We start from the raw sequence: 43,939 nt of genomic DNA on the forward strand, positions 1-43,939 counted from the left end.
GTTCATAGGCCAAGACCCAACTATGGAAAAAAGCGTTGGCCTTACCACCAAGGCTACCATGCCCACTACTCCATGTAAAACCGGTGCACTTCCTGGGAATTTACACATACTTATTGACAGTACCCGCGTTGCTATATTTTCGAGCGGGTTCAGACTTAGTTGGAGCGCGTTGCTATATTTTCGGAGCGGGTTCAAACTTAGTTGGAGCGCGTTGCTATACTTTCGAGCGGGTTCAGACTTAGTTGGAGCGCGTTGCTATATTTTCGAGCGGGGGTTCAAACTTAGTTGGAGCGCGTTGCTATACTTTCGAGCGGGTTCAGACTTAGTTGGAGCGCGTTGCTATATTTTCGAGCGGGTTCAAACTTAGTTGGAGCGCGTTGCTATATTTTCGAGCGGGTTCAAACTTAGTTGGAGCGCGTTGCTATACTTTCGAGCGGGTTATCTATTTTCCGAGCGGAATCAGACCATCGATAACATTTGCTAAATTTTATACTTCCTAAACGTATAAAAAGAGAAACCCGTACTGTTATCAAATTCTTTCATTAGAATTCAAATCAGTTTGGACTTCTCTTTAAATATAGTGATTTTATACCCGTTTTGCTACTCTTCTTTATTCGCTTTTAACTCAACAAATAATCATAATTCGTGATAGGTTATTTCTGGTCGGCTTCCGATACGGATGTTTACCCCCGTCTGTCCCAGTCCTTCACTAATATAAAATGGGCGGCCGTTATAATAGTGCAATCCTTTCACCATTTTCATTTTTACTAATTTCCCCATTTTCACTAAGTGATATGGTTTTGGCCAGTAGATTTGCCCGCCATGAAAATGTCCAGACAACAAATAATCAAAATGATAGTTCGACATGCTTAACACAATATTTGGGTCATGCGTCAGCACCAGGTTATATCCTTGCCCCAGCCCATCATATGATTTTTCAATATTGCTTCGCTTGGTACTGAAATCATCAATACCGATAATATTTAATGCTTTTCCAGCAACTTCAATTCTTTCATGCTCATTCTGCATCGTTTTAAATCCGTAATTATTTAATATATCTTTTAACTCATTAAAATTCTCATTTTGTAGAACATAATCGTGGTTTCCAAAAACAGCATACGACCCATATGCAGGGTTTAGCTGTGCAAGAGCTTCTAAATATGGAACTAACTTCGGGATACCTTGTTTACGATCAAGAAAATCACCTGTTAATGCAATCAAATCAATAGGCTGATCTTTTAAATCTTGATAAAGTTTTTCAGGAGAGATAGATATATTTTCTAAATGCATATCTGAAATATGCAGGATGCGTAGGGAAGAATGCATCGTTGTGGAATCCACTTCATCTATTTTTATATGATTGATTGTCACGGATTTCGTGTTTTTGTAACCCTTATAAAAATAGGAAGCTATTAGAATTGTAATAATCGTAATGATTACGTATGTCATTTAATCAACCTCCTCCATTTCATTATAAAAGAGAATCATAGATATTTTTAGTAGTAATATATGGTTAAAATGACATACAAACAAATGTAACTCTTATTTTTCCATAAGCACTTCCTTAAAAAGAAGGATAAAAAGAACCGAATTGACTAAAGCCTCAAGCGTTCTGAGCTTTGACTAAATAGGCTTCAAAAACAGCTAGAGAAAATTGCATTAATAGTATGGGGGACGATAGATTAAGCAGCGCTTTAATGTGAAAGCACTCCTCTAGATTGGGGTGGGACTTCGGGAAGGAGCGCATAGCCTTATTTTCGAGCGGTTTGAGTATTGGGTGGAGCGCGTACACTTTTGTTCGAGCGGATTTTGCCTTGGTTGGAGCGCCTAGCCTTTTGTTTGAGCGGATTTAGCATTGGGTCGAGCGCGTAGCCTTATTTTCGAGCGGGTTGAGTATTGGGTGGAGCGCGTACACTTTATTTTCGAGCGGGTTTTGCCTTGGTTGGAGCGCCTAGACTTTTTTCGAGCTGGTTCGGCATTGGGCGGAGCGCGTACACTTTTTTTCGAGCGCAGGCAACATTTGTTGGAGCGCTTAACCTTATTTCCGAGCGGGCACGGCACTTGTTGGAGCGCTTAACCTTATTTCCGAGCGAGGGGCGGCATAAAGTGGCTTGCATAGAAGGTAATCCATAAAGAAAACTGGGCAAGTAGCCTAAAAGGCGACTGCCCTAATTAAAACTGCAATTACTTATTCCAAGACCATTCAAATGGCATCATTTTACATGGTATTTTTCTAATAGTTCATCTTTCGACATTATGAGGTACATTGGGGTTGGGATTTCCTTTTTCAATTTTTGGGATGCTATCATATGAATCGGAAATAAAGAAAATTGCTTAAACCATCTATAGTATTTGTTTTGAAAAGGATACACTTCAAAGCCTAATTTTCTGCAGCCTTTGTGCAATGTTGTAATCCCGATAAGTCCTTTAATATGATTCATGTAACCGTGTGAATAAATGAAATTAGCCAGCGATGGAAGAGATTCCTTTACCATTTTATATATCTCTAATGCTCTTCTTATGTCATTGTCATAAGCTTGGACTTCCTTTAATAACTTCACATTATGCAAATGAATTTTTAACAGAATATCGTTTTTATGAATGACTGTCCCATCCATTAATGTTATCTTTCTTCCTTTATATTTCGTAAGCCTTACACGTATAATGGATCGGTTTCCGGGTTTATTTTCGACATATTCCAGCCGTGTCAAATCGTAATAGATAGGGTCCCATACACTCCAAATCCGTAAACACGTGCTCTTCATATTGATTCTCATCGTCGTAACCTCTCACAAATATAATGAAATCCACTCAATGAGTTCGAAGCTCAAGGCATGCTGGTGAAAAAGCAAACAAAGTTTTTATAATGGTAAAAGTTCTACTTCGATATACTTTTTGCTTTTCACCGCTCAGCTGAATCGTTAGGCATTGTCTTGAGCATCGACCCTTTCAAGTCTTACCGGCAGTATTTCCTGCTTCCATCGTAAAATCCTAATCTTGGGCCTTATTGCCAGCAATACTGAAATAAAATACAGTTTTATTTTGGGTTGGTTTGCAGATACTATTACAGGAATATTAAAGTAAAAATTAATCTTAACACCATCATTCCATCTGTTTTAACTATCATTTCAGTGCGAGCTAAAAACCAATTTAACGAATGTTCGAAAGGAGAGATAGGGATGTTTCGAGTATTATTTATGCCTTTCCTGCGGATACCTTCTGGACATCATCACGCAGCAGACAGTATAAAAGATCAGCTGGAATATTCTGACGAGATATCAGAAGAAATTGATTATGACAAACTTGAGATATTATCCCATTGCTTTGGTAAGTTGGAGTCATTTATTTCTTCGCTCTATTTACAATCCATCCACAAAGTTCCTGCTATTTATAGCCAAATTTATAGGTTTTCCGTTGTGAAAGGATCTAAAAGTAAAATTTATCAATTCTATGACCGCTTATTTTTAAAGAAAATGCTCCAGGCGTTAGAAGCACGGGATCCCCATTTGGTTATATGCACTCATTCTCTTCCTTCTTATCTGTTAAGCAAATTAAAAGAAAACAACCAATGGTCTGGAAAGGTTGTAAATGTTTATACGGATTATTTCGTCAATGATTTATGGGCAATAAATCATATTGACTATCATTTTGTTCCAAGTGAACACGTAAAACAAGAATTAAAAGAAAAAGGTGTCCTTGAAAAAAACATTCGCGTGACAGGTATTCCTATTCATCCTATTTTTAAACAACAAACCCGCGGGAATCGAAAAGCGAAAGAAAAGTTAATTGTTTTAGTCAGTGGAGGAAATATGGGAGCAGGTTCCATTGAAAAATTACTTCAGTCACTAAACGCCTCAGGCACTATTTCGTATTATGTACTATGCGGTAAAAACCACGTATTATACAGAAAAATTCAGCAACTTCATAACTCTGAAATAAAGGCTATTCCTTACCTTCGTTCCAAAGAGGATATGAATAAATTATATGACAAAGCAGATGCCATCATTACCAAGCCTGGAGGGGTTACCGTGACAGAGTGCCTATGGAAAAAGCTCCCTATCTTTGTGTATGAAGCATTGCCAGGGCAGGAAGAATTCAACTTGCATTATTTAAAAAGGCAAGGGCTTGTTTTTCATTTAGAGGATTGGAAGGATTCCTCAAAAAATATGGAAGAACAGATTTTAAATAGACTGCAAGAAGAACACCAGCAATGGGACGTTTTCCACCAGGGCATTGAAAATGAGGACATCGCACAAATTATTAAAGAGGTACTTTGCTAAGGCAGAAGACATTTTGAATCCCCCTATAAACGAAAAAAGGAGCCCTCTAGAGGCACCTTTTTTTGTTTGTTACGATATCGTTCGATCCCAAAAACGATGTGCAGCTATGGCATCAATAAATCGCTTTGAAAATTGCTCTGGCTGATGATTATTTACAACAACACCTGTTTTACTTGGCATTTGCAATTCATTAAACCATCGCTCCCCTTCCTCAGCGATGCCAATCGGTTTATAATGATCAAACGCCTCCTGCATAAACAATTTAGCTTTTTTCTTAAACGTATTATCCGCTTGTGTTCCGCCAACCGTATACACAGCATCAAATATAACTGATGAAGCAGTTGTAAACGTATGCTTGGCTATAAGTTCGCTGTTATCATCCGCACGTATAGGCCCGAGCCTATCACTTATAATTTCTGCTTTAACCCCTGCTGCTTGCAGCGTCTCGATCACTTTTTTGGTTTCCGCACCGTGAAATCCATCAGCAATAATGACAGCCGTTCTGCGGGTTTTGGCTAATTTCGGGGTATTCTCCTGGCTTAAGGCAGGTGACTTTTTGGTTATCTTTAATTGAACCTCTGCTGGAGGTACATTCACATCAATCTTTTCTGCGATTGCAGCAGCCATGGCATGATCAACGATAGCAAACATATCGACAATTTTCTGCTGGATAGGCTTATATTGCACTTTACCGACCTCAAAACAAAATGCATTTATAATATGCTTTTTTTCAGCGTCGCTCATGCTGTTCCAAAATAATCTTGCTTGACTAAAATGATCGTCAAAGCTTTTGCTTCTCGCTCTGATTTTATGTCCTTCAACCTTCTCTTGATAATGTGCAAAGCCGCCGTCCTTCTCGTCTACGGTATGTGGAGAATTATTAGCTAGCGAATTATTTCGATAAGAGACTTGTCCTTTATTTATCGTTTGGCGGTGAAATCCATCACGTTGGTTATTATGGAACGGACAAACTGGGCGGTTAATTGGGATCTCGTGAAAGTTTGGACCGCCAAGCCGAAGCAGCTGTGTATCCGTGTAGGAAAATAATCGCGTTTGAAGCAGGGGATCATTTGTAAAGTCAATCCCGGGCACGACGTTACCTACATGAAAAGCAACTTGTTCCGTTTCCGCAAAAACGTTATCAACGTTTCGATTCAACGTCATTTTACCGATAATTTCGACAGGAACATCTTCTTCTGGCCAGATCTTCGTTGAATCCAAAATATCAAAGTCAAATGCAAATTCATCTTTTTCCTCTAAAATTTGAACCCCAAGTTCAAACTCAGGATAGTCCCCCATATTGATCGCTTCCCAAAGATCACGGCGGTTAAAATCCGGATCCTTCCCGCCTAACTTTTCAGCTTCGTCCCAAACGAGCGAATGGGTGCCTAGAACTGGTTTCCAGTGGAACTTAACAAAATGGGATTTCCCTTCCTCATTCACAAACCGGAATGCATGCACACCAAACCCTTCCATCATCCTAAAACTTCGAGGAATAGCTCGATCACTCATCAGCCACATTACCATATGAGCAGACTCCTGATTTTGTGAAACCCAGTCCCAGAATGTATCATGAGCAGCACTTGCTTGCGGCATTTCATTATGCGGCTCTGGTTTAATGGCATGAACCACATCAGGGAATTTCATACCGTCTTGGATAAAAAAGACAGGAATATTATTGGCCACTAAATCAAAATTCCCTTCCTCTGTATAGAATTTTGTTGCAAATCCTCTGGCATCTCTGGGGGTATCCTTCGATCCACGTGACCCGACAACGGTGGAAAAACGGACGAACACAGGTGTCTTTACATTCGGATCATGTAAAAATTTTGCTCTGGTAAATTGTTTCATTGATTTATATACTTGAAATTCTCCATGAGCAGCAAAACCTCGCGCATGTACGACCCGTTCTGGGATGCGCTCATGATCAAAATGAGTCATTTTCTCACGGAAATGAAAATCTTCTATCAGCGTCGGTCCTCTTTCTCCTGCTGTTAGAGAACGTGCATCTTCCGTTAATTTAAGACCTTGATTCGTCGTCAACTTTTTATCTTCACTATCAGCGCTCCGAAAATATTCCAACTGCTCATTTTTACTATTTTTATTTATTTTTTTATCCTCATTTATCATGATGTTAAAAACTCCTTTTTATAGCAAAACTTTTGAACACCTTCTTATAGCTTGTGATTAAAAGCCCTCTCTTAATAGAAAGGGCATGCCTGTTTCATCTTGAAAATTTTTTCGTTATTGTGATTGAACCGCAGCTGGTGCATAACCTTGTTGCATTTGCATCATATCTTGCGGTGTAAGCTGCGGCACTTGATAATAACCGTGCTTGTTTTGATACAAAGAAATTTCATAAGCCATCTCAATACAGTTTGGAAGCGAATCTGCTAGAACTCTGCGTACAACAGGATTGGTTGATTCTAATGCTGCAGTCGCTTTGCCTGGTACACCTGATTTTACTGCACATAACATACTTTGTGCGATGAGCTCATCGTTTATTTCCGTAGGAGCCTGCATTGGTTTTTTAGGCTGGGAAGGGGGTTTTAACCCATAAGTGACCTGATTATCTTCTTTCATTTTATAGCTTTGTGTTGGATGAGAAGGATCCTTACCTGTTTTATAGCACTCCAGCGTAATATTATATTCATCTTGCATGAATGCTTTTTGTCTTTCTAAAATATCTCGAAGCTCTGGGCATTTCAGGTGTGCACTTAGAAGCGTATAGGTGTTAATCGTATTAATTGCACCTGACAATACCTCATGGACATCCAATATTTCGTGTCCCCCGTGATTCATTTGTGATGCCGATGCACTTGCAGAATTCATTTGTTGGGCGTTTTGATTATTTTGCATGAAAATCCTCCTAATAAATTTTTTCTTCGTATATATGGTGACAATAACGGAACACAATTATGCATCTAATCGTCTTTTTTATATAAATCATTAAAGTTTTATTTTGGTTGTGAAATACAAGTGAATAATCTGATAAAGAAATACGGAATACTTCCCTATAAAATGGGGATGGATAAGATGGAAGTAAAAAAGGAGGTAGTTAAGATGGATTCTAAAAAATTTATCGTAGGTGCCATAACGGCAATCCTTTCGATGGGTGTATTATTTGGTTGCGCGACGAATAATGATAACCAAGAGCCAGATCCGACTGAGGAACCGAATGAACAAAACCAAGAAGAAAACGTTGACGGAGGCCAAGGGCGCCAATAGAATAACCTATTTTCACACTATAATATCGGATTTATGTATTATAGTGTGCGTACATCATTTAGAAGGGGCTGAGACAAAAATATTTTGTTCCAGCCTCTTTTTTTAGACTTATAAGGATTTTTTTACATCTTGCTGCAATCTCAGCTGCCCTTGTTCTTATTCCCAATCTTCTGATTCTCTCTATATCCCTTATCCTTCCATGGCGGGTCTCCATATTTATGCAGTTTTTGATTTACTTTATAAACAGCGTATGGAATCAAAAAGGATAAAACGGCACAGAGCAGAATTAAATTTTCGGGTAATACCCCCATTACGCGATCCCACATAAAATCACTCGCTTCTTTTCAAATCTTTTGTCCGATTCGTCGTACCGACGGTTCGGATAGTGTTTTCTACCGTGACATTTATCGTTGCATTTTGGAAAATGTTTTTCCCATCTTCCCAGTCACCTTTTATTTTTTCCCACGTTTTATAATGTTTTTCTCGCATTATTTTACTGAATCCAAAAAAGTCCATGCCGATTTCTTCTTGGCCCTTTTTTAGTATATCGGTGACTTGGTGTTTAATCTCTTCTCTTAAATGTTTATTTACTACTTCCATATAATTTTCATCTAATAGGCTTCTTCCTCCAAACGTCTCAGCAATATTTCCTTCTGTATCAATTTCTATATCGATGGTAATATGATCTGTTTGGTCTGCCTCTATTTTAATATTACTTTTTGCTTGTTTTATTTCATAAACCATCTTCTCATCTTTAGCCTTAAAATTAATAAAGCCTCCCTTCAGTTTCCCTGTTATTAAATTTACACCAAAAATCTCTAGACCGCTGATTGTATCAACTAATTGATTACTTTTCCCATCAAAGATACCAGCACCATTAAAAATAATTCGATCCTCAAATGCGCGAACAATTGGAATAAGATAATTATATTCTTCTAACATGTATTCATTCAATTCTCCTATTCGAAGTGGTTGAATTAAGCCTCCGGCTCGATCGATATTGTCATTCACCGTATTAATATGCATAGCTGGGAGTGGTTCTAAAGTAGGTTCGATTTCGAGTATATCTTTTGCTTTTTTTGCAGAAACGACGACCCTGGTCTCCCTCCGCATTTCCGGATCGCGAATTAGGAGATCCATCACGTTTTCAAACATATGTGGTTCCTGTGCTAATTCTTCAGCAACCACAATGGATTGTAAATGCTCATAATAGGGAGCATTCCCTTGAATCGTTGCCATTTCCCGAGTCATTTCAAATAAACTTTGACCAGTTACTGATAAATTGCTATAGGGTTTTTCAGAACTATTTCCACCTTCACTGGGGGTGCCAAATCCAGCAGGGACAACAAACTGGTTTGTCATGGTTATCATCGGACTATCTCCAGATTGTTCCTCTGCTAAATCAAAAGCAACACCAACCACAAAGCCTCGTTCTTCAATATTCATTTCATCCCAGCATCCGGTAAGAAAAAAACAAAAACAGCATAGAAGAAATAGATATTTTTTATTCATTTCGCTTCACCCCTCTGATTTTAGCAACCACAGGCAGCAGAATAAGTACAGACAGATTTAAAATAATAATAGAATTACTCAGTATTGTTCCAAATAAGTCTAATTCCGTTACATCTTTCGGAAACATCGCAATGAGATATATGAACGGTGCACAGATAAAAATAAGTTTTATTTTCATCGTGTTTTTAAAAATAGAATTCAGCGCAAAAACACCAATGTCCATGGCCATCGTTGCAGTAATAAAAATGGCCATGATCCATATCACAAAAAATACAGATTCAAATCGTTCAAAAAATCCACCTGGTATTTCAACTACTTTCGCCAGCTCTACTGTCGGGTACAGTAAATTTGAGGTAACTTCAGTGCCAAACACTGCAATACACATGATAAATATCAAAATATATAATCCGACAGGTATACACATCCCTAGTGCCGCTGCCTTTGGTGCTTTTTTAGGCTCGTCAACCAAGGAAAGGTAAAACCACAAGATTCCAACGCCGAGATAAGCGGCTGAGCCTGAAGTAAAAATTTTAGGATAATCCTTTACAGGTGTTTGAAAAACAGGTAATAAATTCCCAAAATCAAACCAGCCTATATTAAATACAATTACTGTACATGCGATAAAAAGAATAATCGGCATAAATAGCAGATTGATTCGAAACAAACCGACCCTCGAACCGGCAACAGCATAGACGACAACCAACAAAAAGGTTAGTGCAATAACCTCGATGGGTGTGCGATCAAATAGATATTGTTGGGCTATATTAGAAATTTTACGAATTTGAAATGAAGTGATAAAAATAGAAACAATAGCAAATAGACATGTCAAAACAATTGCTACAGGTTTCGTTACGATCTTAGAGGCGTAGGTAAGAAATGTCTGATTGGGAAAACCGGATGCAAATTTGGCTATTGCCCAACATACAAAGATAATCATTAATCCTACAACCAATAAAGGAATCCAACCATCCGATCCTATCGTCAGAGCAGCCAAATCTCTAGGCAGGGAAAGAATCCCTACCCCAATCACGATGGATGGGATAGCAACCATAATATCTCTTTCACTGATTCTTTCATCTCCATATTTAAACCTTTTCATTGCCAATATCTCCTTTATTCATCAGCTTCTCATCATTGGTTTGCATAAAGACTGGACGTTTTTTCTTCATGGTAATAGGCGCACGTAAAACAAGATCCTTCCAATCACTCAAAAAGTTCGGTGCAAAGGGAGCCGAATATGGAACACCAAAACTCGTCAAATTAACAAGATGGATATTTATCATAATATATCCGAGAATGATTCCATACAGACCGAATATAGCAGCTGCACACATTAATCCAAACTGAAGGATCCGAAACGAAATGGCGATATCATACGAGGGCAGAGAGAAAGACGCAATAGCATTCAGGGCAACGACAATTACCATAATAGGACTAACTATTCCAGCTGAAACGGCTGCTTCCCCAATAACGAGCCCTCCTACAATTCCAATGGTTTGCCCAATTGCGGTTGGCAACCGCAAACCAGCTTCTCGTAGCAGTTCCATTGTAACCGTCATAATTAACGCTTCAATAAATGGAGGAAACGGAACTCCATGTCTCGATGCCGCAATAGAGAATGCTAATTTGGAAGGAATCAGTCCTTGATGATAGGAAACTAAGGCAATATATAAAGCTGGCAGAAATACCGAGATAAACGCTGCAAGGTAACGCAGCATTCTAATCAGCGTTGCAAGGGACCATCGCCAATAATAATCTTCAGGAGAATGCATGGAACTGCCGAAAGTCGCTGGTGCGATTAATACAAACGGCGTACGATCAAGCATAATGACAACCTTCCCTTGCAGCATTCCCTCAGCAGCTTTATCCGGTCTCTCTGTACTTAAAACCTGTGGAAAAGGCGACAAAAAACTATCCTCAATCCATTGCTCAATATAACCAGATTCCGGTGCATCATCGATATCAATCGTTTCCAGTCTTCGTTTTACTTCTTCAACGATGTCTGGATTCGCAATACCATCCATATAGACGACAAGAAGGTCCTTTTTAGAGCGCCTGCCAACTTTATAATTTTTAAAACGCAGGTTAGGATCAGCTATTTGCTGACGAATCAGAACCGTATTTGTACTTAAGTCCTCTACAAATCCCTCTCTTGGACCGCGAATAAGTGATTCTGACTGCGGTTCTTCAACGGATCGATTTTCCCCGCCTTTGGTATCCATGATAAGCACTTGGTTTACCTCATCCAAATAGAACACCGTTTTACCGCTGAGGATGGCATTCGATACATCATCTAGTGATTGTCCCCGTTCGATATCTGTTAGCGTAATAACTTCATGTTGAATTACGTCAAATAGCTCCTGTTTATCATCAGGCAATTCTGTTGCCTGTTTTAAATCTTCCATAATATGATCCTGGATATAGACGCTCTCTACTAAGCCATCGATATAAACAATTGCTGTGCGATGATTTCCATTACCAATGGTAAATTCACGTATAATAAGATCATTTGGATTTTCTAGCATTTTTCTTACATTTCCCAGATTTTCAGCCAGATTCGTTCCGATCTCTAGAGAGAAATTTTCTTCTGCTTTTTTTTTATCATTTTTCCGATATAAAGATCGACCCAACTTTATCCCCTCAAGTCATCTAAAATAATTGCTCCTCTTCTTTTTCCCAATGAACCTATATTTATGTATAAAATATATCCAGTAGTAAAATCTAAATCTATATTCCACTTAAGAAAGGGGTCAAAAACAAAATGGAAGAAAAAAAAGTAAAAGTGCATCTAACAGCGGCTGAGATTGCTTCTTTATGGACAGGATATATGAATGATACGATGGCGAGATGCATCTTGGGTTTCATGCTGAAATATATTGATGACCCTGAAATAAAGCCCGTTGTTCAACAAGCCTATGACATTTCTGCAAATCATATCGAGCAGCTGCATCAAATTTTTGAAAAAGAAAATTATGCAATCCCAAATGGTTTTACGGAGAAAGATGTCAATATGAATGCCCCTTGGCTTTTTACTGATACATTTTGTTTAACGTATGTCACGCAGATGGCAAGAATTGGGATGATTACTTACAGTGGGTTTGTCTCGATGAGTATAAAAAAGGAAATTAGAGATTATTCCATACAGGCGCTCAAGGAAGCAACAACGCTTTATGATGACGCTGTCAAAGTTGCTCTTGAGAAAGGAATAAATTCGAGGCACCCCTATATTGAGGTCCCTAAAGAAACAGATTATGTCGACAGCAAAAAATATTATAGCGGTCTTAATCCATTTAGTGAGAAACGACCGTTAAATGCCGTTGAAATTTCTCATTTATATTTAAACATCCAGACAAATGAAATGGGGGCAAGATTATGCCTTGCATTTGCCCAAACCTCCCCTGCCAAAGTTGTACAGGATTTTATGATTAGGGGGAAAAATATTTCACAAAAGCATATAAAAATATTCGTGGATACCTTGATGAAAGGTGATCTTGGAGCGCCACAAATACCGGATGTAGCGGTTAGTGATTCCACAACACAAACTTTTTCTGATAAATTAATGATGTTTCATATGTCCTTGATTATGTCAGCAGGAGTTGGAAACTATGCCACTGCCGGAGCGGCTAGTCAGCGAACAGATTTATCCCTTAATTATTCACGTCTGTCCTTAGAAATTGCCCGGTTTGCAAAAAGCGGTGCAGATATCATGATTGATAATAATTGGCTCGAACAACCGCCAAGCACCAAAAATCGGGAAAAATTAGCCAGGAATAAGGAGAAAAGCTGATTCACTCTATCAGTTGAATTACATTGCACTAAAATTTCGGGAGGGAAAAGAACATGGAAAGAAAGATCAACTTAACAGCTGCGGAACTGTCCCAAATTTGGGGTTCGTACATGAATGCCAGTCTCAACAGTGCCGTATATTCTTATTTTAAAGAAAAGGTAGAAGATGAGGAGATTCGTCCGGTAATCGAGGACGTATATAATATGGAACGAGATCACTTAGAGAAGCTCAAAAGTTTTCTAATCAAGGAAAGCCACCCCGTACCTCAGGGATTTACAGATGGAGATGTCAATACGCAAGCACCAAAGCTTTACACAGACGGCTATATGCTGCAGCATACTTTAAATCTAGGAATGCTGGGAATGACTGCTTTGACGATGTCAATAAGCAGCAGTGCCCGCGAAGATGTTTACTCCTTTTTTAGCAAAGCATTCCAGGATTATCATGCGATCCATCATAAGGCGACACAGATTGCTCTATCCAAGGGTACGTTTGTCCGTCCACCTTCGATACCTGCCCTAAAAGAAGTAGATTTTGTGAAAAAGCAAAATTTCCTGAAGGGTTGGTTAGGTGAGCGCAGACCGCTGCTAGCTCAGGAAATTACAAGCTTATTTGGCAATATAGAGCGAAATGCATTAGGGGCTGCTACATTAACCGGTTTTAGCCAGGTCGCAAAGTCAAAAGAAGTTAAATCCTATCTACTAAGAGGAATTGATATCGCTAAAAAGCATGTGAACATATTTAGCGAATCTTTACAAGGGAGCGGTCTTTCTGTTCCTATGGGCTCTGATTCCCTAGTAACAAATTCTGCTGAGGTTTCCCCTTTTTCCGATAAATTAATAATGTTTCATACGACAGGCATGATTTCACAGGGTTTCGGGTTTTATGGTTTCAGTATCTCGACCAATACGAGAAAGGACATCGGAGCAAATTATTACCGTCTGATGAATGAAATTTTACTTTACTCAGAAGATGGTACCAATATCTTAATCAAAAATGGCTGGCTGGAAGAACCGCCACGAATGATTGATAGGGAAGAGTTAGCGAAAACGGAAAAAGGAAAAGGCTAAAGAGACAGGAAATATTTTCTTATTTATTTTATATACCCGATGTTCGAAATAACCTCCAAAAGCAACAGGTTGGAAAGAATTATCGAAGTAGGTGAGTTATTGGAGACAAAGTTAACGAAGAAAAGCAAGAAGCTTGAGGCGGTCCTTTGGAGCATTGCGCTGCCTGGATTCGCTCAATTATTAAATCATCGTTATATAAAAGGGATTCTATTTATTGGATTGGAGATTTTAATTAATGTAATGGGGAATTTGAATACCGTCATTATTTTAAGCTTCCATCTTAAAATTGAAGAAGCAATCGCACAAACCAATTATTTGTGGCTCATGTTTTATCCGTGCTTATATTTCTTTACAATATGGGATGCATATAAGGATGCCGGTGGTGGAGAAAAGCCTTTTGCATATCTGCCGCTTGCTTTCACAGCCTATTTTGTTACAGTAGGCGTCATTTTTTCACCAAACTTAACAATTTTCGGGCACTTTATCGGTCCTGTATGGATGCCAATTCTATCTACACCGATTGGTTTAGCAATTGGCGGGCTTATCAGATGGTTTCTACTAAAAATAAATGCGGATGGCGAATCAGAAGAGGTTATTTGACAATGCTCTTAAGCTTTAGTTTAGCTTAAGAGCTATTGGTTTTGGCAGCGAGTAGTTTCTGCCAGCTCCCACAGATAAAAAAGCATCCACATTTCAAAAACACCATTAACTATTTGGCTAGATAAAAAGGTCAAAGAGGGTACGATTAATCTTTGTAACTCTATTTCCATATACCGTGACCTTTCATTAATATACGAATATTTATTTAGGTAGCGGGAAAAATAGTTCTGGGTTGGACCAAGCCAAGTTGTTTTCTTTATTTGGAACACCTATTGCAGAAAATCACTGTACCTTACTTCGGAAAAATTAGGAGTGTGCGACATGCAGCCTACTTGGCAAGATGTTATGGAATTAACAAAGCAATTTAGGGACACAAAATTGGAATATTGGTTAAATGAGAACTTATTTACCTTCAGTTGGTGGATTCTTTTCATTACAACAATTGGCCTTTTTGTTGTATGGCTGATTCTTTTAGATAAAAAGAGAATATTCGAGATTATTACATACGGATTTTTTGTAACAAGTGTAGCCATCTTAGGTGATGCACTAGGTGTTATGTTAATGTTATGGAATTACCCAAATTCCTTATTACCTGTATCTCTGATTATTGAAATACACAGAATACAAATGCCTGCTATTTATATGATTATCTACCAATACTTCCCGAAATGGAAATCATTTTTAATTGCCTCTACGATAAATGCATTTATTTTCGCATTTATCCTGGAACCGACTTTGGTGCAGTTACAGATATATGAAATGTTTCATTGGAAACATATCTATTCATTCTTGCCTTATATTATTATTGCCGTTGTATTCAAATTTGTAATTAATAAATTTAAGCAGTGGGATCAGCATTATAAATAGCCTATTTCCCTTATCTCGTCTTGCTCTTTCCAATTATTTTTATTCCCGTACGCCTAATACGATTGGGGATGTATACAACTACCTGGTTGTACGCACAAAGGATGTTTACCAAAAAGAAATAAAACCTTGAAAGGGAACTTTAGAGATGCAGAATTATACACCTGATAATACAGCCAGACGTTATACCGCATATGTCAGCACGGTCGGCACGACACAAATTCATTTAAGAAACCCTTATATTATTGCCTGGTGGAGTGCCGCTTTCCCGGGATTCGGCCACCTGCTTTTATCAAAATATCTGCGTGGGTTTGTCCTATTTATTTGGGAAGTAATTGTTAACCTGCAAGCTAATATTAATTTGGCGATTATTTATAGCTTTCAAGGAAACTTTGAGACAGCTACAAGTGTAGTAGATACCAGATGGCTCTTACTATATACACCCGTATATTTCTTTGCTATCTGGGACAGTTATCGTACAACCAACGATATGAATAGAGTTTACACTGCGTCCGAGCTTGAAGGACATCGTTTTAATACATTTAATATTGGGCCGGTAGAAATAAATTATTTAGATAAACGAAATCCGCTCATGGCAGTGGTAGCATCGATCATTACACCCGGGCTGGGGCAGCTTTACATACACCGAATTTTCACGGCTTTCTTTGTGATTATCTGGGTGCTTCTCTTTTTTTACTTTTCTCATTTTCCGGAGGCTCTTACGTATCTGCTTCAAGGAGAAATTCAACAAGCTAACTCTGTGATAAACGCTGAATGGATCTTATTTCTTCCCTCCGTTTATGGTTTTTCTATGTACGATGCCTACGTAAATACGGTGGAAAATAATAAGCTTTTCGATAGAGAGCAGCGACAATATCTCAAAGATCATTATCAAAATACCTCATTTAAGATCTTAAAGGGGAAGAAGGTTGACTAATTATGCAGGTTTTCTCAACATTTGAACATCATATATCTTTAGAGATAGCGATAGGCACGCTGAAAAGAATAGGTATTCCAAACGAAAATATTTTTGCTGTTCCGCTAGATAGTCAAATAGAAAAACCCAGGTTGTTTGATACACTTCACAGAGCAGACGGAACATCCCTTATCGATATCGGATTGGCGATTGGTACAGGTTTTTCTGTAATCGGTGCAAGTATTGGATTAATGTTATATTGGGGACCAATCATTTGGGGACTAATTGGAGCATTTATCGGATTTCTTATCGGATTCGCAATTAGACTATATGTTGAATATGTCGTTAAAAAACGGAAAAGAGCGTTAAAAGGGGAGCATTCCGAAGTGATTTTAATCATTGATTGTAAGGAAGAACAGGCAGAAATGGTGGAAAGTATTCTCTGGAAAAATTATGCCATCGGGGTCGCAAAAGTGAAATAATGCAAATAGAATGTAGAGATTGCAGAGAATCAAGGGAATCAAATCTAACTGATCTAAAAAACCATTTCTAGGTCTTTGGATCACTCTCTTAGGATTTTCTATAACAGGTTCACCCTCTCCGGCTGTTGCAGTTACCAAAATATTCCAATCCTTTGACCAAAAGAAAAAAGCGGTACCTTCAGCAGAATGAAGATACCACACCTATTATCTTAAGAAACATCCGCTATAACTTTCCTAAACAGTTTCCGTAGTAGCAGGCAAAAGATAATTCTTTGCCATTTGAACAGCACTTTCTGCTTCAATATAACCCCATACGTCATCAAGTGTTGGGTGAGATGTCGCTTTTAGGATGCTCTTAACATCATTAGGACTGAGCTTCGGATTAGCTTCTAGCATCAGAGCAATGATTCCCGCACAAATTGGTGTTGCCATGGATGTTCCAGACAATTGAATATAGCTTTCATCGATCACCATCTCTGGGATTTCCGATTCAATAGCCGATCCTGGAGCGAGCAAGGAAATAATATTTGTACCTGGTGCATAAACATCCGGCTTAACGAGCGTATCAATCGTAGGACCTCTACTAGAATAATCTGCTATCACATCATCTGTACGTTCTAAAGTGTTCTGGTCATCCGTCGAACCAACGGTAATAATAAATGGATCGATTGCAGGGGTGCTTATCGTTGCTGCACTAGGTCCACTATTTCCCGCTGCAGCACATACAACCATTCCTTCATGCCACGCAGCTTGGGCAGCTAATGATAATGGATCATCTCGGAAAGATTCATATGCCGGAGCCCCAAGTGAAAGAGAGATAATGCGTATATTATGCTCTTCTTTATGATCGATACACCATTCCAAGCCTTCAATTATAGTGGATAACCTTCCACTCCCTTGTTCATCCAGAACTTTTAAACCAACAATAGAGGCCTCTGGTGCAGGACCCGCATACTTTCCATTAGAAAGACTTCCGTTTCCTGCTGCATCTCCAGCACAATGCGTCCCATGTCCATTGTCATCATACGGTTCACTTTCTCCATTTATGAAATCTTGAAAAGCTATAATTCGATTCGTGGGATTCGTTAAGTCATCATGTGGATGGATACCTGTATCTATTACTGCAATCGTAACATCCTTTCCAGTTACCCCAAGCTCTTCTCTTACTTTAACAGCTCCTGTTTGCTCACAGGCTATATCTAAAAAGGAGGTTACTTTCCGATCGTAAAAAATCCGATCTACTGCGTCATGGTCTTTAATTTGTTTTATTCTATCAGGTGTTAAGTGTCCCTTCATGGCATTTATACTGCGAAGTTCTCTACCTAGTTTGTTGTGGGGGTCAGCATTGCATACTTTTAGAAGGTCGCCTTTTTTGTCTTGATTGCAATTCTTTTTCAGGTAAACGATAATGGGGATTTCTTGATTGTTGGTTTCATGATTGGTTACTTTTCGAGAATTTCGTAATTGCTCCACTAAGCCAGGGTCAAGTTTACGTTCTGCGTTTTCGAACCACACTTTTTTCCGGTTGCTCATATTACTCCTCCTCGTAAAATATTTACTTTCATTAATAGATTACCAATAAAAAGTAAATAAAACAATCGGACAAGTTTACTATTTTTCGAAAATTATGATAAATATGTAGTAGTTTTGTCTACGTTTAGACAAAACTTGCGTTCATACGAAGTCGAGTTTTGTTTAATTAGATAACTGAAATCTGTTGGTTCTTATAAAAAAATCGAAAGGTGACCGGCACACATTAACTCAAGTTTTAATGTATTATTTCAGTTATTTTACAAATGGTAGTAGTATAAGTTCTATATGTCAGGAGGGGATTACCTGAAATTTTCAATGCGTGGAGATGCTCATAAACTTTATCTTCAACTAAAAGAGATGCCGGTTGAAGACATAAAAAAGAGCCAATATTTAAGGGAAACAGCAGCTATTAAAGCATTTTATCAGTTGCTCGATAATGAAACGTTACGGCTAATTTATTTTCAGATAGTAAAAGAAAAGAACGGTATTGGAATCATTCCAATTTTTGCAACAGCTATACCGTGGCTGCTTTTTCTTTTTGCTAACCCTTTGGAAAACTTCCTCTTTCACGATGGAAGCTCGAACTGGATGATTTTTTCTATTGTTTACTTGATTTTACTCTCGATAAGTTTAGTTCTACATTTTAAAGAAAAAGCATGGGCGAATGTGCATATGGAGATCATTCAAGATATTTTAACGAGACGAAACTAATTGTACTTTGAAAGAACAACCCGATTCTTTACAGACAGACCGGGGACCAGCTAGAATCGGGTTGTCTATATTATAATCGAACAAGAGTGTCTGCTAATTTTTATTTCGTTGGCAAATCTTCAATACTATCAATTTCCATGTATTCCGGGACGACAAATCCTTGTTGAGCACCTTCCAGGTTCGGACCCAAATCAACAATTTCATCTTGATATTGCTCCGCATAAGAAGCCGCGCCTACAGGTAGCCAGGCGATTAACATCCCATCTACTTCCCCTACAGAAAGACTTTCAAATGCAATCCCCATATCGAGTGCAGTTAATTCCACGGTATAACCCAATTCTTCAAGGACAAGGGCAACCACATTCGTGGAGGAAAGTTCTGTATCCCAATTAACATAAGTTAACTCAATTGTTTCATTATTAACTGGTTCAATGCCTTCCATCCAACCCTCAACTTTATCCCGGTTATCAGCAATCCATTCTTCAGCTGCTTCTCTGGGTTCGAGGCCACTCTGTCCAAATTTCGCCATTACTTCATTCATATCAGACACTTCCCAATGAAAGTTGTCCAACAGCTGATAAGCGGAGGGATGGTCCTCTTCCAGGCCTTGACGGACCATTGTATGAATATTTTCCGATTCGCCTAGTGTACCCTGTGGATCCTCCAAGAATTTCAAATCATATTCGCTAAACATCCAATGTGGCTGCCAAAGTGTAACAACAATCGGTTCTTCATTTTCCATAGCATGCAGCATTTCCGTAAGCATCGCTGGTTCTGTACTCGGTATTAGTTCCACATCCAAGTTGTATGCTTCAACTGTTTTCTCTGTGATTTCCATTGTCCCGGACCCTGGCTCAATCCCGACGATTTCTGTAATATCAGCTGCTTCGTTCTTTTCTTCTGTATTACCGTCGCTGGCCTCTCCCTGACAAGCTGCCAATATCATTAGAATACTTACGCTTAAAATAGCAATGCCTTTTTTTAATATCGAATTCATATTTTTAGACCTCCCTTTCTACATAGTAGATTTACAACCGTCAAACTTTTCGACGACTCGAGAATATAATAGAATAAATAAAATTTTAAGGCAAATCTCTTAAATTCCGATTCTCTGCCATTTGAGCTCATCAGATTCGTTAAAATAGCTTATAGTCACGAATAGTCAAAATTCTGCACGTGTTTGAATTTTTTTGATACCAATCAATTGGATTATAGAGTGACACCTAATATATTATTTTATACACAGTTGCCAGATGGCTAAAGATTTTAACTAGCGCATTTATTCTATCCCCCTTAAATGCACACACTTTCCATGGACACCATCCTGTTTAGCTACCACTCACAATCGGCACTCAAATATAACGTCTTTACAAAAATCCTTATTTCTTATAAAATTTAATACATATAAATCCTATTAGTTTGATAAGGATAAGGAGGTATTTATCTTGCAACAACAAGCAACTGTCCCATCAAAGACATTCGTTAAACATACAACAACCACTATAAAAGAACTCCAGCCGGTTCAAAAACCGCTTTTAACAATTGGAATTATCGCTTCCATCATTTTATTTATAGCAATTGTTAGCACGACTGGTATGGTGCAGGGAGTTCTTTATTTAATAGGAATTGCATTAGGTGTTACTTTATTGCATGCACGCTTTGGGTTCACTTCTGCATTCAGACGGCTTATGTCCGTTGGAAATACACAAGGGCTCCAAGCGCATATGCTTATGCTCATGGTTGCCACCACATTATTTGCTATTATTCTTAGTACCGGCTTTACTTTTACCGGAGCTGATCCCGCGGGATTTGTTTCTCCAGTAGGGGTAAGTGTCCTTTTTGGATCGTTTATATTTGGGATTGGCATGCAGCTTGGAAACGGCTGTGCCTCTGGAACACTTTATAATCTCGGTGGCGGTTCCAGTTCCATGATTCTTACATTAATAGCTTTTATTATCGGCTCCACAGTCGGCGCACTTCATTTTCCATTCTGGATGAGCACCCCGTCGCTGGAACCATTCTCCCTTGCAACGTCGACAAACCTGGGATATGGCGGCGCTTGGGTGGTCCAAATGATTGCGTTTATTGTGATTTACTTTATTCTCGTGCAATTTGCGAAGAGAAAGAAACCTCCGATGATGAAGCCGCTCGTCACAACTAGCGGATGGAAGAAAATCTTTCGAGGAGCATGGCCGCTATTTACTGCCGGAATTATTCTAGCAATCTTAAATGCTCTGACACTAGCGGTACGCGGCCAGCCATGGGGAATCACATCTGCCTTTGCTTTATGGGGAGGTAAAGCCCTTGATTTTGTAGGTGTCGACGTAGCTTCATGGGGATATTTCCAGGGAGCAAATGGAACGGCATTGAGTCAAAGCGTTCTTGCTGACGCGACAAGTGTGATGAACTTTGGTGTTATCTTAGGATCCTTTATTGCTGCAACTGCGCAAGGTAACTTCAAACCTAAAAAATTGAAAGCCGGCCCGGCCAGCGCCGCTATCGTCGGCGGATTATTAATGGGTTATGGCGCACGTCTTGCCTTTGGCTGTAATATTGGTGCATACTTTGGCGGCATTGCATCGTTTAGCTTGCATGGTTGGGTATGGATGGTAATGGCAATGCTCGGCACAGGAGTTGCCTTATTTATCAGGCCGTTATTTGGACTCAATAATCCGAAGAAAAATGATTTATTCTGCTAGAAATGGAGATGAATACACGCATGCCCCACAGCGAATTTACAGTCTGTTTTTGGCGTTTGAAGTTGGTTGTAGCTAACTCTGAATAAGAGAATTCATGGGATTACAGTTCTCCGCTTAGCGGAAATCATTCGGGAAATCTATGTTTATACTTTCTAAAAAAACCTTTGAATCATTAGGCGATTCAAAGGTTTTTTATTGGATATTCTTGTAATAGACATTGTTTTATTTTTGAAGTAAATACGGCATATCTTGATCCTCTGGCAACAGGGAATCATAGTTTTCTGGACCCGCTTCACGGTCACGAAGTTCTTTAGCTGCATCCTCTAATACTTCTGGATGTTGCAGAACATCAATGATCGTACTGGCGATAGCTTTCCCTGCATAAAGCATACCTTTTTTCGCATAGGAGGTTTTCCCTTGAGATACGACCTGCCATGTATGAAATGGCGTACCAAAAGCCCACGTTGTTGCCGTCAGCTGTGCAGTTGGTGTCACCCAGCTGACAGCTCCAACGTCTGTAGATCCTGACCCTTTCACATACTCCGGTGCCTCGCGGTAGTCATTCACTTCATGTATAAGCGGACGTTCGGCAAGCTCCTTCGCTTTTTCCTTTCCAACAAGTGATGCAGCAAAAGCTTTATCATCTTTATTGAGTGTCTGGAAGTATTTTTTACTTAATTCCAGCTCTTCTTCTGTAAAATGCGGCTGTTCAAGTGCTTTCATATTTTTATGAAGCAGTTTATCTAATGTGGCATTTTGCACAAGATTAGAGCATACGCCTTCGATGCGATAGTCCATGGAGGTCTCTGTCATTAAGGCAGCACCTTCCGCAATTTTTATCAGACGCTTAAACAAATCCCGTGCTTGATCTGCATGGGGCGCACGTACAAAATAAGATACCTCTGCATTTTTTTGGACAACATTGGGAGACATCCCCCCAGAGTTAGTAATCGCATAGTGGACACGGGCTTCGTCAATCATGTGTTCACGCATGTAATTGGCGCCAACATTCATTAATTCCACAGCATCTAAAGCGCTTCTTCCCAGCTCTGGAGACGCAGCAGCGTGGGAGCTTATTCCTTTAAACGTAAAGGTGGAATGAATAACTGCCAGAGATGGTCCATGAAATAGGCTGTTCGAATAGTGCGGATGCCATGAAAAGGATGCAGCCACATCATCAAATAATCCCGCTTTGACCATATAGGTTTTTGCATACCCGCTCTCTTCTGCTGGACAGCCATAATAACGAATGGTTCCTTCCAGATTATTTTTTTCTAAGTATTCTTTTACCGCAACGGCCGCTGCCATTGAACCAACACCCAACAAATTATGACCACAGCCGTGTCCTGGTCCATTTGCTTGTACAGGTTCATATTCCGCGACTCCTGCTTTTTGACTCAAACCAGGCAGTGCATCATATTCTCCTAAAATCGCTATAACAGGACCACTGTTTCCAAAGCTTGCGGTAAACGCGGTAGGAATATTGGCCACTTCTCGCTCTACTTGGAATCCTTGTTCCTCCATAAAATCAGCTGAGTATTTAGACGATTGGTCTTCCTCAAAGCGAATTTCAGGTGTTTCCCAGATTTGATCACTTACTTTAAAAAAAGCTTCCCGCTTTTGTTCAATAATTTCTTCAATTTCTTTTACAATATTCTTATTCATGGTTACGTTCCTCCCCTTCATCTGCAGCTTCCTTATTTATTTTATAATAAAAGATTATTATGTGCATTGTATTGGAATCCTGGCCTGATGCATGTGTTTAAATTACTCCCTGGATTCTTAAAACAATCTCTGCAATGACTGCTGATCCTAGAAATGTGCCTAAAAATACAACAGAACCAATCACAATGCTTCTCCACCCCAGTTTCGTAAAATCAGCTAAGGAATTTCCGATTCCAATAGCTGCATATGCTAAAAGTGGTGTTGTAAATGCCTGAATATTAATTGCACTGGCCCATTCGATTACTTGCGCAGACCCAGGCGTTATTGGCAAAGATAAGATAATAGAAATTCCGGCCACGTAAAGAATACCTGGTATCGTTTTCCACGGAAGAATCATTTTAAGTGTAAAACCTGCAGCTGTAATCAAAATGAGTATCAACATTCCCATTAATGCATCTCTAGGGATAACCTCATAGCCGATCCAATTTCCAATTAAAACAATAACTCCCGATAAAATTAAAGCTAGAACTGTATGATATAATTGCTTCGTCATGAGCCTGTCTCCTTCTTCTCAGCCGCTACTTCTATCTCCTCTTTAGCCGGCTTTCTTCTAGTTATTAGATAATACATTTTTTCTGCTAGTGGGAGAGCAATGAAAATAGATACAAAAAATCCTGTAGCGACGGATAAAATCATACTGGCGGAGGCTAATGATTGAATTTCTGCTGCCATCTCTGGATAAACAGCACTCAAAGAACTACTTGATGCAGCCATCATACTCGCACTTCCAACTCCTGAAGCCATGGCAAGTGACAAAGGATTCAGCGGTGTAAATGTCGCTAATAAAGTAGCCATCAATCCGAAAAACACAGCCCCAAAAATAGAACCAAATAGATAAATAGAAAATACACCTCTTGTTTCAGGTGAATCAAAGCCAAATTTATCATTGATGATTGCAAGACTGCCTTCTCTTGCAATAGAGAACGTCATTCCGATAGCTTCACGTTTCACCCCTAATAATATTGCTAGAGGCAGACCTAATAATACGGTACCAAGATTTCCGATTTCTTGAAGTAAAATTGCTGGTCCAACTTGCACAATCATGCTAATTGCTGGTCCAATATTTAGGCTGACCTTTGCAACAAGTAAACCGATTAATGCGGTTGTTAAAGTTTCCGAATGCTTGAATTGCTTCTCTTTAATCACCGGTGTAAATACAAAAGCAATTCCTAAAATAAAAGCATAAATCATTGGCAGTATGAGAATCATCCCTGCCCCCACTTCAAATGAGAGCGCACCAATTGTTTCTGCAACAAGCACAATTAATAGGACAACACCGTGGAGGCGCCAATCTTTTAAATATCCTGGAATTTGTTTGAGCATCTAGCCTTCCTCCTTTTAATTTCAGTTCATTTTTTACGTCGTTTAGGCGGCAATAGTTGTTCCTCCGGGAAGAGGGATTGATACTCTTCTAACTCAATTCCCCGTATCTGCAGTTCTTTTGCAGTAGCTTCCTGATTGAAGGCACCTTTTTTCTGTAATCATGTCTTATTCGCCCCCACATTCTAATTTCAATAATAATCTTATAATAAACATAATTACAATAATAGTGTATAATTCTCTATAATTACGAAGGACAAATGGATATTTATCTATATTACTCTTTTAGGGAGGATTATAATGAGCATTCAGTTAGCACATTTACTCGAAAATATACCCTATCAGCTTTGGAAGCAGATTAGTACACATCAATTTAAGCAAATTGATAACAATTCATTCTCTGTTTATGAACCGCCATCTTTTTTTCCGTTAAATACAAATGATATTGCCTATACAGATGGAGGATTAAAAACTAGTAAAGACATTCATTTTCAATATGCACATGGAATTCGTTATGTATTAAGAATTCCATCCTTTCATAGGATTTCTAATGATTTAGAAAACAAGCTTTTTGAATTACTGCCTTTCTTTGCGCATAAGGCCATGGAACAAACACAAAAAAAGTTATTACAAAATTTATATGATAGCATCAATGCTATCACATCCATAACTAATCTAGATGAATTGCTTTCTAAAATTATCGATACTACCATGAAAGTTATTCCCGAAGCAGATGTTGGCGTTCTCTGGGTATATGATGAACAAGATAAATGCTTAAAGGTTCGAAAAACCTCTTCCTTGGTGGATGATGTCACGATGAAATCTATGAAAATGAAGTCTGGTGAAGGTATGATTGGAACTGTTTTTCAACAGGGGGAAGCTAAAATTTACCGAACAAGCAGTGAGATTTTTCAGGCAAGTGCAAATATGTCGGCAGATAACTTAAGCTATTTAGAAAAAGCCTATTCTTTTACGAATGTAAAATCTGTCTTATGCGCTCCCGTAAAAGTTCAGCAAAAAACGAAATGTGTACTGATTCTTTATCAATTTCATCGAGTAACGTTTGATGAGCCTGATTTGGAATTATTAAAAACCTTTGCTAATCAAGTAAGTATCGTTTTGCACAATACAAATATCTTCGAAGCAATGCAAAATCAAAATCAGCTTCTCCAAAAACGAGCAGAGATTCATGAACGTCTCGTACAGCTTTCCTTGCTAAATAAAGGGATAGATTTTATTAAGCAAGCTTTTGAAGAGATTATTGGTTTTTCTTGTTCATTAGTAGATGCTTTTAACTATTCGATTGATCAAAGGGAGTCCTTATATATCGTTGACCGACATCTTGAAAATTTAAATAAAAATGAAACTTTGAATACGCCATTTTTTGTCCATTCCCCAAATAATGATGTCTATCAAGTTTATCCTATTATCAACTTAAATACTTGCTTGGGATATCTTATTTTTGATGCAAAAATAGAATTATCCGCCACACAACGAATGGTATTGGAACAAGGAATTCCTTTACTGACACTTGAATTCATTCATCGAAAAACGGAGACTGAAAATCAATTTAAAGCAACGGAAGAAGCCTTCCAGCATTTATTACTTGCGGAGACAAGTGCCGAACTGCGAAGGGCAGCAAAGCAACTCAGATTGGATGATACGAAACCTGTATTTTCACTTATTTTCGAAGTATCATTTGATGTAAATCCGTCTTTTACAAACCTTTATATGCAGCGTTTTATAAATTTCATTCAGCATCAGTTGGGAAATCAATTAACGATACTGTACACACAAGACGCCTTCATCGTTACTTTGCTGCATGCTTCATCAGTGAAGGAAACGGAAACACTTGTTTTAAAAATTTTCTCCGACGCTTCTTCCATAAAAGTGCGTACAGGGATAGGAACAAAAGCTTTGCGTTTGGGACAAATCGGCAAAAGTTATAAAGAAGCCTATAAAGCGCTGAACCAATTACAAGAAAAATCCATATGGCAACAATCTTTAAACTTTAAAGACATCGGAATAAACCAGCTCTTTCTCTCACAGCCTGAAGAAGAGATACGTGCTTTTGTCAATGATTTTTTTGACCCGCTTATCATGTCAAATCGAACTGATACGCATTTGTGCGAAACTTTGCAGGTTTATATGCAAAACAATCGTAGTATCAGCCAAACTGCAGAAGCACTTCATATCCATGTAAATACGTTATATCAGCGGCTTCACAAAATTGAAAGTTGTCTTCAAATTTCTTTGAAGAATGCAGAGGATGCGTTAAAGGCTCAGCTTGCTTGTTATTTAAAAGAGAATTGGGTTACAGAAATTTAACTATTTTTAAGCAAATAAAAGAAGCTCGGTCATGTTCGAATGTCCTGACCGAGCCCCGGATGCAAATTTAGTTTTTCAGTTAAACAAGTATATCCATAAACTTCAATTGATTGACTGCCTTTCTTCCTCTTTCCGTTAAATTTTATATTGAGCTGCATGCTGCTTAAAGTAATTGATAACATGGTTTCGAAAATCCTTTACAGCTGGCGTCAGCAATCGACCTTTCACCCAGGATATACCTACTGTAAAAACAGCTTGATTATCTGCAATTTTAACAAACGATAAACCCAATTTTCGGCACACAGAGATAGGTAATAGGGCAAATCCCCGGTCAAGTAGCATAATCTCTTCCAAGATTTTCGATTCAACTTCAAAATGATTTTTCGGACTAAACCCTGCTCGCTTACATAAATCAACTGTGAATTGCTGATACGTTTCATTATCTGCAAGAGCTACAAATGCTTCATCAGCTACTTCATGCAAAGAGACTTCTTGTTGATTTGCTAAATACTGATGCGTTGACGGGTAGGCCAGAACAATCGTTTCTTCAATCAGTACTTTGCTATGAATTGCATTATCCCTGATAGGTGGCCCTGCAATCCCTAAATGAAGCTTTCCTTGTTTTAATTTCTTTTCTATTTCCTTTCTCCCTAATAATCCTTGCCTGATTTTTGCATCTTGGCGTTGCCAAATATAATCCTGCATGACCCCGGATAAAAATCTCGGATTCGAAATCGCAATCTGTATCAGCTGTTCTCTTTCTTCTTTTTTCAATCGTAAATCAAACTTCGCATTTTCAAGCTCTAAAAAAATTGCATCCACATGCCTTAATAAAATTTCTCCTGACTCACTTAATACAATATTTCTCCCTTTTCTTTGAAATAATTTCGTGCCTAATTCATCTTCTAAGCGCTTGATTGTCAAGCTTAGAGAAGGCTGGGCAATTTGCAATCGGTCAGCTGCTTTTGACATATGCTCTGTATGCTTTTAGCGGTCTTTCTGCTGCACTTAATACCGAGTATGAAGGAGTACTTGACCATGAGGCAAGTATGATCAGCGCTGCAAAAATTGCAGATGAAACCATTAAAGTCGGTCATGCAAACGGCATTACCTTTGTTAAAATGGTTTGAATGGATATTTCTTCCCTTGAAATTCATGAGGAAGCAGATATTCCTAAACGTATCGACACACTTCGCAAAGCAATGGAACCATCAAAATTATTAAAAGCAAGTATGCTACAGGATTTAGAAAAAGGACGTATTACAGAAATTGATTTTATTAAGTGTTTTCCTGCCTATGCGAAAGGACATCGTATTTCTACTCCATATAACGATATAGTCGTTCAGCTAGTTAAAAAAGCAGAAAAAACTGGAGAGTTACCTAATTTTGATACAAATATAACTTATTTCGAAGAGCTGAATAAACAATAATGTATGAAAAAAGAAGAAGACGTCAAGCAATCAACTGGCAGAGGTCTTCTTCTTTTATTTATATGAGCCTGTCAAATCATCTAACTTCAGCTTTCAAATATTGCAGGCTCCTACTTATCAGGATATTTCTCCTGTAAAAACTGCACAGACTGCATAATCAATTCCCGCAAGACCGCTTCATCCACATCGGCCAGCTTATTAATATAAACGCAAGCTTTGCCTGTTGTGTGCTTCCCAAACTTCTCCAGCAATTTTTCACGCTCCGTATCTCCGGTCGCAAAATAAAGACTGATTTTTGCTTTACGTGGAGAGAAGCCAACTAATGGTGCATCTCCCTCATGGCCAGAGTCATACGTATAATGGTATTTTCCAAATCCGATAATGCTAGGTCCCCACATTTTCCCTTCCATACCCGTCGTTTCTGTAAATATATCCAGCAAACGATAGGCATCCTCCCGCTTGCGTGGCTGTTCTACCTCTTCAATAAATTCAATCACACTGTTATCTGTTTCCTTTGTTTTTAATTGATACATTATTCTTCTCCTTTAAAAGCTTCTTGTAATGCCTGTATATCTAATTTTTTCATAGGCTGCATTGCCTGATTTACTCTCTCGATTTGTGCCTGTGATGCGTGTTCGCTCATCATTTCATCCAAGTCGCGTGGAACAATTTGCCAAGAAACACCATACCTGTCCTTTAACCAACCACATTGTTCTGCTTCAGGGACGGCCGATAAATGTTGGAAATAATCATCCATCTCTTCTTGTGTATCACATTTTACTAACAAAGAAACGGCTTCATTAAATTGGAAATCATGCTTCATGGCACTATCCATTGCTGCCAGCCAGACATTTTCAAGCATAAAATCAGCAAACATCACCGTACCTTCCATGTTTGGGTCCATACCTGCGGGATAACGTGCAAACACTCCTTGCTTGCTGCTGTTAAAAATGGATAAATAAAATTGAATCGCTTCCTCTGCTTTTCCGACATTTTCATTTACAAACATCATGGATGGCAATATTGGCGGCCTTTTTTCTCCTTCTGGGTTTGTCAGGATAAGCTGCCAGGATACTCCATATTTATCTTGAACCCATCCGTATTTTTTACTAAAAGGATACGCATCAAACGGCATAAGCACCTGCCCGCCATCGGATAACTTCTCCCAAACTTCTTCCATCTGCTGAGAAGCATTTTTATCCCGTGCCGGATTGAAGTTTACCATAAAGGAAATGGATGGATTAAATGAAAAATAAGGTCCAGCACTAATTGCCATAAAACGCTGTCCCCATAAGTCAAAGGAAACCAAATCGCAGTCTCCAGATGGTGTATCTGTAATAACAATTTCACTAACTATTTGAGACTCTGGAAAAACAGATGTGTAGAATGTCGCTGCTTCTTTTGCTTCTCTATCAAACCAAAGATGCGGAACAATATTTTGCGTAATCGTTGTCATTATTTTAGCTCCTCCAATGGATAAAGATAATTTAACTATATCATTTTTACCTTGCTTCCCGCTTCTTCTAACCTCTCTCGGCGCTATTCAGCCGAGGCACGCCCATTAATCTGAAAATTATTTCTTTATTTTCCTTAATCAGATGCCTAGACATAGGTAGATCTCTTCCTCTATGATAGTGCTATTGTTTTTTTAGTTAGACAGAAAGGAGTTATCTAATGACTTTAAAATATTCCCGAAATATGGTTCTACTGATATTTATGATTGGTACATTTGCGATTGGCATGACGGAATATGCAGTGACTGGACTATTAACGCAATTTGCTGCTGACTTAGATGTAGCAGTCTCTACAACAGGATTATTGCTTAGTGTTTATGCTATCAGCGTCGCTATCTGTGGTCCGCTGCTTCGGATACTGACAGTTAAATACTCTCCAAAGCCATTACTGATCTTACTGATATCTATTTTTATAATAAGTAATATGATTGCAGCAACAGCACCCAATTTTGAGATACTTCTTCTCTCCAGACTTCTTTCTGCAACGATGCACGCACCTTTCTTCGGGCTAACCATGAGTATGGCAGTAGATATTTCTCCTCCTCATAAACGCACAAACTCCATCGCCGCGGTCCAGGGAGGACTTACAATTGCTGTTATGCTGGGGGTCCCGTTTGGTTCTTATATTGGCGGGTTGCTTGATTGGAGACTCGTATTTTGGTTTATTGCACTAATGGGCGTCATTAATTTAATCGGAATTGTGTTCGTTACACCGAATATCAAGCAAAAAGAAATTCCGAAATTAAAGAATGAATTAGCTATATTAAAAAATAAAAATGTCTGGATGCTGATTGCCGTGATTGTCCTAGGTTTTTCCGGTGTATTCACTGCTTATACATTCACAGAACCGATGCTGAGAGAACTCGCAGGCTTTGATGTGACAGGCATAACGATTGGATTATTCCTTTTTGGACTCGGTGCAGTTATAGGGAACTTCGTATCTGGAAGTTTTCAACCGGAAGTACTGACAGAACGCTTAATTGTAGCGATGGCTATTTTAGGCACGGTGCTTATCAGTTTCACCTTCTTACTCATGAATCCATTCTTCACCTATGCAGCTTGTTTCCTATTTGGTGCCGGCACGTTCGGAACAACGCCGATATTGAACGCAAAAATAATTCTTGCAGCAACAGAAGCTCCAGCCTTATCAGGTACCATCGCTGCATCCGTATTTAATCTGGCAAACTCGATTGGAGCAACCTTAGGCAGTCTATTACTGACAAATCATTTTTCTTTCCGGGAAATTACCTTTGTCGCTGGCGGTATGATTTTCTTTGGGGTAATCCTTATGTTTATAACGCATAAGATGGAGGATAAATCTTTATTTAGAGCTCCAGAAGAGGTTTATGAATAATATATGATATAGGGAAAAGGACGGCCATATTCAATTATGAGTTGTCCTTTTCCTTTAATAATCATCTTGACACGCAGATTCTATAATGATTTTACAAGCTTTATTTCATCATTAATTGGAATTCCATCATTACCAATTAAGGGAATGGAAGACTTTATTTCTCTAGCTTTTTTTACTGCATCCGTGAACACAGCCTCTATTTTATATCCTCTTTTCTGATAAAACTTTAAAGCGTTTAAATTATCATTCGTAGTCACCAAAGATATCAACTTTACCCCATATAACTGTAGACGCTTCTCCACTTCAGCCATTAATAACGACCCTATTCCTCTTCCTTCACAAATACTATCTAATGAAATCACTTCTGCTTCATTGCCATGTATTACATAGGTTACTAACCCCAACACTTTATGGTTTTCCTCGAATATAAAGCCATCCAAGCTATCACAATAATAGACTCCTGATGAAATAACCATTTCCGAGCCATCCCAGTGTTCTTTGAAAAAACCGATAACTTTTTGTCTATTTTCATCAGAAATTTTCACAATCGACATCCTTTCATCCCCTTCTGCAATAAGTTATCTATTAATGTTTTTTGATAAGTATCTTCTCTCGTAATCTTCCATAATCTCCCTCTATCATTTATGAAAGAACCCAACGTTATATATTAATATAAAAACTAGCTGTCGACTTGAAGGAAAAAGTTCAATTATAGAGGATAGTTTTTTATACGAAACATGGTCTCTGTAACGCTAACAAAGAGATTTCTTTGCTCCTCCCTTTTCCAATCCTCTTCCACTTCCGCCATCAGCCACATTACTTCGTCTAAGAATACATGCAAAACGGTTTCTTCCCAGGCGTTTATTTCTATAGTTGTTAAAGTCTGATGCTTTAAGTAACCTTCTAAAAATAGTTTCCATTCTTTCGGTGTAAAAGTACGGTTAGGTGCTGAAGATAATTCATTGTGAAACAATAATAGTGCCAATGCTAAATCAAAAGTGCGCGGAATCCACTTAGCATTATCCGGATCAATAAGCACAGGCCTGCTTTGAAAGACAAGATTATTCGCTTTATAATCATGGGGAGTTTCGACCCAGTTTAATGCGGTACTTTTTAATTTCCGCTGATTTTTCACTGCTCTATGCAATTGATCTTTCAGTTTGTGGACATCCATATCCACCTGATAAGCACGAACAAAATGACTAATTTTCTTCATATGTTCCTCTACTTCATAATGAAAAAAGTCAAAGACATCGTACCGACTCAAACCAAAATTATTTCCTGAAGAAGAAAGTGCATGGATAAGTCCAAGTAGCTCTCCTGCCTGGATAATTTCTTTGTCTGTCCCCTGATAATCTCTTCCATTTATAAATGGATAACAAATATAACATGCATCATTTATTTGCTTTGGGTTGCCATTGTTTAAGTTTACCGGAGTTACAATGGGTATACCATTTTCTTTTAAATACATGCAATATCTGACAAGACTCCATGCTTTTTCCAAAGGGTATTGCGTTCGCTTTATAATATAATTTTGAATCTTATAGACTGGAGAAAATGGGTAAATACTTTCTTGTTCTTCTGTTACGTAAAATCCAAACTCTTTTAAAATAGCTATACTGCTCATACTCTAACCTCCTCGCACTTTAAAATCATTAAGGTTACTTGAAAATTCTGTTTATCAAACCTATTATAACTTAGACTTCACCAATAATGAATTTAAAGAAATAAAAAGCAAAAGCACTCTCCCTATTACTAAAGGAGAGCACTTCACAAAATGACAGTTTAATATATTCCTATTTTATTTATGAAATAAAGAAACTTAAACCAAACACAACAAAGAATCCTACCAAACCAATAAGCGTTTCCATAACAGTCCATGACTTGAGTGTATCTTTCTCTGTCATCTCAAATAATCGGTTTACAAGCCAAAATCCAGAATCATTCACGTGAGATAAAACAGTTGCACCACATGCGATAGAAATAGCAATTAACGCCAACACAGGCTGTGAAAGATCCGTCATATCAAGGATAGGAGAAATTAATCCTGCAGCTGTGATCATTGCTACTGTTGCTGAACCTTGCGCGACACGAACAAAAGTAGCAATCAGAAATGCAAGCAGGACGAGAGGAAATCCGGAAGAAGCCAATAGTTCTCCCATAGCATCGCCGACACCGCTTTGGATGAGTACTTCTTTGAAAACACCGCCCGCTCCTGTTATTAAAATAACTATTCCGGCAGGTTCAAGTGCTTTTGTGGTAATTGATTGCATTTCGTTTTTAGAAAGACCGCGACGTTTACCCAAGAAATATATAGATAGAAGCGTTGCAATGATTAGGGCAACAAATGGATGTCCAATAAACGTTACAACTTCCTTTACAACGCCCTCTTCCAGTAGAACGCCCCCTGCCGTATTGAACAAAATTAATACTAACGGTGAGAGGATAAGGAAACAAATTAATCCAAAACTAGGAAGTGGCTTTTTCTCCTCTTTATCTGCCTTTTTTCTCGCTTCTTCCTCAGCAACATGTTCAGGAACGCTAACATGAATTTTATTCCCTATATAGCGACCAAATATCGGTCCAGCTACAATCATTGCTGGAATCCCGGCAATGACACCAAATAACATCATCCATCCTAAATCAACGCCTAGCACGGATGCTACGGCGATAGGCCCTGGTGTAGGCGGTATAAAGCTATGGGCTACTGCCAACCCTGCCAGGAGCGGAATTCCGTAGTAAAGTAAGGATTTTCGCGTACGTATTGCCAAACTATAAAGTATCGGAATTAGAATAACAATAGCCACATCTAAAAACACTGGAATTGCAACAACAAAACCTGTTAAACCAAGCGCCCACTGCGATCTTTTCTCACCAAATTTATCAACAAGGGTAAAAGCAAGCCGCTCAGCACCGCCAGATGTTCGAAGTACTTCTCCAAACATCGCACCGAGTCCAACTACAATCGCAATAAAACCTAAAGTGCCGCCCATCCCATCTTCCATTACTTCCAGCAGAAAACTAGGATCCATTCCTGTAAAGATCCCAATGAAGATACTCGCAATGAGCAATGCCAGGAATGCTTGCATTTTTGAATGCATAATCAAATATAAAAGCACAGCAATTCCTATAATTGTTATAAGTATTAAAGCTGTTGAAGACATCTATTTTCCCCCTTCTTTATTTATTTTTTACCATTCTGCTACACTATGATCTTTATGACGCCAAATTGGATTTTTCCAATCATGTCCTTTTTCTGCCATGGCTCGTACATGTTCTTCATTGATTTCAATCCCTAAACCTGGGCCATTCGGAATATCGACATATCCATCCTTATATTTGAATACGCTGTCATCTTTTAAATAATCTAGTAAGTCAGAGCCTTTGTTATAATGAATTCCCAAACTTTGCTCTTGAATAAATGCATTATGGCATGTAGTATCAACTTGCAAGCACGCAGCTAAGGCAATTGGTCCTAAAGGACAATGCGGTGCTGCCGCTACATCAAATGCTTCTGCCATAGATAGGATTTTTTTATTTTCTGTAATCCCTCCAGCATGAGATAAATCAGGCTGGATAATATCAGCATATCCGTCTTTTAATAGATTTTTAAAATCCCATTTAGAATACATTCTTTCCCCAGTAGCTATTGGAATCACCGTATGATTGGCAATCTCTCGCAATGCTTCATTATTTTCTGGTAGAACTGGTTCCTCAATAAACATAGGTCGAAATTGTTCCAGCTCTTTTGCTAATATTTTTGCCATTGGCTTATGAACACGCCCATGAAAATCAATACCGATTCCGATATAAGGAACGACTGATTCACGAATAGCTGCTACATTTTCTAGAACCCGATCGATTTTTTCGTAGGAGTCGATATATTGCAGTTCATCCGTACCATTCATTTTGATAGCAGTAAATCCTTTATCAACAACTTCCTTAGCGGCTGCTCCAACATCAGATGGGCGATCTCCGCCAATCCATGAGTATACCCTAATGGATTCTCTTGCCTTTCCTCCCAACAGCTGGTGGACTGGAACGTTTAAATATTTTCCTTTAATATCCCAAAGTGCTTGGTCGATACCAGAAATGGCACTCATTAATATAGGTCCACCTCGATAAAATCCTCCTCGGTACATCACATTCCAATGGTCTTCAATCTGCAGCGGATCTTTTCCAACCAAATACTCCATCAGTTCAATAACTGCTGCTTTCACAGTAGCAGCTCGCCCTTCAATAACTGGCTCTCCCCAGCCGGTAACTCCTTCATCTGTTTCTATTTTTAAAAACAACCATCTTGGCTGTACTTGGAATAATTCATAGTTTGTAATTTTCATATTTTACTACCATCCTTTGTGTTTTATTACTTTTTACTTATCAGTAACTGCCTGGACGAATATTTGTGCTTTTTCTGTTAATGCTCGCAAATATGCTGTATTTACTTCCTCCTTTGTATTTACAAGAGAACTTCCAATTCCAAATGCTGCTGCTCCAGCCTTTTTAAAGTCAGCAATATTATTTTCATTGACTCCACCGGTTGGTATCAATGGAATGTGGGAAAGCGGTCCGCGTATATCTTTTATATATGCTGCACCTATACTCGCCGGAAATACTTTTACGAGGTCAGCTCCATGCTCATAAGCTGTCAATATTTCTGTCGGTGTAAAGGCTCCCGGAATACTTACTTTTCCATAACGCTTTGTCATTTTAATCGTTTCTGTACTTACTGTTGGCGATAAGATAAAATCTGCTCCTGCATCGATTGCTGCTTTTGCAGACTCTGGATCTAAAACCGTTCCTGCTCCAACTTTCATTTCTCGTCCAAGTGTTTCCTTGAGCAGCTTAATCCCCTCTAACGCATTAAGAGAATTTAGTGTCACCTCAATAAGACGGACGCCGCCCCCTTTTAAAGCGTTTCCAATTTGCTGCAGATCTTCTTTCTTTGCACCTCGGATAATCGCAATAACTTTATGCTGATAAATTGCTTCAAATGTATCCAAAATAACTCCTCCTTAACGATTCACATCATCGTATACTTTCGATTCCATAAACGCTTGCAGTTGATTTCTTGTAGGTAATCCTTCAATATCCCCATCGACCTGTGTTACCAAAGCTCCTACAGCACATGCTCGTTTTACAGCTTCTTTCCATGTTAATTCATCCAATAAACCAGATAGCAGCCCAGCCGCAAAGCCATCCCCTGCTCCAACAGGATCAACTACATATGGAACAGCATAAGCATCCACCATGCCGTTCTCTTCGCTATTTTCAAAGTACGCACCTTTTTCTCCCAGTTTAACTACAACTGTTCCTGCTCCAAGGTGCCTGCAGTGCTTGGCAATTTCTGTTGAATCCGTAGTCGTAAATAAAAATTCACCTTCTGCTTTCCCCGGTAACACAATATCAGATAAACCAATTATCTTCTTTATTAACTCCACTCCACTATCTATATCGAGTAATTTTTTCCTTATATTGGGGTCAAAAACAATCGTTACTCTTTCTTGTTTTGCTTTGTGAATAAGAGCAAAAATCGCCTCTTTACAAGATTTACTCAAAGCAGGAGTAATCCCAGTCACATAGAGATATTTTGTATCAGATACATCTACTTTTTCAATATCTTCTGGAGTCATTTTACTGGCAGCAGAATCTTTTCTGTAATAAAAAATAGAGGTTGTTTGCGCATTTGTTTTCTCTTTTAAGAAAATCCCAGTAGATGCATTTTTATCTTTTTTTACATACGTTGTTTCCACCCCTTCCCCACGTACAGCGCTTACAATCTTTGCACCGAGTTCATCATTTCCTACCTTGCTAATCCAGCTTGTCTGATGGCCCAGTTTTGCTAAACCAATTAACGTATTGGTTTCAGCTCCAGCAATTTTTGCCGAGAAATCATTAGCATATCGCAATTGTCCGCTTGTCTTTGGAGAAAACAAGACCATTGTTTCTCCAATACTTAAAACATCCATTTATACACCTTCCTCACTTACATATCCTAGCTTTGCTGAAATAACAGCGGCCGTTTGTTTTAAATGCTTTAAAATGGATTCTTGCTGCCTAAGCATCCTTTCTTTAGGCCCAGCTACACTAATTGCTGCTTGGATGGAACCCATGATGTCAAACACAGGTGCCGCTAAACAATAAAGACCATCTTCATTTTCCTCATCATCAATCGAATACCCTTGTTGTCTGTATTCTTGAAGTCTTTTCTTTAATTCTTCTTTACTTGTAATCGTCTGTTCCGTAATCGCTTTTAATTGAACAGTATTCAAATAATTGATTCGATCATTTTCATTCATAAACGCAAGAAATGCTTTACCAAGTCCTGTACAATATAACGGCTTTTGCCCTCCTAAGTAAGCTGAAGTTCTTATCGATCGGTTGCTATCAATCTTAGCTACGTAGACCAGTTCTTTTTCTACTAAAACGGCCATAAATACAGTTTCTTCAACTGCTTCCGTTAATTTTTTTAAAGAAGGATGACCTAAAGAAGAAATATCAAGAGATTCCATCGCCGCATTTCCCACCGGAATTAGTTTTGGCCCTAAAATGAATCGCTTCTGCTGATTAATAGACAAGTAATTTTCATGGAGTAAAGTTTTCACTAAACCTGATGTACTACTTTGTGGCAGCTGCAGGGTTTCACTAATTTCTTTAATCGTCATTCCATTCATGTTTGCACTTAATAATTCAAAAATCCTTAAAACACGTTCTGCTGACTTGACCGACATAACATCACTCCCATCACATATATGATTTAAAATCTTATATGTGATTTTTATATTTGAATTTTAACACGTCTAATTTGAAATAACAACCTTAAATTGAAAGCGCTTGATATTTTCCCATAAAAAATGACGGGAACCTTTTCTCCCATCATCTTTCTATCTCTTACCCATTTCTATTTTTTAGTACTAAACTCCTCAGCGAACCTATCACAGTTAAACCTTCTATCTCCTCCTCATGACCTTGGGGCTGAATATACACTGCATCCATCCCCAGGGATAAGGCCGGTGCAATTTCATTGATAAAATTATCGCCAACAGAAACAGCCTCAGAAGGTTCCATGTTATACTGTTCCATTAAGTACTCCATTAATTTCTTGGTATAGGCAGGTTTTTTAGCTGAAGTAATAAGGTGATCAAAAATATTGGTTAAATCCAGCTCATTCAATAACCGTGTCACATCTACCCTATCACTATTAGTCATCAAGACAATCTGTGTTTTCTCTTTTAATTGCAATAAATACGCACGAAGTCCTTCCAGCCTTTCTATCGTAAAATCGTCTGTAACCATAAATTCTTTTGTTGCCAGATAGCTGCTGTAATTTTCTTTTACGCCATAATGCTTTGCACAGGCAAAAGGAAGCCACCAGCCATCTCCAATAGCAACTAAATGATCGAAATCAAATTGCTGTGGTCCATGATAATATTCTCTCATTTCTGCTTCAGATATTTTTTCACCGTTCCAGCGATATGCTTCCGTTACCTCAAAAGTAAGAGAATTAATCGTTAAAATCAAATCGCGCTGCACATCATAGACCTTCCCGATAGAGACAAGGTGTTCTCCATCTTTCATTGCTTCATATTCCCGATAAAAATCAGCCTGTTGATCGGCTGCAACCTTCTCTTGTAAAAGTTTTGCATAATAATCAAAATGTGCTGTCCCCTCATATAAAGTTCCATCTAAATCAAAAATAACAAGCTTATATTTACTTAACATAACACACGCCCTCCTATTGCCTTTATCATAGCATATATTCCATTGGTTTCAGCATAAAATACCAACCAATTTAATATCTTTAGAATATTCATTAAAATTAAGTGGATTTCCAAATCACTTATAATGAACTTGAAACAAACTATATCATTTCAACTGGAGGGGAAGGTATTGTTAAAAAATGGGGCAATCGCATTATTCACGATTGTACTGGCTCTTATCTTGGCTGCTTGTGGTTCTGGTTCAGGGGATGAAGAGGATACACTTGTTTTAGGTTTTGTTCCATCTACAGACTCTGACAAAATTGCAGACAATATTGAGCCGCTTGTAGAACGCTTAGAAGAAGAACTTGGCCGTGATGTAGAAGGTCGTGTCATGACAAATTTTAGTGGTCTCGTGGAAGCTTTAGGCAATGATCAAGTCCATATCGGGTTTATTCCAGCTTTTGGTTATGTGCAAGCAACAGAGCGCTATGATCAAGTAGAAGTTTTTGCAAAGTCAATTCGTGAAGGGGATTCTTCCTACCGTGCTCAATACACTGTCCGTGCAGACTCTGGCATTGAAAATCTAGAGGATTTGGAAGGGAAAATTTGGGCATTTGCCGATCAAGGTTCTACATCAGGATACCTGTTCCCAGCGGCACAACTGATGGATGAGTACGGCGTAACAGATTTAGATTCTTTCTTTAGCAATCAAATCCAAACTGGATCGCATGATGCGGCATTAGTTACTGTTCTTGAAGGGGACGCGGACTTCGCGACAACATTCGAAGACGCTCGCACAAACATTGTTGAAGACTATCCAGAAGCAATGGATGAGCTGGTGCAATTAGACTTTACGGAAGCCATTCCGAATGACACAATTAGCGCCAACACAAATCTATTAAGTGAAGAAGAAATTGCCGAAATAAAAGATATTTTCCTAGAATTTAACGATGACGAAGAAATGATAAATGTAATGGATGAAGTTTACAACTGGACTGGCCTCGATGAAGCAACGCACGAAGAATATGAAATTGTACGTGATGTTTATCATAAATTCCAAGATCAGTTTGAAGAATAAACAATTACTCTAGCAAGCAGGAACATTACCGGATTCCTTCATGATTCTAAGGGAAAGAGATAATCTTTCTCTTAGAGTCTGCTTGAATAAGAAGGCTCTTCATCCTAAACTCCTGCTCATCCTGAGATAAAAGGAGAATTTCATTATGATAGAATTTAAGGATATTTCCCTTGTTTATCCAAATGGTACGCAAGGTTTAAAAAATGTCAATATCCAAATTAATCCTGGAGAATTTGTGGTTGTCGTCGGATTATCCGGTGCAGGAAAATCAACATTGATTCGCAGTATAAACCGTCTTGTGACACCAACGCATGGCGAACTGCTTATTGATCAAGAGAATATTTTAAATTATCGTGCCCGTGACCTTCGTAAACTCCGAACAAAAGTCGGAATGATTTTCCAAAATTATAATCTCGTGAAGCGTTCTTCTGTAATGAAAAATGTTATTTCTGGGCGCTTAGGATATACAGGAACACTTAGGAGCTTGTTTAACCTATATCCGAAAGAAGATATGGCTCTCGCCTACCGCAGTTTAGAGCGTGTAAACATATCTGAAAAATTATACCAGCGCTCTGACCAGTTAAGCGGTGGTCAGCAGCAAAGAGTTGCTATTGCACGTGTACTTACTCAGCAGCCAAATATTATTCTCGCAGATGAACCAGTGGCATCACTTGATCCGCCAACCTCGCATCAGGTAATGACCTATTTGCGGAAAGTAAATAAAGAAGATCATATCACAACCATTGTCAACCTGCATTTTATTGATATGGCAATGGAATACGCTGATCGTATTATCGGAATGAGAGCAGGTGAAGTCGTTTACGATGGGCCTGTCAGCGAGGTCTGCGAAGCAACATTTGAAGAAATTTATGGAAGAAAAATTCGTGATGAGGACCGGGTAGGAGGTTCTGATGATGCGTAAAACAAGTCAGCCAACATTGCAGGGCATAACATCCAATCAAACCAAAATACGGATTACCTCCATTTTCGTTATCGTGGTTGGTTTTTATCTGTTTACTTCCATAAAAACTGAATCTTCTCTTCTCGATTTATGGAATGGCAAAAATGGTTTTATAAATATTGCTCAAAATCTTTTTCCGCCAAATTGGAATTATGCATCCACTGTGTTGCCACAATTAATCGAAACGTTACATATGGCAATCATCGCAACCACAATTGCTGCAATAATCAGTATTCCAATTAGCTTGTTATCAGCTGCAAACCTCTTTCCAAATGCCTTTATTCATCAGCCAGTGCGTTTTATTATGAATGTATTGCGTACCATTCCAGATATATTACTTGCTTTAATCTTTGTAGGAATCTTTGGGGTTGGCGTCTTTCCTGGGATCATGGCTTTAATTATTTTCTCCCTGGGTTTACTCGCTAAATTAGTGTATGAAACCATTGAATCTATTGACATGAATCCGATTGAGGCAATACGTGCTTCTGGCGGAAATACACTGCAGGTGATTGGGTATGCAGTGCTGCCGCAAGTACTCCCTCAATTTGTATCGTTTGGTTTATATGTATTTGAGGTAAACGTCCGAGCATCTCTTGTGCTAGGTTTTGTAGGAGCTGGCGGTATTGGCCTTCTCTTAAATCAGCAAGTAAGCTGGGCGAATTATCCAAACGTCATGACGATTATTATTATCATCTTTGTATCTGTTGTTATTATTGATTACATTAGTAACAAATTAAGGGAGCGACTAATATGACAGAGTTTACGTTACCTCCTAAGCCAAAGAAAACAGCTTGGCAAAAGATGCGGCCATACCTCATTGGAATTATTCTTCTTGCCATTTATATCTGGACTTTTTCAAGTATCGAAATACGCTGGAGCCGTGTTTTCAGCCAGCATACAGTTGAAAGTTTAACACGTGTTATTCCGCAATTATTCTCTCCAGACTGGTCGGCCTTCGGAAAAGTAATGGGGCTTATGTGGGAAACATTGTTAATGGCTTATACAGGTACTTTAATGGCAGCAATATTGGCTGTCCCTTTTGGTTTTTTCGCTGCAAGTAATATGGTAAAAAATAAATTTTTAAACACAGCTTCTAAATGGGCATTGAACGCTATTCGTGCATTTCCTGAGCTTGTTTTAGCTTTAATGTTTGTAGCAGCTGTAGGACCAAGACCTTTTGCCGGGGTTATCGCCATTGCAATTGGCTCTATCGGAATGCTGGGTAAGCTATATAGTGAAGTCATTGAGTCGATTGATATGAATGTAGTGGAGGCTCTCGAAGCAAATGGGGCAAATAAACTCCAAGTACTTTTTTATGGAATCATTCCGCAAATTATTCCGGAATTCTTATCCTATGCGATTTATCGTTTTGAAATTGACGTCCGCGCCTCCACGATTTTAGGTATTATCGGCGCTGGCGGTATCGGAACCCTGATCACCATTGCGACAACCAACCGAAATTGGTCTGAAGTGGGTCTAATCTTAGTGGTTATTATTGCCGTCGTAACATTGATTGATATTGTGAGTGCGCAAATTAGAAAACGATTGGTTTAAGTTTCGAGCTGCGTTTAGGAGAAAGAAGATCTCTTGTTGGAATTTTGGCTTCCATAGGATCTTCTTTTTTCTGTGCCTCAGGAAGCAGCTCACTCGATCTTTTTTATCATCCAATTCAGTGCAACTTTCGAACGCGCATAGTGTACCAACGGTTTCTCTTTTGTAACGTTCTCCGGTAAAAAGGGAAAAAGCGATTGATGTTTGATGTTTATTTTTGCATGCTTAACTGACCAACTTTCATGCTGAATGTCCCCACGATATAAATGACCTGATTTATATGTCCACATAATATACCGTTCCAATAACCAATAATCTAGCCCCTGCTTTTCTGGCTGGAAGAATTCATTTTTGGGGCAGTAGCTCGCTTTAAATTTTGCTGGCACCTTTCCTTTACGCGAACTATAGATATGATAGGTATCTGTTATTTTTTTCATCCTCATATCCGCATGATAAAAAGGAGCAGTTACCATCTTTGCGCCCAGGACAGCAGATAATTTATTGGTATCCATGCTGAAGAAATATACGCCTTTTTCTCCATTTCTTTTCACATACGTTCTTGCATTTACTTGCAGCATCGGACGTACATAAGGAATCCTTGGTAAATGACGCAATCGAACCCTGCTAATTTTAAAAGACACAATACTAATCCACGCTTGCCCATGATATGTATCTAGCTCTAACCCTTCTGGGAGATGATTCGCCAGCACTTCAGGTGAAATTGGCCAATGGATAAATAATAAATTCTCCCACTTCTGCAGCATTACCCAGGGGGAGAGTTCATTACTTTCTATTTTTCGCGTAATTTTTTTAAACATCATATGAACCCTTTCCCTGCTAATATGTATAATTGAATGTAGTTTCACTTTTATAAAAGCAAAGCAACCCAAACCTCGTTATTCATTATTCCACAATCTTTAGGATTCTAAAACAGAACTTGGGTGGATTGGCTTGGAGCGACTTTTTTCTTTTTGGAGCGCATTCTGATGGGGTTGGAGCGCTTTTTCATTTTGGGAGCGGTCCGGGATGGGGATGGAGCGCTTTTTCTTTTTTGGGAGCGGTTCGGGATGGGGGTGGAGCGCTTTTCCCTTTTTTCGAGCGGATTCTGATGGAGTTGGAGCGACTTTTTTCTTTTTGGAGCGCATTCTGATGGGGTTGGAGCGCTTTTTGATGACGTACAATAGTCTGTGTAAGATGAATAAATAGGAAAGGTAAGGTTATCCTACCCTTTAGTTAATCACGACAAAAACTAAGAAGAGGAGACCTTACCCATGTCTACTAGTATAACTGATA

General features: G+C 38.7%; 42 protein-coding genes. 18 read left to right on the forward strand and 24 right to left on the reverse strand.

Going from position 1 to position 43,939, the window contains the following annotated elements:
- Positions 1–636 precede the first annotated feature (636 nt).
- Both KI343_RS16990 and KI343_RS16995 read right to left on the reverse strand, forming a co-directional pair.
- Positions 637–1,449 (reverse strand): metallophosphoesterase, encoded by an 813-nt coding sequence (locus KI343_RS16990; protein ID WP_212927612.1) that lies wholly within the window; start codon positions 1,447–1,449, stop codon positions 637–639.
- 764 nt (positions 1,450–2,213) lie between these two features.
- Positions 2,214–2,777 (reverse strand): YkoP family protein, encoded by a 564-nt coding sequence (locus tag KI343_RS16995; protein ID WP_244857061.1) that lies wholly within the window; start codon positions 2,775–2,777, stop codon positions 2,214–2,216.
- Between the two features lie 402 nt (positions 2,778–3,179).
- Between KI343_RS16995 and KI343_RS17000 the strand changes: the two genes are divergently transcribed.
- Positions 3,180–4,280 (forward strand): MGDG synthase family glycosyltransferase, encoded by a 1,101-nt coding sequence (locus KI343_RS17000; RefSeq protein WP_212927613.1) that lies wholly within the window; start codon positions 3,180–3,182, stop codon positions 4,278–4,280.
- Between the two features lie 69 nt (positions 4,281–4,349).
- On the opposite strand, the gene KI343_RS17005 is transcribed toward KI343_RS17000, so the two are convergent.
- Both KI343_RS17005 and KI343_RS17010 read right to left on the reverse strand, forming a co-directional pair.
- Positions 4,350–6,410 (reverse strand): catalase, encoded by a 2,061-nt coding sequence (locus KI343_RS17005; RefSeq protein WP_212927614.1) that lies wholly within the window; start codon positions 6,408–6,410, stop codon positions 4,350–4,352.
- Positions 6,411–6,524: 114 nt separating this feature from the next.
- A complete protein-coding gene (locus KI343_RS17010) occupies positions 6,525–7,139 on the reverse strand; it encodes a spore coat protein (protein ID WP_212927615.1) in 615 nt (204 codons plus the stop codon).
- A gap of 204 nt (positions 7,140–7,343) precedes the next feature.
- On the opposite strand from KI343_RS17010, the gene KI343_RS17015 reads away from it, so the two are divergent.
- Positions 7,344–7,508 (forward strand): hypothetical protein, encoded by a 165-nt coding sequence (locus KI343_RS17015; RefSeq protein ID WP_212927616.1) that lies wholly within the window; start codon positions 7,344–7,346, stop codon positions 7,506–7,508.
- 330 nt (positions 7,509–7,838) lie between these two features.
- On the opposite strand, the gene KI343_RS17020 is transcribed toward KI343_RS17015, so the two are convergent.
- The 3 genes from KI343_RS17020 to KI343_RS17030 are packed head-to-tail and all read right to left on the reverse strand — an operon-like array spanning position 7,839 to position 11,650.
- Entirely contained in the window at positions 7,839–9,020 is a 1,182-nt protein-coding gene (locus KI343_RS17020; protein ID WP_212927617.1) for a Ger(x)C family spore germination protein, read from the reverse strand.
- Positions 9,013–10,119 carry a GerAB/ArcD/ProY family transporter gene (locus KI343_RS17025; protein ID WP_212927618.1) on the reverse strand — a complete coding sequence of 369 codons (1,107 nt, stop codon included), beginning with the start codon at positions 10,117–10,119 and terminating at the stop codon, positions 9,013–9,015. Before KI343_RS17025 ends, KI343_RS17020 begins: the two co-directional genes overlap by 8 nt.
- A complete protein-coding gene (locus KI343_RS17030; protein ID WP_244857065.1) occupies positions 10,106–11,650 on the reverse strand; it encodes a spore germination protein in 1,545 nt (514 codons plus the stop codon). Before KI343_RS17030 ends, KI343_RS17025 begins: the two co-directional genes overlap by 14 nt.
- A gap of 131 nt (positions 11,651–11,781) precedes the next feature.
- Here KI343_RS17030 and KI343_RS17035 point away from each other — a divergent pair, with 131 nt between their 5' ends.
- The 6 genes from KI343_RS17035 to KI343_RS17060 all read left to right on the forward strand — a co-directional run bounded on the left by KI343_RS17035 (position 11,782) and on the right by KI343_RS17060 (position 16,739).
- Positions 11,782–12,807, forward strand: coding sequence for a DUF3231 family protein (locus tag KI343_RS17035; protein WP_212927619.1), 1,026 nt, complete (start codon positions 11,782–11,784; stop codon positions 12,805–12,807).
- Positions 12,808–12,860: 53 nt separating this feature from the next.
- Positions 12,861–13,877 (forward strand): DUF3231 family protein, encoded by a 1,017-nt coding sequence (locus tag KI343_RS17040; protein WP_212927620.1) that lies wholly within the window; start codon positions 12,861–12,863, stop codon positions 13,875–13,877.
- 99 nt (positions 13,878–13,976) lie between these two features.
- On the forward strand, positions 13,977–14,477 hold the full coding sequence (locus KI343_RS17045) for a hypothetical protein (RefSeq protein ID WP_212927621.1): 501 nt from the start codon (positions 13,977–13,979) through the stop codon (positions 14,475–14,477).
- Between the two features lie 321 nt (positions 14,478–14,798).
- A complete protein-coding gene (locus KI343_RS17050; RefSeq protein ID WP_212927622.1) occupies positions 14,799–15,344 on the forward strand; it encodes a CBO0543 family protein in 546 nt (181 codons plus the stop codon).
- A 145-nt stretch (positions 15,345–15,489) separates the two neighbouring features.
- Entirely contained in the window at positions 15,490–16,278 is a 789-nt protein-coding gene (locus tag KI343_RS17055; protein WP_212927623.1) for a hypothetical protein, read from the forward strand.
- Positions 16,279–16,280: 2 nt separating this feature from the next.
- Positions 16,281–16,739: a hypothetical protein gene (locus KI343_RS17060; protein ID WP_212927624.1), complete on the forward strand. Its 459-nt coding sequence runs from the start codon at positions 16,281–16,283 to the stop codon at positions 16,737–16,739.
- 234 nt (positions 16,740–16,973) lie between these two features.
- Here KI343_RS17060 and KI343_RS17065 read toward each other — a convergent pair whose 3' ends face one another.
- Complete coding sequence (locus KI343_RS17065; RefSeq protein ID WP_212927625.1) at positions 16,974–18,272, reverse strand: S8 family peptidase; 1,299 nt, start codon at positions 18,270–18,272, stop codon at positions 16,974–16,976.
- A 315-nt stretch (positions 18,273–18,587) separates the two neighbouring features.
- Here KI343_RS17065 and KI343_RS17070 point away from each other — a divergent pair, with 315 nt between their 5' ends.
- Complete coding sequence (locus KI343_RS17070) at positions 18,588–18,983, forward strand: hypothetical protein (protein ID WP_244857068.1); 396 nt, start codon at positions 18,588–18,590, stop codon at positions 18,981–18,983.
- Between the two features lie 100 nt (positions 18,984–19,083).
- On the opposite strand, the gene KI343_RS17075 is transcribed toward KI343_RS17070, so the two are convergent.
- Entirely contained in the window at positions 19,084–19,980 is an 897-nt protein-coding gene (locus KI343_RS17075; protein ID WP_212927627.1) for a glycine betaine ABC transporter substrate-binding protein, read from the reverse strand.
- A 448-nt stretch (positions 19,981–20,428) separates the two neighbouring features.
- Between KI343_RS17075 and KI343_RS17080 the strand changes: the two genes are divergently transcribed.
- Entirely contained in the window at positions 20,429–21,682 is a 1,254-nt protein-coding gene (locus KI343_RS17080) for a YeeE/YedE family protein (protein ID WP_212927628.1), read from the forward strand.
- A 222-nt stretch (positions 21,683–21,904) separates the two neighbouring features.
- On the opposite strand, the gene KI343_RS17085 is transcribed toward KI343_RS17080, so the two are convergent.
- The 3 genes from KI343_RS17085 to KI343_RS17095 form a co-directional block, all read right to left on the reverse strand.
- Positions 21,905–23,347, reverse strand: a complete 1,443-nt coding sequence (locus KI343_RS17085) for a M20 family metallopeptidase (RefSeq protein ID WP_212927629.1) — start codon at positions 23,345–23,347, stop codon at positions 21,905–21,907.
- A 97-nt stretch (positions 23,348–23,444) separates the two neighbouring features.
- The gene (locus KI343_RS17090) at positions 23,445–23,900 is read right to left on the reverse strand and encodes a hypothetical protein (RefSeq protein ID WP_212927630.1); all 456 of its coding nucleotides are present in this window, start codon (positions 23,898–23,900) and stop codon (positions 23,445–23,447) included.
- A complete protein-coding gene (locus tag KI343_RS17095; protein ID WP_212927631.1) occupies positions 23,897–24,730 on the reverse strand; it encodes a DUF3100 domain-containing protein in 834 nt (277 codons plus the stop codon). The genes KI343_RS17090 and KI343_RS17095 overlap by 4 nt, the downstream gene beginning before the upstream one ends.
- Positions 24,731–25,027: 297 nt before the next feature.
- Here KI343_RS17095 and KI343_RS17100 point away from each other — a divergent pair, with 297 nt between their 5' ends.
- The gene (locus KI343_RS17100) at positions 25,028–27,055 is read left to right on the forward strand and encodes a helix-turn-helix domain-containing protein (RefSeq protein WP_212927632.1); all 2,028 of its coding nucleotides are present in this window, start codon (positions 25,028–25,030) and stop codon (positions 27,053–27,055) included.
- 135 nt (positions 27,056–27,190) lie between these two features.
- On the opposite strand, the gene KI343_RS17105 is transcribed toward KI343_RS17100, so the two are convergent.
- The gene (locus tag KI343_RS17105) at positions 27,191–28,027 is read right to left on the reverse strand and encodes a LysR family transcriptional regulator (protein WP_212927633.1); all 837 of its coding nucleotides are present in this window, start codon (positions 28,025–28,027) and stop codon (positions 27,191–27,193) included.
- On the opposite strand from KI343_RS17105, the gene KI343_RS20240 reads away from it, so the two are divergent.
- Positions 28,021–28,185, forward strand: a complete 165-nt coding sequence (locus KI343_RS20240; RefSeq protein ID WP_244857069.1) for a hypothetical protein — start codon at positions 28,021–28,023, stop codon at positions 28,183–28,185. The two genes, KI343_RS17105 and KI343_RS20240, sit on opposite strands and share 7 nt — an antisense overlap.
- The gene (locus KI343_RS17110; RefSeq protein WP_244857071.1) at positions 28,186–28,485 is read left to right on the forward strand and encodes a ketopantoate reductase family protein; all 300 of its coding nucleotides are present in this window, start codon (positions 28,186–28,188) and stop codon (positions 28,483–28,485) included. It abuts the gene before it with no gap.
- A gap of 110 nt (positions 28,486–28,595) precedes the next feature.
- Here the strand turns inward: KI343_RS17110 and KI343_RS17115 are convergent, their stop codons facing one another.
- Entirely contained in the window at positions 28,596–29,018 is a 423-nt protein-coding gene (locus KI343_RS17115; protein ID WP_212927634.1) for a DUF1801 domain-containing protein, read from the reverse strand.
- Positions 29,018–29,941 carry a VOC family protein gene (locus KI343_RS17120; RefSeq protein ID WP_212927635.1) on the reverse strand — a complete coding sequence of 308 codons (924 nt, stop codon included), beginning with the start codon at positions 29,939–29,941 and terminating at the stop codon, positions 29,018–29,020. The genes KI343_RS17115 and KI343_RS17120 overlap by 1 nt, the downstream gene beginning before the upstream one ends.
- 218 nt (positions 29,942–30,159) lie before the next feature.
- On the opposite strand from KI343_RS17120, the gene KI343_RS17125 reads away from it, so the two are divergent.
- On the forward strand, positions 30,160–31,353 hold the full coding sequence (locus KI343_RS17125; RefSeq protein WP_212927636.1) for an MFS transporter: 1,194 nt from the start codon (positions 30,160–30,162) through the stop codon (positions 31,351–31,353).
- 80 nt (positions 31,354–31,433) lie between these two features.
- On the opposite strand, the gene KI343_RS17130 is transcribed toward KI343_RS17125, so the two are convergent.
- The 8 genes from KI343_RS17130 to KI343_RS17165 form a co-directional block, all read right to left on the reverse strand.
- Positions 31,434–31,907, reverse strand: coding sequence for a GNAT family N-acetyltransferase (locus KI343_RS17130; RefSeq protein WP_212927637.1), 474 nt, complete (start codon positions 31,905–31,907; stop codon positions 31,434–31,436).
- A 155-nt stretch (positions 31,908–32,062) separates the two neighbouring features.
- Positions 32,063–32,980 carry a phosphotransferase gene (locus KI343_RS17135; RefSeq protein WP_212927638.1) on the reverse strand — a complete coding sequence of 306 codons (918 nt, stop codon included), beginning with the start codon at positions 32,978–32,980 and terminating at the stop codon, positions 32,063–32,065.
- Positions 32,981–33,158: 178 nt separating this feature from the next.
- The gene (locus KI343_RS17140) at positions 33,159–34,517 is read right to left on the reverse strand and encodes a GntP family permease (protein ID WP_212927639.1); all 1,359 of its coding nucleotides are present in this window, start codon (positions 34,515–34,517) and stop codon (positions 33,159–33,161) included.
- Positions 34,518–34,544: 27 nt separating this feature from the next.
- Positions 34,545–35,693, reverse strand: a complete 1,149-nt coding sequence (dgoD, locus tag KI343_RS17145) for a galactonate dehydratase (RefSeq protein WP_212927640.1) — start codon at positions 35,691–35,693, stop codon at positions 34,545–34,547.
- 33 nt (positions 35,694–35,726) lie between these two features.
- Positions 35,727–36,356: a bifunctional 4-hydroxy-2-oxoglutarate aldolase/2-dehydro-3-deoxy-phosphogluconate aldolase gene (locus KI343_RS17150; RefSeq protein WP_212927641.1), complete on the reverse strand. Its 630-nt coding sequence runs from the start codon at positions 36,354–36,356 to the stop codon at positions 35,727–35,729.
- A gap of 12 nt (positions 36,357–36,368) precedes the next feature.
- Positions 36,369–37,322 (reverse strand): sugar kinase, encoded by a 954-nt coding sequence (locus KI343_RS17155; protein WP_212927642.1) that lies wholly within the window; start codon positions 37,320–37,322, stop codon positions 36,369–36,371.
- Positions 37,323–38,084: an IclR family transcriptional regulator gene (locus KI343_RS17160; protein ID WP_212927643.1), complete on the reverse strand. Its 762-nt coding sequence runs from the start codon at positions 38,082–38,084 to the stop codon at positions 37,323–37,325. It abuts the gene before it with no gap.
- Positions 38,085–38,244: 160 nt separating this feature from the next.
- Positions 38,245–39,075 carry an HAD family hydrolase gene (locus KI343_RS17165; protein WP_212927644.1) on the reverse strand — a complete coding sequence of 277 codons (831 nt, stop codon included), beginning with the start codon at positions 39,073–39,075 and terminating at the stop codon, positions 38,245–38,247.
- Positions 39,076–39,243: 168 nt separating this feature from the next.
- Here KI343_RS17165 and KI343_RS17170 point away from each other — a divergent pair, with 168 nt between their 5' ends.
- From KI343_RS17170 to phnE (KI343_RS17185), 4 genes are all read left to right on the forward strand, one after another.
- Entirely contained in the window at positions 39,244–40,134 is an 891-nt protein-coding gene (locus KI343_RS17170) for a phosphate/phosphite/phosphonate ABC transporter substrate-binding protein (RefSeq protein ID WP_244857073.1), read from the forward strand.
- A 145-nt stretch (positions 40,135–40,279) separates the two neighbouring features.
- The gene (gene phnC, locus KI343_RS17175; RefSeq protein WP_212927646.1) at positions 40,280–41,056 is read left to right on the forward strand and encodes a phosphonate ABC transporter ATP-binding protein; all 777 of its coding nucleotides are present in this window, start codon (positions 40,280–40,282) and stop codon (positions 41,054–41,056) included.
- Positions 41,049–41,849, forward strand: a complete 801-nt coding sequence (phnE, locus tag KI343_RS17180; protein WP_212927651.1) for a phosphonate ABC transporter, permease protein PhnE — start codon at positions 41,049–41,051, stop codon at positions 41,847–41,849. The genes phnC and phnE (KI343_RS17180) overlap by 8 nt, the downstream gene beginning before the upstream one ends.
- Positions 41,846–42,649: a phosphonate ABC transporter, permease protein PhnE gene (gene phnE, locus KI343_RS17185; RefSeq protein WP_212927647.1), complete on the forward strand. Its 804-nt coding sequence runs from the start codon at positions 41,846–41,848 to the stop codon at positions 42,647–42,649. The genes phnE (KI343_RS17180) and phnE (KI343_RS17185) overlap by 4 nt, the downstream gene beginning before the upstream one ends.
- An 89-nt stretch (positions 42,650–42,738) precedes the next feature.
- On the opposite strand, the gene KI343_RS17190 is transcribed toward phnE (KI343_RS17185), so the two are convergent.
- A complete protein-coding gene (locus tag KI343_RS17190; RefSeq protein WP_212927648.1) occupies positions 42,739–43,467 on the reverse strand; it encodes a YqjF family protein in 729 nt (242 codons plus the stop codon).
- Between the last annotated feature and the right edge of the window lie 472 nt (positions 43,468–43,939).

Source organism: Oceanobacillus sp. J11TS1 (genome assembly GCF_018333215.1).
In the GTDB taxonomy this organism is placed as follows: Bacteria; Bacillota; Bacilli; order Bacillales; family Amphibacillaceae; genus Oceanobacillus.

Excerpts from the sequence above, each read along its gene's own strand:
- KI343_RS17135 (WP_212927638.1), bottom strand. The coding sequence starts at position 32,980 with ATGAGCAGTATAGCTATTTTAAAAGAGTTTGGATTTTACGTAACAGAA.
- dgoD (WP_212927640.1), bottom strand. The coding sequence starts at position 35,693 with ATGAAAATTACAAACTATGAATTATTCCAAGTACAGCCAAGATGGTTG.
- KI343_RS17120 (WP_212927635.1), bottom strand. The coding sequence starts at position 29,941 with ATGACAACGATTACGCAAAATATTGTTCCGCATCTTTGGTTTGATAGA.
- KI343_RS17115 (WP_212927634.1), bottom strand. The coding sequence starts at position 29,018 with ATGTATCAATTAAAAACAAAGGAAACAGATAACAGTGTGATTGAATTT.
- KI343_RS17140 (WP_212927639.1), bottom strand. The coding sequence starts at position 34,517 with ATGTCTTCAACAGCTTTAATACTTATAACAATTATAGGAATTGCTGTG.
- KI343_RS17085 (WP_212927629.1), bottom strand. The coding sequence starts at position 23,347 with ATGAATAAGAATATTGTAAAAGAAATTGAAGAAATTATTGAACAAAAG.
- phnC (WP_212927646.1), top strand. The coding sequence starts at position 40,280 with ATGATAGAATTTAAGGATATTTCCCTTGTTTATCCAAATGGTACGCAA.
- KI343_RS17015 (WP_212927616.1), top strand. The coding sequence starts at position 7,344 with ATGGATTCTAAAAAATTTATCGTAGGTGCCATAACGGCAATCCTTTCG.
- KI343_RS17160 (WP_212927643.1), bottom strand. The coding sequence starts at position 38,084 with ATGTCGGTCAAGTCAGCAGAACGTGTTTTAAGGATTTTTGAATTATTA.
- KI343_RS17105 (WP_212927633.1), bottom strand. The coding sequence starts at position 28,027 with ATGTCAAAAGCAGCTGACCGATTGCAAATTGCCCAGCCTTCTCTAAGC.
- KI343_RS17060 (WP_212927624.1), top strand. The coding sequence starts at position 16,281 with ATGCAGGTTTTCTCAACATTTGAACATCATATATCTTTAGAGATAGCG.
- KI343_RS17055 (WP_212927623.1), top strand. The coding sequence starts at position 15,490 with ATGCAGAATTATACACCTGATAATACAGCCAGACGTTATACCGCATAT.
- KI343_RS17035 (WP_212927619.1), top strand. The coding sequence starts at position 11,782 with ATGGAAGAAAAAAAAGTAAAAGTGCATCTAACAGCGGCTGAGATTGCT.
- KI343_RS17005 (WP_212927614.1), bottom strand. The coding sequence starts at position 6,410 with ATGATAAATGAGGATAAAAAAATAAATAAAAATAGTAAAAATGAGCAG.
- KI343_RS17100 (WP_212927632.1), top strand. The coding sequence starts at position 25,028 with ATGAGCATTCAGTTAGCACATTTACTCGAAAATATACCCTATCAGCTT.
- KI343_RS17010 (WP_212927615.1), bottom strand. The coding sequence starts at position 7,139 with ATGCAAAATAATCAAAACGCCCAACAAATGAATTCTGCAAGTGCATCG.
- phnE (WP_212927647.1), top strand. The coding sequence starts at position 41,846 with ATGACAGAGTTTACGTTACCTCCTAAGCCAAAGAAAACAGCTTGGCAA.
- KI343_RS17155 (WP_212927642.1), bottom strand. The coding sequence starts at position 37,322 with ATGGATGTTTTAAGTATTGGAGAAACAATGGTCTTGTTTTCTCCAAAG.
- KI343_RS17110 (WP_244857071.1), top strand. The coding sequence starts at position 28,186 with ATGGATATTTCTTCCCTTGAAATTCATGAGGAAGCAGATATTCCTAAA.
- KI343_RS17070 (WP_244857068.1), top strand. The coding sequence starts at position 18,588 with ATGCGTGGAGATGCTCATAAACTTTATCTTCAACTAAAAGAGATGCCG.
- KI343_RS17020 (WP_212927617.1), bottom strand. The coding sequence starts at position 9,020 with ATGAATAAAAAATATCTATTTCTTCTATGCTGTTTTTGTTTTTTTCTT.
- KI343_RS16995 (WP_244857061.1), bottom strand. The coding sequence starts at position 2,777 with ATGAGAATCAATATGAAGAGCACGTGTTTACGGATTTGGAGTGTATGG.
- KI343_RS17050 (WP_212927622.1), top strand. The coding sequence starts at position 14,799 with ATGCAGCCTACTTGGCAAGATGTTATGGAATTAACAAAGCAATTTAGG.
- KI343_RS17075 (WP_212927627.1), bottom strand. The coding sequence starts at position 19,980 with ATGAATTCGATATTAAAAAAAGGCATTGCTATTTTAAGCGTAAGTATT.
- phnE (WP_212927651.1), top strand. The coding sequence starts at position 41,049 with ATGCGTAAAACAAGTCAGCCAACATTGCAGGGCATAACATCCAATCAA.
- KI343_RS17065 (WP_212927625.1), bottom strand. The coding sequence starts at position 18,272 with ATGAGCAACCGGAAAAAAGTGTGGTTCGAAAACGCAGAACGTAAACTT.
- KI343_RS17165 (WP_212927644.1), bottom strand. The coding sequence starts at position 39,075 with ATGTTAAGTAAATATAAGCTTGTTATTTTTGATTTAGATGGAACTTTA.
- KI343_RS17095 (WP_212927631.1), bottom strand. The coding sequence starts at position 24,730 with ATGCTCAAACAAATTCCAGGATATTTAAAAGATTGGCGCCTCCACGGT.
- KI343_RS17130 (WP_212927637.1), bottom strand. The coding sequence starts at position 31,907 with ATGTCGATTGTGAAAATTTCTGATGAAAATAGACAAAAAGTTATCGGT.
- KI343_RS17090 (WP_212927630.1), bottom strand. The coding sequence starts at position 23,900 with ATGACGAAGCAATTATATCATACAGTTCTAGCTTTAATTTTATCGGGA.
- KI343_RS17190 (WP_212927648.1), bottom strand. The coding sequence starts at position 43,467 with ATGATGTTTAAAAAAATTACGCGAAAAATAGAAAGTAATGAACTCTCC.
- KI343_RS17125 (WP_212927636.1), top strand. The coding sequence starts at position 30,160 with ATGACTTTAAAATATTCCCGAAATATGGTTCTACTGATATTTATGATT.
- KI343_RS16990 (WP_212927612.1), bottom strand. The coding sequence starts at position 1,449 with ATGACATACGTAATCATTACGATTATTACAATTCTAATAGCTTCCTAT.
- KI343_RS17000 (WP_212927613.1), top strand. The coding sequence starts at position 3,180 with ATGTTTCGAGTATTATTTATGCCTTTCCTGCGGATACCTTCTGGACAT.
- KI343_RS17040 (WP_212927620.1), top strand. The coding sequence starts at position 12,861 with ATGGAAAGAAAGATCAACTTAACAGCTGCGGAACTGTCCCAAATTTGG.
- KI343_RS17025 (WP_212927618.1), bottom strand. The coding sequence starts at position 10,119 with ATGAAAAGGTTTAAATATGGAGATGAAAGAATCAGTGAAAGAGATATT.